This is a genomic window from Pseudoalteromonas sp. PSi26 (assembly GCF_054960575.1).
The window spans coordinates 1-57,671 of sequence record NZ_JBHNYT010000014.1; the positions used below are offsets into that span (position 1 = coordinate 1).

A 57,671-nucleotide genomic window follows, 5' to 3' on the forward strand; every position below is an offset into this window, starting at 1 on the left:
TTTTTTTATATTTTCAATGAGCAAGGTTATTTTTTCTGGTTTATGTCGTGTGTAGGGGTAAATGGCAAATACACCTAGAGAACGTGCTTTATATTGATGTAACATTTGTACTAGTGAGCCACTTTGAAGCTCTTCGTATACGCTGCACTTCGGAACATAAATCAAACCTATATCATTCAAAGCTGCTTTTTTCAGTGAAAGGGCATTATTAGATGACATACTCCCTTTGACTAGAATTGACTTTTGTTGTCCGTTCTTAGTGAAGCGCCATTCATTACTGCCGTTTGCTTGTAGATCATAACAAAGGCAATTATGCGCTTTCAGATCTTCGATTTCTTCAAGCTTATGGCCACTCTCTAGATACTTTGGTGAGCAGCAAACTACCCAACTTGATTGTAATAGAGGCACTGCAATGAGAGATGAATCTGCGAGATCTGCTGTTCTTATAGCTAAATCTACTCCTTCTTCGACTAAATCAATAAGCTTGTTCTCAAGCCTTAACTCAATCGTAACCTTAGGGTACTTTTTACAAAAATTAGCGACTAAATCAGCTAATAGTAGCTCCCCTGAAATTGTAGGAACTGACATAACAATATGGCCAGATATTTCTTGAGAAAGCTCATTTATAGCAGTAAAGGCATCATTAGCTTGTTGGTTAATACCTTTTGCATGTTTATATAGAAGTTTTCCAGCATCTGTAAGGCTTAGCTTTCGTGTTGTTCTATAGAGTAGTTGGATGTTTAATTCTTGCTCTAATGCCGACACTTTTTTACTGATAACAGTCTTTGATAAACCAATTTTTAATGCTGCCTGACTGAATGAGTTTTCCTCAACAACAGCGGCAAAAATAGCGAGTTCAGATGCACCTATCATTAGCAGCCTGATTATGTCTAATATCGAAATAGTTTGTTTATTTATTGTCAATATACACATAAATAACATAGGAGTATATTATTTTTATGATAATTCGCTAGTAAGTGTTTTCGTCCATCTGCTGGAAAAGCTGGCGAGTAGTGACGTTTAAAGATCATGATAAAAACGTAGGAAAGTAAATTGCAAAGATTAATACCGGTACTAAAAAAAGATAATGTTGAGCTAGAATTAATTATGTTGATCAGAACAATTCTTGCAGCTTCTAAAGAGATTTCATTCAGAGTCAGCCAGGGAGCTTTGGCAGGTGTACTCGGTTCTACGTTGGATGAAAACATTCAGGGTGAAGTACAAAAAAAACTTGACGTTATCGCCAACCAGTTACTCAAAGATATGTTGTTGAATGATGACTCTGTTCGCGCAATTGCTTCAGAAGAAGAAGATTTTGTTGTAGCTGGGACGCCAAATGCGCCATATATCGTCGCTTTTGATCCCTTAGACGGTTCTTCGAATGTAGATATAAATGGTCAAATTGGCACTATTTTTACTATTTATAAAGCAAGAGATGACGTTGCTGATGACAGTGATGAACAATTTTCTCAATGTGGCAATCAGCAACTGTGTGCTGGTTATGTATTATACGGCGCATCGACTTTACTAGTTATGACAACGGGTGGACCTACACGTTGCTTTACGCTGGATTTAACACATGGTGGCTATTTACTTACTGATAGTAGCTGTAAAATTCCACTTAAAACAAAAGAGTTTGCTGTTAATTTAGCAAACTATAGGTATTGGTTCGAGCGTGAGCAGTTTTATTTTGATGAAATTTTATTTCAAAATGAAGAACATGCAGGTTCATCTATGCGATGGAATGCAGCTATGGTTGGCGACATGCATAGAATTATATGTAGAGGTGGTATATTTTTATATCCTGCAGATAGTAGAAAAACGAGCCGTAATGGCAAAATTAGGCTGCTTTATGAGGCAAATCCATTAGCGATGCTTGTTGAAAATAGCGGCGGAAGAGCAACAAGCTTAGGTCAAAAAATATTAGATATTCAGCCTGAGTCTTTACACCAAAGAGTACCAGTAGCCCTTGGCTCTAAAGAGCAAGTTGATGAGTATAATAAAGTAACGTTAAAGTTATAGTATTCGCGTAAAAGTTATTTCTTTTATTATATAAACTACCTGCACTTTACCTTTAATATTTTTAAAGTGTTAGTGGCATTAACGTTTAATTCCATACTTTAAACCAATACCTCTTAGGTATTGGTTTCATTAACTGTAATTGATAGGCAGAAATATAAAAATTAAAAAATTTTTATATTTAAAAGTTTCATAAACTTATTATTTATGTCCTCAGTTCACCATTGCTTAATAATTTTAAGTGCTTATAGGATTTCAAAGTTGCTTAGTCATATATTTGATATTGATGGCACCCTAACTAGAACAGGGTACGACTTATGGTTTTTAACAATGAAAGAGTTGTGTGAACCAATTGCTTTTAACCGTTTAGTTTTAAACTGGAATGTTAATGATAGAACACACGAAAATGCTCACAAACGGCTCGTTGATGGGCTTAATTTACTTAAAGCGGTCAGCAATCCAGAAGAAAAGTTATTTAAAACGGCAAAGCGATTAACACTCAGTTTGATCCATCAAAATATAATACCCAATAAGGCAATATTGACACTACGTCAAAGCATTCAATTATGCGATTTAGTGGTATTAAACACAGCTAACTTTGCAGAGGCTGCTAAAGGATTTACTGCAGCCCTATTAGAGAGCGGATTAATCACTCAGGTTGAACATGATAAGATCGTTGTTTTGGCTACAAATATTAATTGGGATTCATTTTCTGCGCAGTGTTTTAATGTGGGTGATGTAAAAATACACACATATTACAGATACTTACAAAGCCAGAATTACGTAGTTAAGGTCCCGGATAAAGTGTTTGTTGATGATCCATTTTTTAGTGATGCCTCACTTGTAACTGAGGCACTACAGGTCGTATTAATAGATAATCCTCAAAATAGAGATTACTCAAGAAACGTTGGGTTTGAAAGGGTCTTTTGGGCGTAGTAGCTTAACACAAGCGGCGAGACTGATTGCTAATGATTGAGTTAATCAATCAATAGCCTCCACTACAATAACTTCAATATCTTGCTCTTCAAACGTTTTAATAAGTTTTGGATTCGCATTTGAATCTGTAATTAATATGTCGACCTCTGTTAAAGGACAAAAAATAAAGTTACTTTGCTGACCAAGCTTTGTGCTATCAGCTAAAATAACTAATTTCTCTGTTTGTTTTTTTAATTTTTTTTCAGAACGAATTAATAGAGGATCGGATTCCATAACACCAAATTCACCTACGCCAGGTGTCCCCATAAACATCATAGTTCCTCTGTAGTTCTCAGTGGTATCACTTTCATAGGAGCTCAATATGATCCCTTGATCCCTGTATATCTCACCACCCGGAAGGGATACTTGGTTTGTACTATTTTCCGAAATGTAATTGGCTAAAACAAATGAATTAGTCAATACATTAAGCTGTAATTTATCAAGGTACTCGCCCATCATGAAAGTCGAGCTGCCTCCGTTGATAATGATAGAATCTCCGTTGGCACATAATTCTACAGCACGTTTTGCAATTAACTTTTTTGTTTTAGCATTCTTTGTTTTATCTAAAATAAATGATGAGCTGGAGATATTTTTTTTCTTTTTCTTTTTTGATATGGACTCTGCTCCACCTCTTATTTTAGTAATTTCACCACGGTTAGACATTTTTGTTATATCGCGTCTAATAGTTGCTTCTGAAGCATTTAATAGTTGAGTTAAGCTTCGCACACTTGCGAATTGGCGTTGCTCAAGAATATTAATTATTAATTGTTGCCTGTGCTTTTCCAGCATAGGGAGCGTTTTTTCACTATTTGGAATACTATCAGAAGATTTATTCATGTTCACTGGAGGTTATATCATTTATTACACTATTGTATCACAAATGACTAAAAAAGAAATTCTTTGAGTTTTTTTGACTGTTCTGTTGTGGTTGGTCAGTTTATTAGTTTATTTTAACCGTTTTGTAGCTTTTTAATTCTCATTTAAACATAAATAATCACCTAATATTTGATAATTAGTTACATTTAATCAATATCGCTCAATATAATCATTTACAATCATTTAACGTGCAGTTAGAATCGACCAGCTAAACGCTTTTTTAATAAGAATACTAAATAGCCGTTGTGTATCTAAAAGTGGCTTATCTAGATTTGATCTGAGGATGTAATTGTGAAAGTAGCTGTATTAGGTGAATGCATGATTGAATTAAGTCAGCAAGTTGGTGACCAATTTAAAATTGGTTTTGGTGGAGACACTTTAAATACCGCTATTTATTTATGCCGTTGTAACGGTGAAGCTGACTATTTTACCGCATTAGGAAATGATCCATACAGCCAAAGCATGCTTAATGCTTGGCAAGACGAAGGGGTTGGCATTGAACATGTAAAAATTAAAAATAACGCATTGCCAGGGCTCTATATCATCAATAATGATGAAGATGGAGAGCGTCATTTCCAATATTGGAGACAAAATTCTCCTGCTCGGACACTGCTTTCTGACTACCCCTCTGTATTAGATGAAATTAAATCATATGACATGATCTTTCTAAGCGGGATTACTTTATCCCTTTATCCTCAAGATGACTTGATTGCACTTTTTAACTGTTTATCCCAATACCGAAAGCAAGGTGGAATCGTTGTTTTTGACAATAATTATCGAGCGCGTAATTGGATGGATTTAAACACAGCTGTTGACGTTTTTTCTAAAATGATGACGTTAACAGATGTTGCACTTATTAGTTTTGATGACGAAAAATCTTTGTATGGTGAACACTCAGTAGAACAATGTATAAATCGATGGGTAGAGGACGGTGTTGAAGAAGTGGTAGTAAAAAATGGACATCATGGCTGCCATCTATATAAAAATAAACAAGTCAGTTTTCATCCTTTAAAGTCTGTTTTAAAGCCAGTTGATACAACAGCCGCAGGAGACTCATTCAATGGTGCATACTTAGCTGCTAAATTGCAAAGTAAAGATATAAAAGATTGCATCAGTGCAGGGCAGCAATGTGCAAGTACAGTAATTATGCACAAAGGCGCAATTATTAATCGAGATATTGCTTTAACAGATGGAGGCTCATAATGTCTGTAAATACGTCCATTAAAATAGTCGTTGCTCTAGCATTGTGCATGTGTATATCTGCTTGTAGTAATGATGATAGGCATACATCTATTCGCCTTGCTCACCATTTGGATACTCAACATCCTGTTCATAAATCGTTGGTACATATGAATGAAGTATTGCAAAAACTATCTGGTGGAACAATGGAGCTGGTAATTTATCCCTCCGCACAAGTAGGTACAGAGCGTGAAGTGTTGGAGCTATTGCAAATTGGTAGTATGGGAATGACTAAAGTTTCTGCCAGCTCCTTAGAAGCATTCGTACCGCAAATGAAAGTATTTAGCCTTCCTTATCTGTTCGATAACCACGCGCATTATTGGAAAACATTGGAAAGTGATATTGGTCAAGACTTACTAGACGCAGGTACTCCATTTTTAATTAAAGGTCTGGGGTATTTTGATGCAGGAAGTCGTAGCTTTTATACCACAAAGAAAAAAGTAGAAACGCCCAGTGATCTTGCTGGCTTAAAAATCCGAGTTATGAGCAGTCAAACGGCCGTTGATATGGTTAACACTATGGGGGGGGCAGCTACTCCTGTGAGCTGGGGAGAGCTCTATACCTCATTACAGCAAGGGATTGTTGGTGGCGCTGAAAATAACCCTCCAAGCTTCTATTATTCAAAACATTATGAAGTCAGTAAGTACTATTTGTTGGATGAACATACCTCTATTCCCGATGTGATCGTTATAGGAACTAAAGTATGGGATAAGTTAACCACGCAAGAGCAAGGCTGGCTAAGTGAAGCAATGCATCAAGCAACAGAGTATCAGAAAGTACTTTGGGCAGAGTCAACTGCCATGTCTTTAAAAAAAGTAAAAGAAGCTGGCGTGAAGGTAATGGAAGCTGACAAAGCACTGTTTCAAGATAGTGTTAAACCAATCTATGAGTCACTTGAGGGGACTATTCTAGAGCCTGTGGTTGAAAGCATTAAAGCTTTAGGGGAAGAATAATGAAGCTTTACGAAAATATTTTACAGCATATAGACAAATTCTTACGAATCATGCTGGCCATTATGCTGACATTATTAGTTATTGACGTAACTTGGCAAGTTGTAACTCGATTTTTATTACCACAACCCAGCTCATTTACCGAAGAGGTTGCGCGTTTTTTACTAATTTGGATAAGCCTATTGGGTGGAGCATATGCTTATAGAGAACATAGCCACTTGGGCTTCGATTTAATTGTAAGAAACTTGAGCGCTTTTAAAGCAAAGATTGTATTTAAGTTTTGTTGTTTTTTGGTTGCCATTTTTGCAATCAGTGTTTTGATAGTCGGCGGCTTCAATTTAGTGCATCTGACTTGGAAATTAGGGCAACACTCGGCAGTGCTCAATGTACCAATGGCTGGCGTGTACCTTGTTTTACCACTGAGTGGATTATTATTTTTAGCGTATAGCGTTTATTTCTTTTTTAATACTCAAAGTTATTGTTTAGAGCAGGAGGACATCACATGATTACGATGATTCTATTTGGTGTCTTCGCTATTTTATTGCTAATCAACCTACCTATTGCACTGGCTATAATATTTGCTACGTTAGTAACTATGTTGTTTACCATAGACACACTTCCAGCCTTGACTACTATCGCTCAGCGGTTAACTGCGGGTATAGATAGTTTTGCATTACTTGCTATCCCTTTCTTCATTTTATCTGGCTATATAATGGGGCAGGGAGGAATTGCTCTTAGATTAATTGAGTTCGCGAAAGTATTAGTAGGGCGCTTGCCGGGTGGCCTTGCATTTGTAAATGTGATTTCGTGTGCACTTTTTGGTTCTATTTCTGGCTCAGCGGTTGCTGCTACTTCAGCAATTGGTGGCTTTATGATACCAGCTATGAATAAAGAGGGTTATAACAAGCCATTTAGTACAGCAGTTACCGTTACTGCCGCAACCACTGGCATGCTTATTCCACCTAGTAACATATTAATTATTTATTCACTTGCAAGCGGTGGTGTGTCTATTGCTGCATTGTTTATTGCGGGATACTTACCAGGGTTACTTGTTACATTTCTGCTAATTGCAGCTGCGGCTATCTATGTTAAGCGAAAAAATATTCAACCATTATCTGAAAGCTCAATAGGTCCTTTTTGGCCGTCATTATTTGGTGCAGTGCCAAGCTTATTTTTAATATTTTTAATTATTGGCGGGATTATTGGTGGCTTCTTCACCCCCACAGAAGCAGGGGCTATTGCTGTATTATATTCACTTGCGGTCTCGCTGTGTTTTTACAAAGAGCTGTCGTTCAAAGATTTATACCCTATTTTATTAAAATCAGTAAATACGACTGCAATAGTTATGTTATTGATTGGGGCCTCTTCAGCAATGTCTTGGTTAATGTCTTACGAGCTAATACCACAAACAATTAGCCAAACCCTGCTTGCATTGTCGGATAACCCATTAATGATTCTATTAATTATTAATATTACGCTGTTACTGATTGGAACATTTATGGATATGACCCCTGCGGTCCTTATTTTTACGCCTATTTTTCTACCCGTTGCTGAGTCTTTAGGTATTTCACCTTTACACTTTGGCATCATGATGATTTTAAATTTATCAATCGGATTATGTACGCCACCAGTGGGAAGCGTTCTATTTGTTGGCTGTAGTATTGGTAAAGTGTCTATAAGTGACATAGTAAAACCAATACTGCCGCTTTACATAGCAATGGTGGTTGCGCTTATTTTAGTGACAATCTTTCCGCAGATTAGTGAATTTTTACCCCAACTTTTAGGCTTAATTTAAGCTATTTATATAGGAATTTAACAATGAACACATATTTACAGCAACAGTTTGGCTTAGAAAACAAGGTAGCAGTTATTACTGGCGCGAGCCGTGGGTTAGGTCAGGCTATGGCAATTGCATTGGGTGAAGCTGGTGCAACGGTTGTAGCCATTGGTTCAAAGGTTGAGAATGTTGCAAGTACAATCTCTCTATTAAAAGAGAAGGGGATTACTTGTTTAGCTCTTGGTTGTGACCAAGGCGATGGTGAGCAAATAAACCAAGCAATAGCCGATACAATTAGTGAATTTGGCCGAATAGATATTCTTGTTAATAATGCTGGCACGATTAAACGCTCACCTGCTCATGAGTTTTCAGATGACGACTGGAATGAAGTTATTAATACTAATTTAAATGGTGTGTTTAAATTTTGTCGCGAAGCGGGAAAACATATGCTTAAACAAGGTTCTGGAAAAATCATTAATATCGCCTCGTTGTTAAGCTTTTCTGGTGGTATCACTGTGCCAGCTTATGCTGCTAGCAAAGGTGGCGTTGCTCAGTTAACGAAAGCATTGGCAAACGAATGGGCTGCCAATAATATTCAAGTCAATGCAATTGCGCCTGGTTATTTCGAAACCGACAATACATATAACCTTCGCCAAGACAAAGAGCGTCATCAAAGTATAACCTCTCGTATTCCAAGTGGTGTATGGGGTAAGCCAGAAGATTTAGCCGGTGCTACTGTTTTCTTATCAAGTAATGCTGCGAATTATGTAAACGGTCATGTCATGTTAGTTGATGGCGGGTGGATGGCGCGCTAAGCCATCAACAAATTTAATTTTTAAATGTATAAATTTCTTATACGAAGGGGTCTTTATGAACTTTATGTTCTCAGCTGATATCAGAAGTTATAAAACAATGCGTAATGATGAGTTACGTGACGCTTTTGTAACTGCACCATTATTCGAAGCTGGTAAAATCAATTTAACTTATACCGATGTTGATCGCGCAGTTATTGGTGGTATTACACCTGCCGCCGACTCAATTATTCTTCCTACTCATAAAGAGCTAGCAGCTGATTACTTTTGTCAGCGCCGTGAAGTTGGTGTAATCAATATTGGTGGTGAAGGTGTAATTGTTGTTGATGGCACATCATATCCAATGAATAACCGCGACAGCTTATATATTGCTAAAGAAAGTAAAGTTGTAGAATTTTCATCTAAAGATGAAAATGTGCCAGCTAAGTTTTATTTAGCGTCTTATCCTGCGCATCGCGTAACAAAAACAGTGCACGTTCCTAAGAGTAAGGCAAAGTTCATTGAGTTGGGCTCGCAGGAAACTTCGAACGAGCGAACTATATTCCAATCTATTCGTCCAGGTATTGTTGACAGCTGTCAATTAGTAATGGGGATTACAGAACTTAAAAAAGGTAGTGTTTGGAATACCAAGCCACCTCATACTCACTTTAGACGAACAGAAGTTTACATGTATTTTGACTTACCAAAAGATGAAAAAGTATTTCATTTAATGGGAGAACCTTCTGAAGTGCGGACATTACCTATAGAAAGTGAGGTGGCTATAGCATCACCAAACTGGTCTATTCACAGTGGTGTTGGAACATCAAACTACACATTCATTTGGGCAATGGGTGGAGAGAACCAAGAGTTTGATGACATGGATCATATTGAGGTAAGTGCATTACGTTAACTAGTTATGCATTTTAACTGAGCGATCGCCCACTTCTGTGTTGGCGTTCGCCAACCAAATAAGACCCAAACAGTTCTTATAAAGTAACCACTTTCACTTTATATGTTTGGGTTTATTCAAATTTATCCACTTTATGGATATTAAAGTCGTGTCCACCAATATCTGTTGGAGGATTTATTGCACCTTAAATTTAGGAATGAGGAAAATTTATGGCCAACATAGTTTGTCTAAAGGAAAAGGGTACCCGCGAGCGGCGGTGTGGCTTATTACCAGCAAATGTTAAGTCTTATGTTTTGTTAGGCACTGATGTAATTGTTGAATCAGGTCTAGGAGAAAATGTTTTTATCACCGATGAAGAATACGCTAATGCTGGAGCTACTGTTCTGAGTAATCGAGCTGAAATTATAGCTCAAGCTGACGTTATTTTATCTGTAGATAAACTCCCCATAGAAGACGTAATACTTGCGAAAGGGAAGACGGTTATTAGCTTTTTAGACCCTTTCAATAGCCATGATTATGTAGACTTGCTGTGTCAGCATCAGGTAACGAGCTTAAGTGTGGAAATGATACCTCGTAGTACGCGTTGTCAAAAAATGGATGCATTAAGTTCGCAAGCTAGCCTAGCAGGCTATGTGATGGTAACCAAAGCAATTACAGAGCTTCCAAGTATTTTACCAATGATGATGACTGCTGCCGGAACAATTAAACCAGCAAAAGTATTTGTTATTGGTGCTGGTGTCGCAGGATTACAAGCTATTGCGACGGCTAAACGATTAGGTGCTGCAGTAACTGCATTTGATACTCGAGCTGTTGTAGCAGAGCAAGTACGCTCGTTAGGTGCTAAGTTTTTGGATATTGACCTAGGGGAAACAGGCCAAACAACCCAAGGATATGCGCAAGCGCTTAATGATAGCCAAATGGCTAAACAGCAAGATGCCCAAGCCCAATGTATTGCCCAATCAGATATTGTTATCACAACTGCACAATTATTTGGTCGTAAGCCACCAGTATTAATAAATCACGATACAATAAAGTTAATGAAAGCTGGGTCGGTTATTGTCGATATGGCAGCTGAAAATGGTGGTAATGTTGCAGGTTCGATTGCGGGTCAAACTACCGTCATTGAAGGGGTAAAAGTAATAGGCACCGGTAATTGGTCAAGTGAAGTAGCACTGAATGCTTCACAAATGTATGCCAATAATTTGTTTAACCTCGTTAGTGAGTTTTGGCAAAAAGATACTAAGCAATTTTTAATTAATCTCAAAGACGATATACAGGCAAGTGCTGTCATTACTCATCAAGGCAACATTACGAATCAAACTATTAGTGATTTACGATCACAACCAATGGAGCAAGCATCATGACTGGTATTTATCTTTTATTTATCCTGATGCTGGCTATATTTGTTGGCTTTGAGTTAATTCGTAAAGTTCCTGCAACTTTACATACACCACTTATGTCGGGCGCTAATGCAATCTCAGGTATCACAGTTATAGGTGCCTTGAGTTTAGCCGGTGGTGAGTCTGATCACTTAGCAACATGGCTTGGTGTAGTCGCTGTAATGTTAGCCACCATAAATGTAGTTGGTGGTTATTTAGTAACCGACCGCATGCTTGCAATGTTTAAAAAGCGCTAGGAGATAAAAATGACAGATTACTTAATACTGATAAACGCGGTGTATGTATTGTGTGCATTGCTCTTTATTTTTGGCCTAAAACTATTGAGCCATCCTTCTACTGCACGTAAAGGAAACCTTCTATCAAGCCTTGCGATGCTCATTGCTGTTGTTGTTACACTGCTGGACAAACAAATTATTTCGTTCGAATTTATTGTTGGGGCAATAGTCATTGGGTCTGCGGTAGGTGTGTTCGCTGCAAAGAAGATTGAAATGACCTCTATGCCTGAACTTGTATCGCTATTTAATGGTGTAGGTGGCTTAGCAAGCTTAGCTGTTGCATATGCTGCTATAGTTAGCGGCGCATCTGCTACCGTATTCGTTTTAGTGGTTAGCTTTTTAGCATTATTAATTGGTGCAGTCACATTTTCAGGTAGTATTGTTGCTTGGGCTAAATTAAGCGAGCGCATTGTAGGTCGTCCTATTGTATTTAAAGGTCAGGCTATTGCGAATGTATTGCTAATTTTTGCAATAGCTACATCAGGGTATTTACTCGTTTCACAGCCAGAGGTTACTACATGGCATTATATTGCAATTGGTTTGGCCTTGTTAATGGGGGTGATGTTAGTATTACCTATCGGTGGTGCAGATATGCCGGTAGTAATTTCATTACTGAATAGCTACTCTGGCTTAGCGGCATGTGCAGCCGGTTTCGCACTAGAAAATAATTTGCTTATCGTTGCAGGCGCATTGGTTGGAGCAAGTGGCATAATTCTAACAAATATTATGTGTAAAGCGATGAACCGCTCACTAGTCAATGTACTCACATCAGGCTTTCAAAAAGTTCACATGAATGAAATGAAAATAGAAGGTGAGATTAAACCTCTAAGCCCAGACGATGCATTTTATGTATTAGAAGCAGCTCAGTCTGTACTTGTGATCCCTGGGTATGGTATGGCAGTAGCGCAAGCACAGCATACAATGAAGGAGCTGCAAGCTCTATTAGAAAACAACGGTGCAGAAGTTGCCTATGCAATTCACCCAGTGGCAGGGCGCATGCCTGGTCATATGAACGTATTACTTGCTGAAGCGGATGTCTCTTACGAGCAATTATTTGAAATGGATGAAATTAATCCACGAATTGAAGGCTTTGATGTCGCTATAGTGATAGGTGCAAATGATGTAGTTAATCCTGCGGCGCGTGAAATGGTGGGTAGTCCTATTTATGGTATGCCAGTGATTAACGCCGACTTAGCTAAAAATGTATTTGTTTTAAAACGAGGTATGGCTACGGGTTTCGCTGGTGTAGATAATCCTCTGTTTTTCAAGCCAAACTGTAGAATGATTTTTGGAGATGCTAAAGAAACACTAAATAGTTTAGTGCGTCAATTTGCCGATTAATACAGACGTAAACCTGAGTAATAGCGTACCAAATAACATTTGAGATACGCTATTTCTCTAATTTAAAAATATAAACCTATTAGTTTAGTTGTCTAATGATTCAACGATAATGACTTCAATATCTTTGCTTTCAAAATATCTGATCATTTCTTTATCGGCATCAGAATCAGTTATAAGCACGTCTACGTCTTCAAGAGGGCAGAAAACAAAATTACTGCGTTTACCTAATTTAGTGCTGTCTGCAAGGATAATTAATTTATCAGTTTGTTTTTTTAGTTTTTGTTCTGAAAGTATCAATAACGGATCTGACTCCATCACACCAAACGCACCTATGCCAGGGGTGCCCATAAACATTTTTGAACTACGATAATGCTCTGTATTATCTTTTTCATAAGAGCTTAAGATGATGCCCTGTTCACGATAAATCTCCCCTCCAGGTAGTGACACTAAATTATCACTATTTTCTGAAAGAAGATTAGCCAGTACGAATGAGTTGGTTAAAATATTTAGATTTTTTTCTGCAAGATATTCACCCATCATATAAGTAGAGCTACCACCATTTATAATAATAGAGTCATTATCGTCACATAATTCGACCGCTTTTTGTGCAATAAGCTTCTTTGTATCGGTACGTTTTGTTTTATCAACCTCAAACGCTGAACTTTGAATATTTTTACGTTTGTTGGAAAGAGACTCAGCACCTCCTCTAATTTTTATAATTTCCCCACGATTAGACATTTTTGTTAAGTCTCGGCGAATGGTTGCTTCAGAGGAAGATAAGGTTTCAGTTAAAACTTTGACACTAACAAAACTTTGGCGATCCACGATTTCTTTAATCAGCTGCTGTCTATGCTTTTCTAACATTTATAACTATTCCATTAACCAAAAAGGGATATATGCATTTCGTGATACATATACAATGTTAAAAGTTTATCACTATATAAGTTAAAAAGGAAAAAATAGGTTTTACGGATATTTACATGTTGAAATTTTTTATGTACTGAATGAATTACGTTATTTACTGCAACGGTAATTTTTAAAATAAACGCTTTCACCCCTCCCATTCGCTCAAACTCGGTCCAAACTAATCATTTGCAATCACCTTCTTTCTGTGTAAACTAAGATGTATATATTTCTATGTAAATTAATAATAAGCAATAAAAAATGATTGAAATGATGCGGTATTCTTTGGTTATAGATATAGGTAAAACACATGTAAAACTGCATGTGTTAGATGATAAATATAATTCTGTATTTTCCAAACAAATGAAAAATACAGTAGTGAAGGAAGGCCATTTCCCTAGTATTAATACAAGCGAGATTTGGGGGTGGCTAATAGCAGGTATTAAAGAGATCACACCAAAATACAGAATCAATGCAATTAATATAACAACGCATGGGGCTACGGCTGCGTTGATTGATCGTAATGCGATAGGTACCGATGGTCTTGTGCTTCCTATTCTGGATTATGAATACGCAGATGTTTATGAGCAAAGCCCTGAATATGAAAGTATCCGGCCTTCGTTCAATGATACTTTTTCACCGTCATTACCAGCTGGATTGAATTTAGGTCGTCAATTATATTGGCTTAAAAGAAAATTCCCTAATGAGTTTGCAAAGGTTACGGATATACTTATGTATCCTCAATATTGGGTGTGGCGCTTTACTGGACAAAGAGTAAATGAAATAACATCCTTGGGTTGCCACACAGATTTATGGTCAATTCAGAGCAATACGTATTCCTCTTTGGTAGATCATTTAGAGTGTGAGAAATTACTTCCTGATATCAAGCCCGCTTGGTTTAATTGTGGCAAAGTATCATCTTCACTTATAGCTGAGCTTGGACTTGACCCTCAATGCCACTTTTTTAACGGTATTCATGATAGTAATGCGAGTTTTTTAAGATACAAACTGACCCAAAATAAAGCACCTTTCACCGTAATATCGACTGGAACGTGGACTATTTTGATGTCATCTCAGGTCCCACTCAGTAACCTCGATGCTGATAAAGATATGCTCGCTAATATTGATGCTATGCAGCAGCCGATTGCTTGTGCTCGCTTCATGGGCGGCAGAGAATTTGAAGCTATTTGTGAGCGAGCAGGCTCTTGGCTTGGCGAGCAATTTAATGTTGACGACATTCAAAATGTAATTGATCAACAAGTGTTTGCATTGCCTGACTTCAGTAATGGAAGTGGCCCATTTGGAGGTGCTATGTGTGGTTTTACTACCAATACAGATAAAGTAAGTGGTATTGCATTAGCAACGATATACAGTGCTTTAATGATAGATTATCAGCTGGATATGTTGGGCGCCAAAGGCGACATTTTTATTGAAGGCGCATTTTTGAAGAACCCTTTATTATGCGCTGTTTTAAATCAGTTAAGAGAAAATAATAAAGTGATTCTGTCAAAGGACTCTACAGGGACAGTACAAGGTGCTGGTTATTTATCTGATTGGGGCAATGTTCAGTGTGAAATTGAATGTGAACCCTCGTCAACTACTGAGCTTTATAACCTTTTAGGGTATAAGAAACAGTGGCGAGAATATGCTGAATCTAGATCTACTGTATTATAGGGATCAGCTTTTAATCTACTGAGGCCCATTTTTATTATCTTTAGGTGTAATCTATGCGGATAAATACACTTAATGGTTTTAAATGTGCCTCAACCTCAAAATGTAAGCAACTATTGAGATAGGTTAGTAAAAATCTGCTTTGTAATCTAGATGCTTGTACTCTATTTTTATAAGTTGAGTTTAATGTGCTTTATTGTTTTTAAAATGTTATTTGACGCGGATAGTAAGGTTGCTGCCAGTGGTTTAAAAAGTTAGTAAATATTGGAATAAAACAATATTAAGTTTAACCATAATTAATAAGGTTTTTGAGCACACTAACTGCTTTCATGTAATCCCCCCCTGCAACTCCAATTAAGTTAGTTAAAATTTGCAATGGCAAAGTTGGTTTTTCCTTTTATATTTTATTTATTCTCCGTACCCTACTTTACTTTTTTAATGGCGTTTATTTAATTAAAATATACTAGGGTAATGTGTAAGAAAAAGCATTTAATAATTAATTTAACATAATAAAGCAATTGGTGTAAATGGACGTTTACACAAGTAATTTTTAAGTGTATAAATATGTAGATTAATATGTTGAAGGAAATTGGGTGCATTATGAAAAGTAGGTTAAAAAAAATTATGGACCATGATGTAAAGCAATTACCAGCAACAAAACAGAATTTAATTCATACTGTACGTGTTGATAATAAATGTCCGATATTTAACTATATACATTCATTGAATGCTGATACCTCAAAACAAACAGCGATACGTTGCTTACAAGCAATAGCAAAACACAATAACTATTCATCTTTCTACGATATCAATTGGCGTGAAATAACATCTGTAGATATAAATAGTTTAATTCATACACTAAAAGATAAAGGTCTTTCACCAAAATCCATTTCACTTTACGTCTCTATAGCCAAAAGCGTATGCGAACACGCATATTTACTTGGCCAAATATCTCGCCTACAGCTAGATGGAGTTTTAAAAGTTAAAGGTTCTACCGGTTCACGTATAAAAAAGCATAAAGTAATTGACCGAAATGAATTTCAAGCTTTACTTCTACGCATTGAAACTAGCAACCCATTTAATAAAGTAAAACTGATAAGAGATAAAGCCATCTTTCACTTATTGATAGGTACTGGGCTCAGAAGAAATGAACTGGCAAATATTCAGCTCTCTTCCTTAGATATAGAAATAAGCAAGCGACGTACTATTTTTATTAGCTCTCAATACATTAAGATAGTTGGTAAAGGTAACAAAGAAAGGTATGTAGCGCTTCATCCTGTGACTAAAGCTGCTTTAGAGGACTGGATAAATATAAGAGGCATACTTAGCGGCCCGATTTTCATAAAAGTATCCAAGAACGGGAGTTTTTCTATAAGAAAAAATAACTTTTTAACAGGAAATGCAATTTATGAGCTATGCAGAAAGTACAACACAGTTGCCCCTCATTCGTTAAGGCGATCTTACGCGACCTGGCTTGATGATAAAGGAGTCAAAATTAGTCGTATCAGTAAGCTTTTAGGCCATGCGAAAGAAGTTACAACGGCTTTGTATATTGTTAATGATGAAGAGAAAGCTTACGAGGATGTTTTAAATAGCTTGTTTTAGTATTGATATATACTTATTATTGCTACCGTAATAAAATTTACTGTAATATTAATTACAGTGCATTTAAGGGGCTAGTGTATGCAAAAGTTTTATAATAGAGAAGTTCAGCTTAATAAGTTACGAACGATCTCTGATGATATAGGACAATCTAAAGGTCGGTTAAGTGTCGTTGTTGGTCGTAGGCGTGTTGGAAAAACACGCTTACTTAATGAGGCTTTTCAAGGTATTGCGCAGAAACACCTTTATTTATTTGTAAGTCGAAAATCTGAGAGTGCGTTAGTCAGCGAATTTTCAGCTATATTGCAAAATGAATTGAATACAAAGTTCTTTAAGCCCGAGTCTTTGAAAGATATATATGAATACTTACTCGATTACTCCACACATACACCTATTACTGTCGTTATTGATGAATTTCAGGATATTGAACGAGTAAACAATAGCCTATTTTCAGATTTACAAAACCTATGGGACGAATACAAAAATAAATCGATGATGCATTTGGTTTGTTGCGGGTCTATGTACAATTTAATGACAAGAATCTTTAAGGATGAAAAGCAGCCATTACTGAACCGTGATGATTACTTTTTTAAAGTTAATCCTTTGGCGCCGAATTATATAAAAGCAATTATGAAGGATAATGATAAATATACGCCAAACGATATGCTTATTTGGTGGTGTTTATCTGGCGGCATACCTAAATACCTTGAGTGGCTAACTAATGCAGGTAGTTCACCTTTTGACACGCTAATTTCAAATGGTTCGCCCTTAATAAAAGAGGGGATGCATCGACTTGTGGAAGATTTTGGCTCTGAGCACCGTGCATATTTTGATATTTTAGGTGCTATAGCCAGTGGCTACAATAGCCGGCCCCGAATAGAGAGTTATTTAGATACGAGTGTCGGCGTACACTTAGATAAGTTAGAAAAAGATTTTGATATCATTATTAAGCTCAGACCGATTACTGCAAAAGAAAACTCTAGAGACATTCGCTATAAGATTGCAGATGAATTTTTAAGTTTTTGGTTTCGTTTTATATATAGTAACCGAAGTGCGGTTGAAATAGAGAACTACGACTTCATAAGACGCATAGTATATAGGGACTTTGATACGTATTCGGGTACCCAGCTAGAGGAATTATTTAAAGCTATTATTATAGAATCAAAGCAATTTAACAATATTGGTAGTTATTGGAATAGTAAAGGTGAAGATGAAATCGATATTGTTGCTATTAACGATTTAGATAAAGAAATTTTAATCGCTGAAGTTAAGCGCCAATACAAAAAGTATAGTGAGCCTAAACTAATACTAAAATCTAAGAGTTTACTGCAAAACTTAAACAAAAAGGGTTATAGAGTTTCATATAGAGGGTTTTCACTAGACAATTTAGATGATATTCAGAATGAGTTTAAAAAGGGAGCATGATCTTACCCCTAACAATTAAATACCTGACTAATTTTAGCAAAGGTAACTAAAACAATTACTATACCATCATACTAAAATCTACTTTTAGACTTCTTTCTTTAAGCGGTTACTATTTAAATTATCGGCTATACACCGGGGCAAAAGTCTGACATATTGTTAATATTTAGTATGATGGTATAGTTTTATGTCTTTATATATGGAAATAGCTTGTGCGTATAATCAGCTAGTACAATTTACAGATTTACTAAACCAATCTTTATTGGAAACAGAGGTAATTCATGCGCAGTGTTATAAGTTACCCGCTGTAGCAGGTGATGTGTCAGATTCAAGTGGGTGGGAATTCATCGAGCCTGAGTCTTTTACCGGTTTCACAGCTCTTAGTATGGCTACGGGGGCATTCTCTAGATTCACGCCAGATTACCAACACTCTGCGAAATACCCATTTCGTTTACCAGGAATTATTCAATTAAGCCCAGTGCACCGAGAGCGTATTTCAAATCTAGTCTATCAATGTAATCACCTAAAATTAAAAATTAAAAGTTTAATTAACTCAAGCACACTAAATCATACAAAAAAACGTGAATTAATACAGAGCGTATGCCCAAACGCAATTACTTTACAAATTTATCGCTTAATTAAAACTACTAGCTCACCTGTAAAACGGGTTGGATTCACATGGTGTAATAAAAACAGCATGCGTAAAATAAGAAAAAGTGAGTTTTTAGACTATCTACAAAGAAGTAAAAATAATCCACCGACAGGGCAAACTAAGGCACAATGGGCTCCCTGGGTGGATAAAGAAATTGCTTTGATCAACAAAAAGGCTGGAGAGTATGTGCGGATAAAACGTCCATTACCCATTGTGCCTAAGTTAAATATTTCTTTTACTGACGACACAAAAACAATTATGTTTTACGGGCACTTACCCGTTATCACTTTCACAGAGCAGCCAATAAAAATCAGCCCGCTAAAATGCTACATAAATGAAAAAAATAAAAAACAACTTTACGATTACCTAATTAAACGGCTATATATTGTAAACTCAGCCTCCTAGGAGGGGGTATTTTTAACCCAATTTAGTAGCACCAAACTACCATCAACACAATGACTGGTACTTGCATTAGTTACTGTAAATGCCAGTCATTGTGTAACTGACTTTGTGTTAATTGCCAATTTCTGACTTTAAGCGGGCAATAGGCCCACTGTCGCCAATTAAATATACCTTTCTATTGGCTTTTCCTTTTTGTTTTTCTGCGACAATCATTCTAGCATCAGGGTGTCCATTCTTAATAATTGAGGTAATTGCCCAATTTGAATTACTCCGTCTGATAAGTTCATCACCTTTACTAAAAGTTTTGCCTGCATCACTGCTATTCCAATATGAAATAACAGCTTCTTTTCCCTCTTTAGATTCTAAAATAAAACTTAAATCTTTAGGGCTTTTAACTATAAAATCGCCACGTGTATCGTAATTTTTAGAAACAGACTTTAAATCAACGGCATCATTTGCAAGCCAATTATGACCATCCCAACGAATATGTGTTGTTTGCTTTGGCCCACCCGTTTTCATGCCTATATCTTTGCCGATATTAGTTGCTAAATGCGGATAGCCGCTAGAGTCAAGGTGAACTGTCCCATTAAAAGTCCATTTCTCACCCGTATTCAAAGCAAGCGTTTTTTCATCTGCAATTTCACGAGTAATTGGAAGTGGAAGCTGTTCATCTTTTACGTTGCGCCATTCGTCATTTTTAGTATCAAATGTCATGTAGTAGGCATTATGTCGTTCAGTTGTATGACCTCGCCCATTAATACCTGCTTTCCCATCCCAGCAAACATGGTAATCGTAGCCAATTATAATTTCATCATTTCTTCCTTTTTCAACCCATGCATACCAGCTATCAACTGCTTTAATGTCATCGCGTCTTTTATGCTTTAAAAATGAAACTGGTTCTTCAAATGTACGGCCGTGGTCGGTTGATTTTTGATATACCCAATCACTTCGGTGCGCTCCATGCCTATAAAATAAATAAATATCACCATTATCCATTTTTACTGCTTGGTTATAAGTACCGAAAACAGGAATGGTATCTAGCTCTTCCCAGCTGCTGATATCATAAGGCTTTTTTGTAACTGCATGAATATTTCTACCATAGTGAATATTACCCAATGGGTTTTTACCATGTTTAGGCATGCCTCCATGACCACCAAAAAATACGTGAATATAACCTAAATCGTCCATAAGAATAGTTGGTTTACCGTGATTATCTATTTTACTTCTTGATGGATCTTTACCCATGTCACTTATGCCAGCTTTATATGGCCCTTTCCACTCTTTGGTCTCATGATTATAAGAAGCGACATAGGGATCTTCTAAAGGACCTTGGTACGAAACATACGTTACCCCGTCATGGTAAATACCTGCAGGGTGTTGAACAATGGCTAAGGGGTTACCAATTGCATTATCAGCAAAGTAATCAACATAGTTATCATTCTTTGGTTGATTATAACTACAACCAGTTAAAAGTATTGCAGCGCATGTTGTCATTACACTGAGTGGTTTAATTATTTTTTTCATTATTGTTACCTGTGAATTAACCGCTTAAGTGCTAAGTTATTTAATCATTTGTGTGCATGAGTGATAATGATTTAATCTGTATGAAAATGCAAGATAGTGGTTGATTAAGATGAAAAACCCCCACTAAAATTTGTGGGGGCACAAAAGCCTAAAATTTAATTTACCTAATCTGGTTTTCATCAATTCCAGTTAATGTAAGTACACTCGGTTGGGAAATATACGGGTGAGCACTGTCTCTATTTCCTGGTTGATTTAACCAAGATAAATAAAACTTTTTACCAAAGGCTGAAGAGTCTCCTTTCCCCTCAAAAACATGGTTTTCTAATTTAATCAGCCCATTACCTTGTGACAGGTGGGGATTAGCAACCTCAGTCGCTGTATTAATAATAGGCGGGTAAATATCAGCTTCCTCAACTTTAATCGTTTTTAGGCTATGACTATCTAGTATAAAACGCATAACATCATCATTTCGTCGAGCTAATACTGTTAGTTTATTATTTTCTAGTAGCTCGGGTGAGTATGGTTTGACCTTAAACCGACCTAGCGACCCGTGCCCATCAAAGTCCCAACGGAACCCTTTCCAATCACTAATTTGTACTACTTCCCAATCCTTGCCTTCTTTTCGTGCAACGTATATTTGAGTATCGCCATTTGCATCATATTTATGATATGAGATGATAGGCTGCTTATTGTGGTCAAACCCGATCTTTACATTCCCATTAATCATTCCACCAAAGGGTGGAACAGGGTCAACGACTTCAGCACTTTTCGCAGTAATAGGTAACGAAATATCTTCACCGTTTGAATTTTGCCAATTAATTAGGTCTTCGCTTTTTGCATACGACAAACTGTGATTAGTCGCCGCATTGGGTGTATTGCGCCATACCCAAATTAAATGGAACATTCCATCAGGGCCTAGTGTAGGTCCTTCGAAATAACCACTCATTTTACCTTCGCCATCTAAGAAAGTATTGGCGTGTAACCTGCTCCATGACTTCGATTGAGTATTATAAATGTTGTAAATCTCGCTACCATTACCACTTCCACCATCTCGATACTTTACAATAAGTTGATCTTGTTTGTTGCGAAGAAAAACAGGGTAAGTCATTCTTTTTTCAAGTGACTTTTCAGCCATAACAGAAACACGCTTCAATGAACGTACATTCAAAGGCTCTGACATACGAAAATACTCAAGTGGATCTGCATGCATGTTACCCATGACATGTAAGTAACCTTCAGAATCTAGCTCCATAGTGACATAGTTATGGCTATCCCATCCTAACCAGCTGTCTACTTTGTAGTATCTCCACTTACCACCTAGCTGCCTATGTGCCACCGTCATTTGGCGATTTGCATCATAATAAGCTACAAATTGTTGCTCGCCTCGAGTTAGTAAGTAAGGTTTAATTCTGTGCCCAGACCATACACGATCAACCGCTATTGAAGTAACTGCTCGATCTTGTTGACGTGATTGCGATGCAAAACTGATTAGAGCAGTTAAAAAAACTAAGCAGCAAACAAACATATGTCTAGCTTTAAGATTACGCCTTGAGTGCATAATGAATCTCTCTAAAATTGAAATAGATTTACTAAATTTGATATCTATTTATTTAAGCTAAAATATGGGGGACAAACCCAGATATCACCTCAATATAAGCTTCTGCGATTCTGAGTTTACTATCCTATTATGTGAATTGACTTTCAGCCCGTTTACCATTCTTTAATTTGCGGTAGCTTCTCCGCAATTAACTGCTGGTTAATGACCGCATCATATTCATGGTTAAGTTTTGTCGGAATATCAGCACCTATTCGCTTTTGCCATGTTTGCAGCTTTATTTTCAATTCCGCTACTTTGCTTGGCTTTTCGCTGGCAAGGTTATTCTTTTCAGCTAAGTCATTGGTTAAGTCATATAACTCAAAATCATTATTCTCAAAGTATTGGATCAGTTTCCAGTTACCACTTCTAATCGCACTCCCCGGACGCGTTCTAAACAGTGGATCTTGCCCTTGGTCGGTTAGCCCATTATGAGCCTGTAAGTAAATAGGGAAATGCCAGAACAAATCACGCTCGGCAATTCTTTTTTTACCTAATAAGTGTTTCGTTAAATCAACACCATCTAATACTTGGTTAGGCTGTTTTGATTTAGTGATATTAACTAAAGTCGGATAAAAATCTGCATTAATTACTGGAGTATGATCAAGGCCAGGTTTAACTTTTTCTGGCCAACGAATAATTAATGGTACGCGTAAACCGCCGTCATAATAAGAGCCTTTACCGCCGCGAAGTGGCGTAGGAAAAGACGTCATGCGGTAACCACCATTATCGGAGGTAAAAATAACAACGGTATTATCGGCTAAACCTTCAGACGATAACATTTCAAGAATTCGACCAACATTATCATCCATGTGTTCAACCATAGCTGCATAGGTTGCTTCTCGCTTACTTCTTATGCCCTTTTTATGATACTTATCTACTTTATCAATAACAGCTTGATAAGGAGTATGCACTGTGTAATAAGGCACATAAGCAAAAAACGGTTGGTCTTTGCTTGATTTAACCCAGTCAATCACCTCGTTGGTTAAGCGATCGGTTAAATACTCACCTTCAGGGCCATCTTCAATGTTGGGTAATTCGTATGGGCTGAAGTAATGAAATGTCATACCTTGGTGACTACCGGCAACATTTATATCAAAACCTTGTTTATCAGGATCTGCGCCTAAATGCCATTTCCCAAAAGTACCAGTGCTATATCCTGCAGTTTTCAATGATTCCGCTATGGTAATCACATCTGTACTAAGCCCACGCTTATTCTTAATCGGGATTAACTTTCGCGCCTTCTCATTCCCTCTGGCCGAAGGGGACACCGTATAAACGCCATGACGGGGACCATATTGACCAGACATTAAAACAGCGCGACTTGGTGCACAATTAGCAGCCCCCGCATAAGCCTGATCAAAACGTAAACCTTGTTTTGAAAGCTCATCAATATTAGGTGTCTCAAACAAGTCGGTTGTTTGGTTGTAACCTACGTCAGACCAACCTAAATCATCAACTACAATCATTAAAATGTTTGGTTTTTTCGGCGTAGATGCCTGTGATAAATCAACAGCAGAAGCATTAGCTTTTCCACCACAGACACTCAATAGCAATACGCATAAAGACATGGATATAGTATATAATTTCATGTTTTTCCTAGATTATAATTAGCCAACTATAAATTCTGTTTCAGGTAAAGAGTGGGAATTTTACTTCATTCGCCCCACACTGTTGCACCAAATACAAATTTAGCCCTGCATATCCTCTAACTCTTTACCTTTTGTTTCATGTAAGAACATAAATACAAATACCACCGAAATGAGTGCACAAATCGCATAAAAACCATACGCTCCAGCGAGGCCAACACCAGTTAGCATAATAGGGAATGACCATGTTATTAAAAAATTAGCAATCCACTGTGCAAAACCTGCAACAGCAAGACCTGAACCTCGGATTTGGTTAGGAAACATCTCGCCAAGCATTACCCACATAACAGGCCCCCAAGACAAGTTAAAGAAAAAGACATAAGCATTTGCAGCGACTAAAGCCACAATTCCTTGTTCACCTAACTCTAAGTTACCCAACACCCCTGTTTCTGCGTTTAAAAAAGCATAAACCATAGCTGCAAGGGTCACAGTCATACCTATAGATCCAATCAGTAAAAATGGCTTTCTACCCACTTTATCAATAAAGTACATAGTGACGAATACCGCTAAAATACTTACCACTCCGCTTATTATATTAATAAGTAATGCATCAGACTCGGTAAAACCTGCCGCCTGCCAAAGTACAGCTCCGTAATAGAAAACAACATTAATACCCACTAATTGCTGAAAAGTGGCCAAGCCAATACCTATCCATACAATTGGACGCAATTTATTTTTAGACTTGTCAATTAAGTCAGAAAGTTTTGGCTTATGTTTATCAGCGGCAAGTGATGCGACAATTTCATCATGCTTTGATTGAGTAGAGTCAGCTCCATACAAACGAGTCAATACGATCATAGCTGCTTCTGTTTTTCCAGCCATAATTAAATAACGTGGACTTTCTGGAATAAAAAATAACGCAATAAAAAATAAGCTAGCAGGTACTAGTTCAACCCAAAACATCCAACGCCATGTCTCTAGATCCAGCCAAAATAATGCTGTTGACCCACCGGCACTATTTGCTAAAAAATAATTACTAACAAAGGCACTAAACAACCCGAAAATAATGGCAACTTGTTGCAACGTAGACAGCGTACCTCTATATCGTGCTGGTGCAATTTCACTAATATAAGCAGGCGTCATTACAGATGCAGCACCTACCGCCAAACCGCCCAAAATTCTATAAATTACAAACTCAAATGATGTATCAGCAACGCCTGATCCCCATGCACTCACAATAAACAAAATTGCAGCAACAATTAATATGAGACGACGGCCAAACTGATCGGCCAATTTACCTGCAGTAAAGGCACCAATAGCACAGCCAATTAACATACTCGATACGTTAAAACCCGTGCCTGCGCTGCTTGAACTAAAAGCCGTTTGTAAGCCATCTACAGTACCGTTAATAACACCGCTATCAAATCCAAACAAAAAGCCACCAATGGTTGCTACAAAGCAAACCAAAACGATTAATAGTACATTTTCTTTATTATTCATAAATATCCATAGTGTGTGTTGTTGTTATTAATACAGATTTTGAATAGTACGTAAGCTGTAAATATTAGCCTTGATAGCTATTCGACTTTATTAAACTTGACTCTCTTTTCATTAATTCAAAATCTAAAATGTGTCTAGCGCTTTTTTGGTCAACTCAGAAAAGTATGGGTTGCCGTTATAATTTGAAACAACGGACCACTTTGCATTTTCTTTGGGTAGAAAGCCAATTAAGCGTTCTTTAACTAGTTTGTATTCATTTAGATTAGCCACGTTGTTCCACTCATTTTTGTCATTTTCATGGTCATATAGTTCTTCACTTCCATCCTCATAACGAATATAACGATAACGCTCTGTTTTGACCGCATGGTTATTTGGCCCATAAGTCGTTACTGCCGCGTGTTCCCACTGCGCATCTGGTTTCCTTAGCAAGGGTGATAAGTCTTGCCCTTCATTTAAAGGGTTATCAGGCAAACCACATATTTTGATCAATGTAGGATACAAATCCAATAAACTAACAGGGCGATTACTCACTTGTTTGGTCGAAGACTTTGGCGGTTTAATTATCAACGGGGTTCTAGTGGCCCTTTCCCACAGAGCCATCTTAGCAAATTTACTTTTTTCACCTAATTGATAACCATGATCCCCCCACAATACCACTACGGTATTTTCTGCGTACTGACTATTTTCAAGCGCATCCAGAACTGTCCCGATACAAGAGTCGACAAACGAAATACTGGCTAAATAAGCTTGTACCATGTTTTTCCATTCATCATTTTCTATCGCCCACTTTGTAGTAGGCATCATAGGTAATTCGGTTACAGCTTTTGCAATTTCAGGGACATCGTTTAAGTCATCTTTAAAATAAGGTGGTAACTCAATTCCTTCGATAGGGTGCATATCAAACCACTTTTGTGGGACATGCCAAGGAACATGAGGACGAAGAAACCCTCCTACCATGAAAAAAGGTTTATTGTGTTCTGTGCTTAACTGCTTGGCTAGCCACTGTGCCGATTCGAAATCAGGCATTTGCTGATCAGATTCTGGAAACGCTCCCCAATCGGTATTAGTTCTGGGATCATGCCATTTCATTCTCTCTGAAGGGTAAGGACCAAACCCTTTTGCTCGGCCACCATAATTATCAAAGCTACCATCAGCTACTTTCTTATGAAAAACCTTGCCTACCGCGGCAGTATAATAACCGTGCTGATTAAAGTATTCGCTTAAAAATATTGATTGACTCGCTTTATCATTAGCAGACTTAATGTCATTGTCTTCAACATGCCCATAAATACCTGTTGTAGACGGAGCTAGACCAGTCATAATGCTGGCGCGTGATGGTCCACACAGCGGTGCAGGTGCGTGGGCGTTAGTAAACACAGTACCCATATTGGCTAAACGGTCAATATTGGGAGTTTTAGTATTAGCATGCCCCCCTAAAGGGCCAATCCAATCATTTAAATCATCAACAATGAGCATTAACACATTTGAATATTCTTTTTTTAATTGTGCTAGCCAATTAAATTCACATCCAGCAAGAGTTGCAGTCGCTAATCCTGCACTACTAAGAAGAAACTTACGCCTATTCATATTGAATGATCCTCAAATTTTTAAATCCAGCTAAGTTTGATTTAGGGAGTTGGCGACACATTTAATTGCAATAACACTCATTATAATGCAATATCAATCACCATTAGGCAATGTATTAGTTTTTGATGGGGGTAACTTAAATGGTTTTTAATTTGAAAAAGGATAAACAATCAAATTTTCGATTAAATAAAAAAACACGTTATGCGATTGTTATATTAATAGCTATTACAGCAGTTAATATTATCTATTCAATTCCAGATAAAAATCCATTGCCCCCTACCTCAAGCACCAATAATTCGTAATATAACCAGTTATTTAAAAAATATTTTAACGTGTAATGTAATAACTTTAATGGTTCGTAAAACACACAATTTATAGGAATCACCATGAATAAAAAAATTAAAGCTAGGAAGTCACCTCTTCTTTTATTAGCCTCAGGCTGTTTGATTTTATCAGGATGCGCTAAAGAAATATCATCAACTAGCCAAAGTGATAATTCATATAAAAATGAAGTAAAAGCCTATGCTGTGTTTGTTCCAAAAAGACAAGACGATTTTGCTTGGGAAAATGACAAAGTTGCATTTCGCGTATACGGTCCCGCAGCGCCTATAAAAGGGCACTCTAGTGGTGTTGATGCTTGGCTTAAAAAAGTAGATTATTCAATTATAGACAAGTGGTATGAAGAAACGTTTAATAAAACAGGGTCATACCATACTGATACCGGTGAAGGTTACGACCCATACCATGTAGGTATTAGTCGCGGTGTTGGCGGTTCAGCTATTTGGGTGGATGGAAAAGACTACACAGCACATAATTATAACAGCTATAAAATAATTACTAATGGTCCTGATAAAGTCGTCTTTACACTCGAATATGAATTTAAAACACCGTTAGGGCTAGTTAATGAGTCAAAAACAATATCGTTGCCACTAGGTTCAAATCTATACAAAGTAAATTCTGAGTTTAAACTTGATGGTAAACCCGCTTCTTTGCCCATTGCGATAGGTATTACAACACATGATGGAAAGGCCAAGGTATCACACAATAAAGAGACCGGCAGAATCTCAGCATGGGAGACGTTTGATTCAATGGCATTGGGGACGGGCGTTGTTATTACTCCAAGTAAAATAACAGATATTAAACATATTGCTAAAGAAGCAAAAGATGAAAGCCATATTTGGCTTTTCACCAATTCTGACAAAAATGGTGCGATTGAATATTACGCTGGATTTGCATGGGAAGCTGCAGGTGAAATAACCACGCAAGCCCAGTGGCATAACTACCTCGATAACTTTAAGAAATAGAGGCATTATCATGGAAAAAATTGCTTTTACAATGACCTTATTATCCGGGAATGAAGCTGAGTATAAAAAACGTCATGACGAAATATGGCCTGAGCTTGTGACAGAGTTAAAAAATGCAGGGGTTTCTGATTACTCAATATTTCATGATCCAACATCAAATAAACTTTTTGCTGTATTAAAAAGAGAAGACAACCACACAATGGACGCACTGCCTTTAGCGCCAATTGTAAAGAAGTGGTGGGCATTTATGTCCGATATTATGGAAACTAACAGTGATAATTCTCCTGTTGTAAACCCTATTAACGAGGTATTTCACTTAGATTAAAGCAAACAAGTACAAACCGTATGAAACACGAATGGGGTTTGTACTTTCACCCGCCAAATAAATACTGCTTTAACCATTAATATGGAACATGTGATGAAAACAAAACTGAAGTGGCTATTACTTGCTGCATTAATAAATTTCAGCAGTGTAAAAGCGGCTGATATCCTTAAAGCAGACCGTTATTTTACAGAGCAGCAGTATGATTTAGCAAAAAAAGAATACGATAAAGCAGCCCAACTTGGTAACCCACATGCATATTATCAATTAGCAAGAATCTACTCAAAGGGCTTAGGCGTCAAACAGGATATTGTTAATGCACTTATTAATTATTCGTTAGCAGCCGAATACGATTATTTTGACGCCCAAAAGGTAATAAATGACACTTTAACTAAACTTCCCGCTGAGGCACAAGAAAGCTTTGTCAAAATAATGAACGACTACAAAGCCACTCAAGGGAAGCAAGCAATTGACGCAAAATACTTTCCAATAATTAATCAAAATACGCTATCTAAAAGAATTACGTTTAATGGCGAACTAAGCCTGAAACATATTTTTCATAGCGATGATTTTATTACAGATTCTGTGGCTAGTTTGAATAACTTAGCAATTGAGGAAGGAGGTAATGAAGACGCCGCGTATATGTCTTCTCCAAAACAACCATATTTAATTTTAGATATTGATATTGCTCCCGATGGCTCAGTTCGTCACTATTCTATAGTGCAAAGCCTTGGAGGAAATACATCTAACCTCATAAAACAGTTTGTACTATTTCCACAAGAAAAACCTTTTCTAAATAATCAATATATAAATTTCGTGCAACGCGTATTTTTAGGGGCGGCAGGTTATTCTAAATCAATATTAGTTGATAAAAACGAGGTTTTGTATTCTCAAATATTACGTACTTATAAGCGCCTAAAGCAGGGTAAAACCCTAAACGAACAATACCAATATGCTATGGCGTTATTTAATTTCCCTTGGTTATCCAAAGAGCCTAAAGAAGCTGAAATGAAATTACTAACGATTGCTCAAAAAGGGCACCCTGGTGCTATGTACGAATATGGAATGTTACTTTACAGAGAGCAACGCGATATTCAAGATGCCATTTACTGGATTTCGCAATCTGCAAAATATGGTCTTATTCGCGCAGAATACCGTTTAGGCATGATTTTAAATTCTAGTCCTTGGGTCCAACACGATGAAAAAAAAGCCTTGTTTTGGTTTGAGTCTGCAATGGAAAAAGGCGACATTAATGCGGCAATAAGAGCGATTAATATTACACTCACAGCAAAGGACAGGTCTTTAATCAATGTTGAATCTGCCGTCAGAAATTTAAATAATATTGAGAAACATCATGCTGACAATCCTGAGTATTACTACTTATTAGCGTTATCTTATCGTGACAGGTCAGTAAGAGATTTCAGTAAGTTTGTTAGTAATATGCGAACAGCCATTAGCCGCGGAAACTCTGTAAATTGGGATACCAGTGAATGGCAAACACTATTAGATAAATCAACGATTGGCACTGTGTACATAACTGATGGAAAGTAACCTATATGCAGTCCTCTTAAGTAAAACGTTTTAGTTTTAACTCAAGGCGATTCAATTAATGGTTTGTTATCCACCGTAGAACGCTAATATATATATTTTGCGGTGGTTTGTTGAAACCAGCCTTACTTTATACATAGTTAAAGCAGGTAACGATATTAAAAGGAGAATATGTGTTTGATAGTTACTTTGCGCAAAGTTTAGGGTTTGTAAGTTTTATATTAGCCGTTTTGTGCTTTATTCAAAAAGATGACCGCCGCCTAAAATCAATGATGATTTTAATGAATTTAAACCATGCATTACACTTTTACTTATTAAATGCCGTCACCTCCTCTTTGTGCTGCTTATTCTCAGCCGGGAGAACAGCTATTTCAATTAAAACCAAAGAAAAATGGATAGCCGGCTTATTCATTATACTTACAGGGTTAATTGGTTACTTAACAGTAGCTCAATGGACAGATTATATTGCTGTATTAGGCTCATGTTTAGGCACATTCGCTTTATTTTGTCTTACCGGAATTAAAATGCGCTGGGTAATCTTAGTAGGCTCTTGTTTGTGGCTAATAAATAACATTATTATTGGATCACTTGGGGGCATACTACTAGAAACAACTGTCATCATTATTAACTTAACAACGATTTATAAACTACACAAACATACTAGCAGTGCCTCAATTTAAAAAGGATTTTGTCCAGATAGTCGTCATGATTTGAAACTCTATACAAACCTGCTTTATCCACTTAAAATCAGATACTAAAATGTTAAATAAATTCATAAAACAAAGCTTAAATATATCATAGTGTCATTTGGCGACGTTATTAATTATTAAACGAAGTTGACATACAAACAGCCTTTGTAGAGCACTTAAATTCGCGCCGAAAACAAGTAAAATGTCTCGTAATGCTTTATCAAGAAAAGTATGACTCCGAGCCCTTTTTTTGATATCACTTTTAGCCCACACCCTTTTGGCGAGCACGCAACATAATTCGCAGGTTATAATTTAAAGGCTATTCAACAATTAGCATCTGCCGCGGGGTATGCAAGTTGGGGGCAAGTACAAGGAATAATATCTGACATTGCTGACGCTATTTTTAACTTTAAAAACATTCCACAATCGCTCGATATCAATAAACAAACCATTCGCTTAATAGAACACCAGTTCAATAATACTCATGCCATAAATAAACATTTAATTACAGGCTAATGTGCGTCAGTATTTAACTTATATTCTCAATAGCTTGCTCTGCATTATTTGAAAGTAAAAAAGCCTAACAAAAAATTGTTAGGCTTTGACAAGTAACTACATTTTTACTTAAAAGTTATAACTAAAGCTTACTTCATAAATTCGACCAGTGTAATCAACACGAGAAACTGCTTTCTCATTGTTACCCCAGTATTCATAACGTTGTTCGTCGGTTAAGTTATAACCACGTAAATACGCTCTGAAGTTTTTATTAAATTTATATGAAGTGACTAAATCTAAACGGCCTGTTGCTTTTTGTGTACGAGGCTGTACACCTAAGAAAGAATTTTGACCTTTCAATGTTGAATCGTCTTTCCAATTGTATGCAACCCTTACGCTAAAGCCGTCATTTTCATAGTAACCAATAGCGTTAAACGACTCAGGAGCAACAGAGTATAATGTGCTTTCTTCTGTACCATCTTGGTCAATGTACGTGTAGTTAAATACGCCACCAAAACCATTCCAAGGGTACGGTAAAAAGTCTAGTTTTTGCTGAATAGCTAACTCAATACCCGTTAATTCGATAGTTTCGTTATCATTAAACTTCTCGTTAATTCTAACAGAGCGGAAATTTTCTGTGCCATCGTCACCTATGAATGGTTCAACTTGCGTACAAACAAAACCACCTGTAGCTGCGTTATCTTCACGAGAAACGTCGCTACCTAATGCTTCAATAATAAGTGCATCACCCTCTGGACAGCTCTCTCTGTCTTCAAAAAAGCCTGTAAGTTCTTTGTAAAATACGCCCACAGAGATAGCACTACCATCACGGTTGTACCATTCTAACGACATATCGTAGTTGTCTGCGTCGTACGGTTTAACAAAGCTCGCAGGCTTGTCAATTGTAACACTTGTATTGCTGCCTCTGACCTCTGTAGTTGGCGTCATCACACGAAGGTTAGGACGGACAAACCCTTTATTATATGCTGTACGTAAAACAAGATCTTCACGTAAGTCAAACGCAAAGTTAACCGATGGTAACCAGTGGTCGTAGTCATCACTTATTTTTGTATCTACTAAAACATCGCCGGCACTACGATCTCGTCTAATACCATTGAAATCGTTATTAGTACTAACATAGCGCATACCCACATTACCGGTCCACATTACATCGCCAAGTTCGCCATTTAAATCGGCCATAGCATAAGCTGCAGCTATTGTTTGCTCAACGTCAAAGTTAGTTGCGTATCGCTGTGGATGAGGGCCATTAAAACGCTCATAAAGCCCAGTGTCACCCGCTTTAATACCACCTTCAAGATCTGCTATTCCATTAGTCAAATTTGCAATGTGAGATAAATTATCAAACGTTCTCCAACCGCTATTGGCACCAAAGGTACCAGGGAATTTGCCGTTAAAAAATTCACTTTGCCCATCTGACAGAAGTGTATCGCTAATCGCAGAGCTACCCACAGCATTAGCATTTACACCAGCAGCACCGATTTGTTGGTCAAAGTTTTCAAGTACTTCACGGCTATACCTTGCACCAAATTTGATAGCACCAACTTTTAGAGTATCCCCTAAGCCAAAATCTACATAACGTTTAGCGTCAAATTCGCCGCTGGTCATTTTACGAACCGGGTTGTCTATTCTTCCCGTAATGTAATGGCCTAGTCGTCTGTTGCCATTTAATGGATCAGCTGTTGTTAAAGATAATGCATTCAAAGCTGAAGGACTTTGCCAATTTACGTCATAGTTGTAATCGTCCCAGCCTGTTGCATTAATAAATGCACGATTTAAGTTACCTTCGCCCGAATCTAATTGGATGTCGATTCCTGTTGGAACGGTAGTAACGTTTACACCATTAACTTTAGTTTTTGCTTTATGGTGGCCTGTATGTCTAAAGTCTAAGCCAATGTTTTGAAAGTTATTCTCTGACTCAGAATGAGTCAACATAGCATTAAAAGTCCAATCATCTACGATGTAATCACCATATAAAAATAAACCTTTTGCTTCTTCAAAGAACGTAGTTTCACGGTTTGTGAAAAGGTACTCACCGTCAGTAATTGCTGTTTTACTTACTGCGTATACAGGTGAACCATCTTCAAGTGTGTCATAAATGAATGGAGCCGTATTAATATCAGGCTCAATCATGTAAAAACGGTCACTGTTTTGTGGTTTATTTTGATTGTAGCCAGCACTAAATTGCGCATCTTGTTTTGTACCGCTATCTAAATCGCGCTTAGTGTAAAGTAAATGTGCGCCTACAGTCATGTCACTAGTTGGGCGCCATTCAATATTACCCGTAAACGAAAAACGATCGCCTTCACTGTATTCAGATACGTTTCTTAATGAAGAAGGACTACGAAGTGCGGCGTTCTCAGGGATACCATATTTTGCACGATATGCGTCAACAGTTTGTGAGTTTACTCGTAAATTTTTATCAAGCCCAGCGTCGGCAGCACCTATAAGTGGTGCATAATTTGTGAAGTTTGCAGTATCACGACGGAAAGTTTGACCAGAACCAGCAGCTTTGAATGCAATGGCAAGTTCATTTTCAATAAGATGTTTGCTCATTGAAAATTTAATAGATTCGTCCCACTTTTGGGTTAACTCTTCGTAACGCCCACCGACACTAACGTTATATTTACCATCAGGTTTTGCAAGCGCTCGTTGAAGTTGCTTATCTACAACACCGGCTATACCACCTGCTTGCATATCTGCAGTGGCGGCTTTAATAACAGTTACACCATCAAATACACTGGCTTCAAAAGCTGAAAATGGATTGCTTGAACCGACATCACTAAAACTCCGGCTAGGGGTCGCAAAGCTTTGACCTGCAGCAGTGGTTTTAACAAAACCACCACCTAAGCCACGTAAACTAATTTCAGACTGACGGCCTTCGCCTGAGCGTTCAATTTGAACACCTGGTACAGCCTGAAGCGCTTCGCCTAAATCTAACGCAGGTAAAGCATTTATGTCAGATGCAGAAATAGCATCAACAATAGAGGACGCATCTCGCTTGGTATTTAGTGCATTTTCCAATGCCCCACGGATACCTTGAACTTCAATCACTTCAAAGTCAGCTTTAGCTTTTTCAACTTTAGCGTCTTGGTTTTCGTTTATAGCTTGCTTAACTTCTTGAGCCAAAATTGAAGGAGCAAATAAAGTTAAAGCTATACCTAACGAACCACCAATTAATTTCGTCGAGGCGAGTTTTTTATTTTCTTTATTAAACATTGTTATCCCCATTTACATTGTGTGTCTGCTATTTTTACAAATAAGCTTGTTGCGTGTATGTCAAATTAACAGCCTAGGCTTGCTAATTAACAATACGGTAACACAATAAACAACACTTTCAAATCAAAAATAATCAAATTCAATCTCATTGAGCTTAATTCCATTTAAATCAAAGCATTAACAAACACAACCCTAATTAACAACTTATACATAAAGCCACATAATTAATATTTATGGCGAATATAAAAGCAAATTATTTAAATGAGACAATACAAATGAGCGGTATTGACTAGTTCTGACCAATAAAGGTTAAAGACATTAAAAAGAGAGAAGCACAACTTAATAGTGAAAAGTGTAAAGCCGTTTATTAAATAGCTTTACAAGTTAAGAAACTCTTTTTTTAAGGTTATACAACTCCATTTGATTCTTAGTAATATTTCCTTTATAGGTGCCAGGAACCAACATAAAATTAGGATTTGCTTCTTTTGAAGTGTAAAAAATATGAAATATCATTTCTTTAAGTTTTCGGTAACTCTTTGATAGTTCAGTCGAGCGTTCCGTAAACGCTTGTTTATCTAACTCAATAATCAAAGACTCCCTATCAGCCTTATTCGCGTTTTGATATTTCACTTTAAAGCTTGATTGAGAAATTAAATCTATCTGTTTAACAATGAACTGATACCGTTGCTTAGTTTCATTTCCAGCCCAACTGAGCATCAGTGCATCTAAAACACCAATAACATTTGCATCTGTCGCTCCTGGTAATTCTGTTCTAGGTATCATTATTTCAGCCACATCAGTCAAAATAGTTAATTCACAGGCAGTAAAGAAACGCCCACTTTGTGAATAAACAGATAACGAATTTGTAGTATTAAAAATTGATGCCCAAACGGGGCTAGTAACAAAATATACTGATGCTCCAATGAATAAACGACGACTTATATTAACTTTAGACATAACCCCTTCCCTTACAACTGGCCTTTAAAAAATAGTTTAGCTGCATAATCAACAGCTCGAGCGGTAATAGCCATATACGTCAATGAAGGATTTTGAGTTGCACAAGATGACATGCAGGCACCATCGGTCACAAACAAGTTCTTAACATCGTGGCTCTGAGCCCATTTGTTTAAAACGGAACTTCTAGGATCCTCGCCCATACAAGCCCCTCCCATCTCATGAACTCGATCGCCAACAGCAATAGGCTTTGTTTCAGGAAATTCGTTTACTTTGATATCCACACAGCCACCTGCGGTCAGTATTTCTTTAATATCTATCGCGGCTCGCTTAATCATCTTGCGCTCGTTTTCTCTTATTCGTGCATCAATATGTAATATAGGAATACCCCATTGGTCTTTTTCCGTAGGATGTAACCGCGCATAATTTTCAAACCTTGGTAACATTTCACCATACATTATTGCTCTAAAGCGCCAAGGGCCAGGTTGATTACTGTCATTTTTTACTTGAGCACCAATACCGACCTTTTTTGCAGTTGTGCCAGTATTGCTTCGATGCTGAGCTGTGCCTTGGAAACCAAATCCTCTTATAAAATCAGCGTCGTCTTTCTGCTCGTGTCGATAATTTGGTATGTATGTAGCAATCGGCCTACGCCCTATTGAGTATTTATCATCAAAACCTGGTACTTTCGCATCCGCTATAACGCCAGAAAAATGATCCATAATGTAATGCCCAACAGCACCACTGGAATTAGCAATACCATTTGGAAACGTTTTAGACTTAGAGTTCAGGAGTACTTGCACAGAACCTAATGCAGAGGCGCATAAGAATACAATCTTCGAGCGATATTGACGCTTTTTCTTAGTATGAGCATCAATTACAGTGACACCCGATGCTTTACCTGATCTATCATCGTAATCAACTGTTTCAACTATTGAGTCTGTTACAACAGTTAAGTTACCTGTTTTTTTAGCAGCAGGTAATGTTGCTGAGAGTGAACTAAAATAACCACCAAATGTACACCCTCGATTACAATATGAACGAGCCTGACATTGGCCACGACCAAGCTCAGTTTGCTCTTTAGTCGGTTGTGTGAGATTGGCCGAACGCCCTATAATTAAATGCCTGTCTGAATAAGCCTTTTTTAAGTTCTCAGCTATAAACTTCTCAGCACAACTCATCTCCCACGGCTTTTGAAATATACCATCGGGTAACGTATCTAACCCATCTTTATTCGCAGATACACCAATAAAAGACTCTACGTAATCATACCAAGGCGCCAAATCGTCGTAGCCTATAGGCCAAGGGACACCATTACCATCTTTGGCATTGGCTTGGAAATCTTTCACCCCCCACCGAAGGGATTGTCTACCCCAAGTTAATGAACGGCCACCTAATTGGTAGCCTCTAATCCATTTAAACGGACTCTCTTTTGGATATGAGATAGGATGCTCTTTGTCATCAATAAAAAACTGTTTAGTGGCATTTTTGAAATAGCCTTTGCGCTCAATCATAGAGTACCGTCCCTCCTCACTGAGGATTTCAGGGACTTTGTTTCGGTTCTCAATTTGCCAAGGCATTTGCATATCAGTATATTCTGGGCCTTGATGTTGAATATTACGCCCACGCTCTATTACAAGGGTTTTTAAGCCTTTTTCACAGAACTCTTTTGCCGCCCAACCACCTGTAATACCTGAGCCTACTACGATCACGTCATACATACAGTATGCTCCATTTTATTTATTATTTTAGCTCTCGAATGAATATATTTTTGAACCTAACCACATTGCCCTTAAGGCCCGACTCTTTATAAGACTTGCTTCCGTGATGCTGTAGGCCTATTACACCTTCATCATCTTTAATATCTTCTACATGGGTAGTGAGTATTCCATTGAGATAAATTTTGATTGAAGCGCCGTCGCAGACGACTCGTAATGAATTCCATTCATCTGGCTTATAAGCTCCGGCTTGCTGCTCTGACCAAGGGGGCAAAAGACTTTTTATAAAGTCATTATCTTTGTGTGATCTTTGAGGGTGTTCGGGGTACAGCCATTTTCGTCGGCCTTGATCAAATAACCCTCCGCTCCAACGACGTGGGCTCGGATCTATTTCAGCTTGATAGCCAACAACGCGTTTACCGTCTTTATCTTGCTCAATTTGGCCTCTAAAAATAATACCCGAATTACTATACTCATCAACATTCGGCATTTTTATATCGGCAGTCAAAATGAAGTTTCTGTAACTCTGCTTTGTAGTTAAAAACCAATTGTTAGATGAAATTAAATGCAACTCACCATCTATGAAGCGTGCTTGCCCAAACGAGTAAACATTATCAAAACGGCTAAGCTGAGGGTCTAGCAAATTAACTCTTTGCGTTGTTGTACATGCGGTAACCGAAAAAACAAAAAATATAGCTAAATATGATTTAATACCAGTCAACGTATTCTCCTTACTAACACTTTGTCGCGATATACTTAAAAGCAGATATAAATAACCTGCATTAAAAGTACTTTTTGGAAAATCGCTTTGCACTAAAGTCCAATCGTTTAGTGAAAAGCGATGCTTAACCTGATGTTAGTTTTCAAACAATACATTAAACTCTGATATATCAGGCCAGTTACCAATCGCTTTTAATTTAACAAAACGTCCTTCTCTATAAAAAGTAGTTGTACTTGGCTGATTGTTAACGTCTCTGCCCTTATGCTTTGCTACTTTTTTATATCGACCATCAATCGTTTCTGATACATAAATTTGATACTTAATTGCTTTATCGTTCGCAGTCCAAAGCTCAGTCCCTGTAATAGATTTTAACTCTCCTAAATCAATAACTATTGATTGAGTTCCATTTTTGTCCGCACGCCAACTTGAGTTATCAGAAAGGTCACCGTCTAACACATTAGACGCCGGGTATTGCTTCTCCTCAGATGATACATAGACAAGGCTAGGGTTTACTATTAAGCGTTTTTCTGCGCTTGAAGATTTCCCTTTACTATCAGTTGTTACCGCTTTTAGAGCGTACTCACCTGCGGCTAAACCAAGGAGCTCAGTTGAATACTCTTCGTTACCCCAGGTAAAAGGAGGCTGCCAAATATCACGCACTAAGGTGTCGTTCAAATAAAGCTCTACCCGCTCTATATCAATGCTACTTAATGCAGACTCACTATGAACCGATACACTTAGAGACTCATACCCTACTGGCACTTCTATCTCGGGTTCTAAAAAATAAACATTTGGAGCCGGTGTTTCTTCTACGATAAGTGTAATACTCGCTTCCCCTTCTAAACCTTGGGTATCTCGCGCAATTGCAGTGATAGTATGGCTTCCTACCCCCAAAGGCGACGGATTTGGCTCGTGCCTGTCTAACCAACCCATTGCACCTAGTTCATAAGGTGCATATGAATGGCCAAAATTCCAGACAGGCTTGGTATCGGTACGCACAAACTCACCATTAACATATAAAGTTACAGATTGAATATCACGATTGTCGGGAGATACTGCATCTATTGTCACACCTAACTTTTCGTATCCTTCAAAAACAGTAATGATTTCATTAGGGAAAGAAACCACTGGCGGTTTAGGCTCACCTTCAACGTTAAGAGTCATTGTCGCTATGCTTTGAGCGCCTTCACTATCTATAGCAACTGCTTTAAAAGTATAAATTCCTGCACCGAGTGGTAAGGGATTGGGAGAATGTGTTTCTAACCACCCCATAGCACCTGTTTCGTGCGGTTTAAACTTATGGCCAAAGTTAAAAGGAGCTTTGTCGTCTGTGCGTATTAAATTATCGTTAATGTATAAAGTAACAGATTCAATTGTTCTATCAGCAACAGGACTTGATGCTTGCAACGTAAATGTCAGCTGCTCAAAGCCCTCTTTTACAGTTAGTTCGTTATCAGGAAAACTAATGATTGGCGAATCGGATTGAACAAGCAACTGCATTGTGGAAGAGCCAGTGACACCTTCACTATCAGTTGCAACTGCTTCAAAGGTATGATTTCCAGCCGCTAAGCCTAGTAGCTCTAATGGCTTGTTTTTATGACCCCATACAAAAGGGTCTGCATTGTCTGAACGAATTAGCGTGCCATCAACAAATAAATCTACTTTGCTAATACTGCGATCAGCCACTGGACTTACAGCCGTTACTTTAAACGACAATTCGCTGTAACCTTCCTCTACAGTAATGCTTGTCTTAGGAAAAGAGACGCTAGGTGAGTTAGTTTCACTTTCTATATCTAAATCTATTACTTGCAAATGAAGTGGTAACGCGCTCCCTGCCCCACGTTCCATTAGGTAGTAGTAAACTTTGCCATCTTTGATGTAAATAGTGCCATGATCAAATACTGGCCCATCAGTTGCTTCGTATACGCGCGTAAAGTTATTTGTGCCACCTTGCGCTTTTTCAACGTAAGGCCGTCCATTGTTTAAACCAATAATATATACGTTATCACCAGCCGTATAAATTTCACTTGCGCCAACAAAATCTGTTGACGTAATAAACTCTGTTGCGCCAGCTGGCTTATAGGAGTGTAAATAAACTTCTTGATAATCAGGACGGTTTCTATCGGTTGAGCGTACTTTACTTATAAAATGCACATCTCCCTTTTTAGTCACTGTCCAGTCAAAGCTACCTACAATATAAACAGAGTTAGCTTCTTGATGATCTATGAAGTCACCCGGTTCCAGTACTTTTATCTCATCCGAATTTACAAGCGGCCATGTCATTGGCTCACCTTGATGGTTTTTCCATTCACCTATACCATCTGGGTGGTCTGAATAGGCGTAAAAAACACCATTTTGATATTTATATCTATCGTTATTATCGTTGCTTCGCTGCTGGTAGCCTACTCGAAGTTTGCCATTAACATACTTCATATTGCCATAGAGACCCCAGTTATAAGCATTACCATAACTTTTTTGGTTATTGTGATTAAATTTAGTGAAGCTTGACCACTTTTTTGTTTGAGCGTCATAGCGATTAAATACATAGGCACCGTTATTGTTACCACCCAAGCGCATATAAAGCAGCAATGTACCATCTGTATTTGTAAAAAACTTGGGATAAGTTAAACGCGCAAAATTTGCTTTATCGGCTAAATTACCTGTCATTGTTAAATGCTTATAGTCATCAGCCCCTTGGCTAACACTACTGGTATCTTTAACAAACTTACTAAGAGTAAACTGCTCATCGGGTAAGTCAGCAACCCCTGTTTCGCTAAAAGAATAACGGAAGAAGTCATCTTTGAATTTACCGCCATGATTATTATCGTCGTAGGCGTGCATATCGTACACCATATGAATAGTGCCATCGATAGGACTCACTGCTAAGCCAATTGTATTATGCGACTCCCCAACTAAAGGGTCTCCCCTAAAACCGGTATGGCGATGTGGAAATTCTATAGTTGCCAATGTTCCCGTTAATGTATTGTAGCGGCTCAACATAACGTTACGCTCTTCCTTGCCGCCTTTATACCAAGTCATAAATACATAATGTTTATATGCTTTAACGGCATCGCCATGCGCAGAGATATTTCGACCAAAAAAGAAGTCGTATTCGGCACCTGTGCTTGGGCTAGCCACATTACTAAAATCTAGGTCTTGTCCATCAAAGTGTAAACCTGTATCTGAAATTTTAACTTGTTGCTCTAATTCAACCACTGCGTGCCCTGAGGCAGCATAAAATGCAGAAGTTAACAAAAGCAGAGATGAAAGCGTGTGTTTCGCTTTTATTGTGTGTTTTTTCATATTGATCTCTGTGTATTAATGTTGTCGTTATAAATCATTTTAATTCAATTATTTATACTGATTTCAATTTTGGGTTTTGCGCATAAAGCAACCTTCATTGTTTTATTTTTGTTAATAAAAACTACATTAAAAACCAAATACAATCAATAAAAATCAATAGCAGTCAAAAAAGCACAAAGAAAAGATCCAATCTAATATAAAGTGGATTAGTAAATGGAAGTGATTGAGAGGGAATATAAGTGACTATGGGTACAATTCTATATCATTAAAATAATTTATAGCCCCAACATCTTATGATTAAATAAGTGTAGATAAAGCCTTGCTCATACTAAATAGCGCTTGTTTTGCAAGCGCTATTTAGTGAAGTTAACAACGAAATGAGTTACCTTAATTTACCTTCAAAACTATTTGCAAGCTCCATAAGTTGGCGGGCGTTACTATATTTTTTTAGATTTTGTTTTAACTCATCAAGCGCTTTGGCAGTTAAACCGGCATTATCTAAGGCTAGGTAATATAAATATGCGTATTGCACATTTTTAGGTTCAAGCTCCATCGATTTTTTAAAATACTCTATTGCTTCAACTTTTTTATTACTTCTTATTTTTGCCATTCCATTTGCATAATTTAATGCAGCAGAATTAGGTATTGCAGCCAACCCTTGATCAAGCACAGCCTGCATTTTTTCTTGACTCCCTTGCCGGAAATAAATATCAGACAAGTTTACATAGTTAGGATCAAAATATGGGTCTACATCAATACCTTTTTTTAAATACCTAATTGCCGATGTAACATCTCGCTTATTTAATGCGAGCATACTTTGATTAATATGACCTTCTCCACGCCAAGAGTTAACTTTATTGGACTGTGCAAGCTCAACAATAGCCTCACTGAGCTCGCCCGACGGATTATTTTGATAACTCAGATTTTGTGCGGCGGCAACCCTAACCGCCTTAAATTTATCTGTTAACAACTTGCTGTAACTTTTAAAACGCTCACTTTCAGGCAGCATATAGCCTATTTTAGCAATCGCTAATCGTATAAGTGGCAATGGCGAGTTTACCCACCTAGATATAATTGCATCATCTATTACTGAACCAGTGCTTGCCAAATAAGTAATTGCACTTGCTCTATCAATTTCACTCAATGAAGTATCATTAATCAATCCAAGGTGAATATTTAACGGCACACTATTGGCCGATCGAAGTGCTAACATTGCATGCTCTTTGTTAGACAACGGAGCGGCCTTGCCATGCCAGCTTTCTAGCGCAGTGTTAGCCCATTCATTTGTTTTATCATCGTGACACTGAGTACACGCATTGGGCGTATCATAAATGATAGAAATATCAGGGCGCGGGATTTTAAAACTATGATCCCTTCTATCATCTACCCCCATATACCTATTAGTAGGCATATGACAATTAACACATTGGCTACCTTGAGACGCTTGCTTATGCCGGTGGTGCTTGGGCACATCATATTCACTACTTTTATGACATTGAAGGCAAAGGCCATTCGTTTGTGATTTAATTTTCATCGTGTGTTTGTCATGACAATCCAGGCAATTTACACCGGCTTCATACATTTTACTTTGCTTAAAAGAGCCAAATACATAAACCTCTTCCTTTATTTGGCCATCAGCATAATACAAATTTGGCTCTAAGAAAGAGGGGCTGAATTGATCTAAAAAATGCTTATCACTACTAAACCCGTCTGTTAGTGGACTGCGCAATGAATGACAGGCATAACAGGCTTCCATAAAGCTGTTATCACGTTTAGCACCTTGCCAAGTAGCAATGTTGCTTTTATCCGTTATTTTCCAACCAGACATATTGGTCGGTTTCACCTTATTTGTTTTTGGTAACGGGTTAGTTTTGTGATCTTCTGATAGGTCAGCATGGCAAGAAGCACATCCCACATTTATATTTGAAAAGTGCGTATCAAACACGTCTTTTTCTACATCATAATTACGCTTTAAATTATCAGAATGACAATCTGCACACATCCCATTCCAATTTTGTAAAGGTTGTAACCAATGCAAACGATCATTTGGTTTTACATCTTCAGTTTCATAATTTGCATACCAGCGCTGCCCACCATCTTTAGCATCGCGACTATCCCAAGCAAAAGGGAAAACTTGGTATTTCCCCTGCTCTACTTCAATAAGGTATTGCTGAAGTGGGGTAAAACCGAATATATAGCTTACTTTATAAGTCTGCTTAGTATTGTTCTCAGTTAAATCGATTAAAAACTCATTATCTTTAGTGTAAAACAATGCTTTTTGAGAGAAATGTTCAACAATTACACCACTAAAGTCACCTAATACTTTATCTGATGCTGCTTGGGCCATTGCACCTGCATGGTGAGACTGCTGCCAATCAGACACCTCCTTGCTATGACATGAAGAACACTCCTCATTAGCAATAGAAAAAAAGCTGCTCATCAAAAGCGTTACAACTACTATAATCTTGAATATTTTTATCATTATTTTTCTGCTTTAAAACGCTAGTATTGAGAGTAAATAATTTTATCAGGGTCGTAAATAACGCTATCGCTTTCACTAAAACCAATTCTATGAGCAACGGCTTTCACCGATGTTGCTTGATCTAATTTAAAAGGTCCTTTGTATAATTGCCATAAATTAGGAGGGGTGATGTTACCTAATTGATAAGAAATCACCGCACCAGGCGTTGGGCTACTTATGTGTATTATGCCATTACTGATTTTAAATTGTGGCTTTGCAGTTACTGGCTGTGATTCACTTCCCGCCCACAGTTGTTTAATAAGTTGGCATTCCGCAAGCCTTGGTTCATCGTTAATTTCTCTTAACCAACGGTCCATTTCTGCACTAAGCTCAGCGACCACTTTTTTATAACTGGGGTCGGTAATAATATTATTTAACTCATGAGGATCATTGGCTAAATCAAATAATTCTTCAGGGTCTTTTTTATCTCTAAACCATAAAGCTTGTGCCGGTGTAAGTTGCTCTGCATCTCGTAAACGTAATAGCTCCTGCATGGTAGGTATTTTTTCTCGATAGACTACTGGCAAATAATAACCTTGTTCTGGACGGTAATTTCTAATGTATTTAAAGCGCTTATTTTTAACAGCCCTTATTACATCTGTAAAACCATCAAACCTATCTGCTGCCGCATGGATGTATTCACGTTTTGCAGTTTGTTGTTTACCTAAAAAGTTTCTCCCTTGCATATGTGCGGGCTTATCTATTCCCGCTAAACTCAATAGTGTTGGAGCAAAATCAACAAAACTAACCAGCTCGTCATTTTTTTTGCCTGCATGCTTTGCATTAGGGTAACGAACTATAAAAGGGACCTTGAGGCCGCTATCGTAAATTAACCGCTTTTGCCTTGGTAAAGGTCCGCCGTGGTCTGAGTAAAACATAATAATAGTATTATCGTATAAGCCATCATCTTTCAATTGCTTTAATACAGCAGCAATTTGTTTATCGGTTTCTGCGAGATTATTGTACATTTTCCATAGGTCGCGCCTAACAATAGAAGTATCAGGCAAATATGGCGGAATAGGGAAATCAAGATCTTTAGACACATGCTCAGGTGTATTCGCCTCAGATGATTTTTCAGCATGATGTTGTGGTAGTTTTGCAATTTTCTTTCTATTGTCAGAAAAGTAGTGCCGAGATTCTATTTTTCTAAACCCATAAGGTTCAAATAATCCAGATTCGTGTGTGGTGGTAAAGTTAACAACGGCATAAAAGGGCTGCCCGGGCTTTCTATTACGCCAATGAGCGAAAGGCCCACTTTCATCCCATGCTGCTTTTGGCGCTTTGAATTGATAATCAGTTTTTAAGTTATTTGTTGTGTAGTAGCCTTCCTCGCGAAGGTATTGACTTAGCATTTTTGCATTTTCAGGGGGTACAGCCTCATATTTTGGCAAACCTGTTTGCTCAGTATTAGAGGTTGTTCGCATATTATTTGCACCAACCGAAGAAGGGTACATTCCCAGCGCTATAGCTGCTCTGCTTGGCGAACACACACCTGAAGTTGAATATACATTCGTATAAGTCACCCCTTCATTTGCAAGTTGAGTAATAGAGGGGGTTTTTATAGTATTATCACCATAGGGCTCAATAATAGGGCTCATATCCTCAACTACTAGCCATAAAATATTGGGTTTGTTAGACACGTCATGTTTTACAATCCCGCCTGCCACTGCCTGTGAGCCACAAACGTAACATAACAATATCCACATCCAAACTTGCTTGTAACCAAAATTCATACAACTCATTTGCCACCTCTTTGCATTTTATAAGGTCAGAATAGCGATTGATTAATCATTTCTGCTAAACACCAGCGCTCGCCATCGTCCTCTGGCAAATGCGGTACCTCCGTTCTCAGGAATTTTGCCATTTGTGACTGCTTTAGAGGAAACTCGTATAATATCGTCTTTAGCGAGTTCAACGCCCTTCATGCTAAAGTATATTTCCTGATAATCATCACTCGTTTCTGGATTAGTAAACTCGCCAATTTTTTTATTATTTATTGAAACAATATAAGTCGATTCACCGTCTGTTTCTGCTAGTGTGACCAAGTTAAGAGTATGGCTGCCAACGTCTTTGGCCTGCACAATATATTCTGCGTGTGCAAACTTATTACGGTAAGTAGTGTTCACCGCATTTATTGCTAAGGCATTCTCTGCTTTATGCTGGTAATAGGGAATTTCACCCGTATTTTCAATAGTGAAATCGTCCACTGCGTATAAAATCCGGGTGTAGTCCGTTACCTTTAATAACTGAGTTTTTTCTTGTAAATGTTTAGGTTTATTCAGTGTTTCTGACTTATCCTTACCTGTAGGTACATAGTCTTTATCCTTCGTTAAGAGTAATTTATCAAGCTCAAAGCCATCCTCACGCATTGATACCATAATGGTATGAACACCTTTGTGTGGTATCTCGATATAAATGGTGTTGGGAGTACCACAATGATTGGTGCTTACTCGTTGAGCAGAAGACCATGTCCAAGCATGTTTACCCTCACATAGTTGCAAGCGCTGTGCAGATTCTGGCCATTGCCCATTTATACCTAAATGCAGGCCATTATCTTCACTTCCGGTGCTGTATGCTCTTGCCCAAACGTAATATTTCCCAGGCGTTTCAAAGTAAATCGGATAGCTAAGCACAGCCATTGTGCCGGCTTTATTTGTGAAGTTCTCATGTCTAACTAACGCTTCGTGATGGTTACTGCGGGTATCAGGGAGTATCTCAATATAAGACTCGTTGCTAGCGTCATGATAATGAGTATTATCTGAATCAGCGAGATTATGAGCTGGCGTTTTTTTTGAAAACACCAGCCAGCGCCTTTTAGCATCTAAGTGCTGAGTTGAAAATTTTTCTGCTTCTATAACCACGAAGCCTGAATCTTCATAATAACTCTGCATCGCATTAATATTGGTTGTTGAAGCTGCAAAGCTGGCTACAATAATCGGTAGATAAAGGGCTAATTTCGTGTTTAATAGTCTCAAATTTTTAGCCCCCATTAACCGCATTGAGCAGTAAAACTTCTTTTATCTCTTTTGGTGTTGAGTGCTTATTACCGCCATTATCAGCGCCCGTTATCCACCAATAAATCATTCCTGCATCAGAGCAATCAAATTTATTAGTTTGAAATGGAACAACACCGTCTTTCTCAGCATAGGCCATCATTTCCCAAATAAATGCAATACCGCTAGCTGAATGGTTTTTAGCCCAGTCCCAATCAGCTATTGGCCCCTGAAGCCCCACATTCTGATCTCCTATTTGATGCTCTTTTACACCAAAATCTAGAATTTGCTGCCAAGTAAAAAAGTCACCGCTATTGTCATTTGCAGGATGATGTGACACCACGTGAACATATTGCACCTTGCTTTTTTCTGCGGCTTCCAGTGCATAACCAATTAGGTCTGGTTCCCCTGCTTCAATTATCCAAAGCGGATTATCAATAGATGATGCGTTAACGGCATCCACTAAATCTTGTGTCGCTCCTGCTTGGTCAACTCTACAATTGTAAAAGTCACGTAAATTGTTAAATGGTCCAAATAAATCAATCCCTCTAGCACTTAACTCGTCGAGTTTATTTTGTCGACGCATTTCATTTTCAGCATTAATTTGATAACGCGCTTTATTTCTAAAAGGGTCTAAATCACAAGAGTGGGATAAATGAACGAGTCGGCTAGATAACCCAGTGTTTTGTAAAAGGGCCAACATAACAGGTGTAGCGCCAATATCATCAGGATCAGGAGAGTTACCATCTATGACTATGGCCAAACGACCTTTAGGCGGGTTAAAAGCTTCAAATTTGCCTTGTATTGATTGATTTGAGGCACTCTCTTTCGTTTTACCTTCAATACGTGTTGTGCTTTGACTACAAGCTACACTTAAAAAAGTGCTTAAAATAATCAAAGGTAGTAATAGTTTTCTCATAGTTTATTTCTCTATGTTGATGAAAGTCAGTAATTTGTAACCACTATTTTCTATTGAGGGATTCTTTTGAATTTTTATTGATTTTTATAAATCATCAAAATAAGAAAAAGTAGCGCAACACGACTAAAATTGAGTAAAAATGATTGTAAATGAAATTCAATAAACTAACAAACTATCAACATTATCTTTGAAAATAGATTTAACTCTATTTCAATTAGAAGTACGTGACTGTTAAACAAACGGTAAAAAGAGAGAAAATAAACAAGGTAGTTTCAATTAACGCAAAGGTATTCTGAGGGATAGCACCAGCTAAAATCGGCAGCAAGTGGTTGTGATGTTCAAACTTTATAAGTAATAACCCTTAAGTTAATAGTAACTCAAGGGATATTACTTACTGAAAATTATACAGATGCGAGTCAGTTACTAAGCCAACAAAGACTTCACATAATCAATAAGATCTTGATCTTGGCCATTTTCAAATAAACATGCCTGAAAACGCTCACCCGAAACTGCGGTTTTAACTAATTCTTGATCAAGATTTTTTAATGAATCAACATAGCTGCGACTAACTAAGGCTGACTTTACTTGCGTTAAAATTGATGCGTTTCTCACCTGAGGCTCCCTGCGCTCAACAGGATAACCTGCACCGCGCTCACCGGTAAGTGCTTTTTCAAAAATATAACGCGCGTTTAACTCAGCGCCCCAGCCAAACCCTTTAGCAAACGGCAGTGCTAATGCGTTACCGTTATTCACTTGGTTAAACAAAAATGCATCTGAAGGGTCAATACAATAGCCACAGAAAACACCATCATGAGCATTTAACGACATCATCGCACCTTGGCCAGTGCCACATCCTGCAAATACAAAATCAACGGCTTTAGCGTTAAGTAAAATCCCCGCCATAATGCCTAAATGAACATAGGTTAGGTGATGATCGTTTTCGCTATTCATACCCACGTTAAACACACAGTGTTCTAACGGTAAGGCAACACTTTCAAGTTCGTTTAAAATAATTGGATTTTTAGCCGCTTGGCTATTTTCAAACATTAATGCTATTTTCATGACTGGTTTTACACCTTAGTGAGTGAATATGACTCAAGTGTATCATTGGTTTAGTCAGAAAATAACCCATAGAGCGCTTAAAAATTCGCTAAACATACTTCCTATGGATTGTATGGGTGCATTAGCGTTTGCGTTCATCTTAAATAAAACGTCATTTATTCGAGTCAACTATTTACCAGAGTGGGTCGGATAAGCGAAGTGCCATGAGCATTCATTCATGATTAACTCGTTTCTGCCCCAAAACGAGTTTAGGCGACGGTCGCAAATGAGCGATAAGCGATCATTGAGATTGGATAAATTTTACAAATAACCAATATAGCTTATAAATACAGCAATCCAGACGAATGAACATATCAATAGCGCAATTAATACTGCTGCGGAGCCTAAATCTTTAGCGAGACCTGACAATGGATGAATCTCTAAGCCAACTCTGTCTATTGTTGCTTCTATTGCTGTATTAACAACCTCTGCGAATATCACAAATAAAACAGAGATTAGTAGCATGACCTTTTCGTAAATACCTATCTGCCAAATCGAAATAATAGTTACCGATAAAGCGAGTAAAAAAAGCTCTTGTTTAAAAGCAGCTTCATTTTTAGCAAGCCATTTAAATGCACGCTGTGAATTTTTTAAAGCTAAAACTACTCGATTAATACCTGATGGCTTATTTGCACTATCAAATTGCATTGGAAACTCTCTTTATAGACTTAGGGCCTTGCAGCTGTTAAAAATATCGTATTCAGGTTGGTATTGACTGCTGCTTACTTGAGTTAAGCCAAGTAAAGTGTCAAAAATATTGTCGTGTGAAAATACTTTTGAGCGTTGTAACTCAATACAATGATTAAATTTAGAGTCAGCGAGTTTATTACTCCAAAAAATCATTGGAATATGGGTTTGCTCGCTTGGTGCTAATGCATATGGAAACCCGTGAAGGTATAAACCTTTCTCACCAAGTGACTCACCATGATCTGACACATATAGGAGTGACTTCTTCGTTTCGTTACTTGTTTGTAATACTTTTATCAACTGGCTCAACACCTTGTCTGTGTATGCGATAGTATTATCATATGTGTTTGTTAGTTCAGTTGTACTACAGTTCTGAATATCGCTTCGAGAGCAATCAGGTTTAAACAAACTTTCGTGTTCAGGGTAACGACGATAATAAGTTGGTCCATGTGAGCCTATCATATGCAGAACAACCAATTTATGTTTAGCGTTACTAGTAGCTATCTTGTCTGCTAGTTTCGTAACTAATATTTCATCAAAACAGTAATGACCATCACATAACGGATGTTCTTTATTTGGCTCAATGTTGTCTGATTTAATGCGAGCACACACTCCTTTACAGCTGCTGTTATTATCAATCCATGTTACTTCAACACCACTACGCTGAATAATGTCTAGAGCATTTTCTTGACTACTAGCAAGCCGAGAATCATATTCTTTGCGGTTCAGTCGTGAAAACATACAGGGGACTGAAATAGCCGTCGCCGTTCCACATGATGAAACATCACTAAAATACTTTACGCCTAACTTGGGAGTATACGCATTCGTTGTTCGACTATAGCCTTGTAGTGAAAAGTTAGCCGCCCGAGCTGTTTCCCCGACAACCATTACAGTTAGCGAGGTGCTCGTTTTATTTTTTAAAGTGGGCAAATTATCGAGTACCTTGAAAGGTAATGGTGGATAAAAGTAATTATCCCTCAGGTATTTATAACTTGCTGAATAGAATGCAAACGGGGTGATATAACTTGTTAGCTGTCGGTTGTTGCGGCCAACAGAAGCGTACTCTTTATAAAAGGGTACAGCGATTAAGGCACAACAGAGCAAAGCTGATAGATTTAGCTTCATAAAACTTTTTAAACGTACTCTAAAACTCCCAATAATTGTGAACTTGGAAAATAAGTAAGTAGGTACAACCCCCAATAAAAAAGTAAATAACACAAGCTGAAAGTTTAAGTATGAAAATGCTTCACCTGAATTTGTTTCAACAATATTTTGTAACATGCTCTTGTCAAAAATAACGCCATAATTAAGTGTTGAATAAAACAACAATGAGCAAACTAAAACACTAAATAGAAGTATAGGTTTAACAAAAGTAATTAAGGACAACCAACTTAAAACTAAAACAGTCAATGAGAAAAGCAATAAAGGGACAGACGCGATAAAAAGCCAATTTATATGCCCTGACTGTGTTGCAGCCATAAAAGTATTGTATAAAAACAAGCCATTAAATGCGATAACGATATACATTGAAACTAAGCAAACAAATTGGCTGTAACTTACTTGCCAAGACGAAATACAAAGTCTTTTAAAAGCAATTTTCATAGTTACTCCTTATCATTACTTTTATCAGCTAAACGATAAAGCTGCTCGGTGTAAGCTAAGTTGCTAAATAACACATGAGCGAGTGCTTTTTCAGCCAACGTTTGATCAACGTTTTGCTGTTCATTTTTTTCTTGTATTTTGGTTCGTTTGTTATAGCGCCAATAGCTGATTTGTTGATTTGGCATTAGGATGACAGCGCGATCATTTTCTAGGTATGCAAAATTGTCGTAGTACTGCATCATTGCGCGTTCAACTGGATAACTTTTAGTTAGATCAAAGCCCAGCATAGGGGTTGCTTGGTCAATTCCTAAAAGTGACATTAAAGTAACAGGTAGATCAATTTGACTAACGAGTCTTGGATCGCGTTTACTTTTCATACCGCTGTTTAAAATAACAGCGGGTATATGAAAAGACTTCAAAGGGACAGGTTCAGAGCCAAAAACACGCACATCATGGTCTGCCACAACCAAAAATACGGTGTTTTCCCAGTACGACCGTGTTTTTGCTTTATTTATAAATTTCCCTAGTGCGTAATCGGCATACTTAATTGCAATATCACGCTTATAGTTTTCAGGGTTATGTCCTTTGGGTAGCGATACTTTGCCTTGTGGTATATCAAACGGATCGTGATTACTAGAAGTAAATACAAGACTAAAAAATGGCTCTGTCGAATTACTTAATTTAGTCAGTTCTTTATCTGCTTGATTGAATAAGTCCTCATCACTTACCCCCCAAGAGGAGATAAACTGGCGATTTTCAATATGGTTGATGTCAACAATATCGTTAAATCCGTTTCCTAGAAAAAAGCTTTTCATATTGTCAAAATGGCTTTCACCGCCGTAGATAAACTGTGTTTTGTAACCTTCTTGACTCAATACATCCGCTAGTGAAAAAAAGTTATGCTGCGATTTAGATAGTTTAACTACTGAGCGAGATGGTGATGGTGTAAAACCTGTGGTAATTGCTTCAATACCTCTTACGGATCGCGTGCCCGTAGCATAAAGGTTGTCAAACCCCCACCCTTGTTGATATAGCTTATCAAGTTCAGGCGTAATATCTAACCCACCAAGTTCTCCAACAAATCGGGCACCTAAACTTTCCTCAAGTATTATAACTAAGTTTTTTTTAACACCAGGCACAAAAGGGGTGTTGTGCGCCAAGGTTGGAATATTTCCAGCGACAAACTGTTTTCGATAAGATGCCTTTTTGACCGTATCTATAATTTTTTGACGAGGCATTGTGCCATACAAATTACTGGCACTTTTTTCGTTACCCATGTTTTTCAGCGCAAACGCAACACTGTAAGTGGAGTTAAGAACAAGTGAGTTTACTAGTGAATCTTGAGAAAAATAGACTAATGCAGGGTTAAGCGGTCGGTGATTTAATGTACCTCTAGCAGCAAATAAGCAGATTATTAAAGCAGCCATTAGAATGGGTAAATTGGATGCTTTTTTCAGTGATTGTGGTTGTGTGAATGCTCTGCATAAAAGGCGATAGCTATAAACGCATGTTAACGAGGCCAAAAGCAATGTACTTAGCATTGCAAAAAGATGACCATGCACTAACATTGAGAAGACTTCTTGTGGGTAATCAAGGTATTCAATATATAGTCGGTTAGGCCTTACATCATATTGAGTGATGAATGCAGGTGTTGATGCTTCAACAATAACAACTACAGTTACAACGACGCTACCGTAAAGTGTAAAAATACGCTGGAACAGCTCTGTTTTAGGGCGTGCAACTACATGCAGTATCAATATAAAAACTCCAATAGTCGCTAAGTATCCAATGCTACTTAAGTCTATTCTGATTGCTCCTGATATGATCGGCCAAATATCACCATTATTTAATCTTGAATGTTGCCAAAACAATAAAGCAATGCGGGAAGTAATAAAGATTGATATCAATATAATAGTAAAACGCAACAAGGGTTTTAAAACGGAAGTATTTGCTGTCATAGTTGTGCTCGATCTTAATAATTGCAGCAATACTAAATACCGAAACTTAAGAAATCCTGAGCCTAAACTTAATATTGGCTAAACTATGAAAACTTAAGCAAGTCTTAAGTAGAACTTAAGCTATATGGCGTAACCTAATGATGAAGATGCATTTCAGGTGAATGAGTAACACATGAAGTTATTAATAATTGAAGATTCAGCGTCACTAAGGCGTAGTTTACGAATTGGCTTAGCAAATCTAGGCTTTGCGGTTGATGACACCGGTGATGGTGCACAAGGGCTGAGTATGGCGATGACGGGTGAGTATGAGCTTATAATACTTGATATTATGTTACCGAGTATCGATGGTATTACTTTATTGCAAACCATAAGAACCAAACAGCTTGATTCTAAAGTCTTAATTTTGTCAGCTAAGCAAGAACCTGAAGACCGTGTTTTAGGGCTTTTAACAGGAGCGGATGATTATCTGACTAAACCCTTTTCATTTGATGAGCTCCACGCTCGACTGCTAAATTTAATGCGCCGTGGAGGATTGAAGATGATGAGTGATATCATAACTATTGATAATTTAGCACTGAATTTACAGTTAAAACTGCTAAAAGTTGCTGACAATGTTATCGACTTAACACCCAACGAGTACAAAATTGTCGAATGTTTATTTAGCAATCAAAATAAAGTGTTTAGTGCAGAAAAGCTAAGTACCTACCTTGCAGGGCAATATGATTTGATATCAAAGAACTCGATTGAAGCCCATTTATCATCTGCTCGCAAAAAAGTAAGAGTTGCAGGGGGGGAGCTGCCAATTCAGAACAAACGTGGTTTTGGTTATATTGTACAAGGACAATAATGAAATCTATTCGCAGTAAATTAGTTGTTACACTCTCGGTAACTATAACTAGCTTTGTTTTATGCATTTTGTTGGCAACCGACATTGCTGTTGATAGTTGGATAGATAATGAGTTTGATCGCAGCCTGCAATCCAAAGCAGGTATGTTAATGACCTTAGTACATAAAACTAATGAAGGTTTTTCGTTTAACTTTTCTAGTGAGTTTTTGCCCGAGTTCGAAGGGGAAATAGAGCCTGAGTACTTTCAAATATGGAGCAAAGAAGGGACTTTCACTCGCTCCAAAAGTTTAGATTTATTTGAAGTTAAAAACCTACCATATGAAAGCTTAGAAATTGGCGAGTCAAAAATACTCCCTATACAATTATCTGATGGCCGAGATGGTCGGGTGTTTTATAGTCGTTTTATACCACAAGAAGAAGACAATACATCAGTAGACACATATAAAAAAACAAATGATGAGCCACTGACTTTAGCTTATGCAGCGTCTTCTGAGGAAGTTGATTTTGTACTTTGGTTGATTGACGTTATTTTTATAGTCACCATAATTACAGTTATTGTATTTATTCGATTATTTGTCAGGAAGGCGATAGATACATCACTTGCGCCATTAATTAAACTCAACCAAGATATCAGTCAGTTAAGTATTACCAGTGAAGGCTCACAGATATTTATACAAGAGCCAGTTAAAGAGCTCTTGCCTATTGTTGAAAGCTTAAATGCTTTTATTAAAGAGAATAGACAACTTTATCTAAGGGAAAAGCGACTTACATCCGATATTGCCCATGAAATAAAAACGCCCATTGCAGAACTTATAAATATGGCCGAAGTTGCTATCAGGTTTCCAAATGAGATTGAGCTCAATGAGGATTTTAAGCCTGAAGCGTTGAAAATAAGTTTACGGCTTAAAAATATCGTGTCGAACTTATTGCTATTACATAAATACAGTAATGGTAAGCTAATCAAACAAGATGCTTGTGATATAAATCAAGTCATTACCAGAGTCTTAGAAAACACTGATTTATCGCGTGTAAATTTGGAGTTGAATGAGAATGCACCAGCAATTATAAGCAACTTGTTTGCCCTCGAATCAATTATTAGCAATTTAGTTAACAACGCTAAACAATACAGTCCACTTGATTCAAAAATTTTAGTTTCGACAATGATTTCAAAAGAAAAACTTTTATTTTTGTCAGTTACTAACTCCCTTATTGAACCTTTGAGTGATAATGATATAGACCAATTATTTGACCCTTTATGGCAAAAAGACACTTCAAGAACATCGAATGATAACTTTGGATTGGGGTTATCAATCGCTAAAACGCTTAGTAAAGCAATTGATGCGCAATTAAGTGCAGAAGTTAGTGACAGAAAAATCACATTCTCTTTAGCCTTAAACACTGATTAGTTTATTTAGCCCTACATAGAAATAAAGGCTGGGGAATGCAATTATGTGATGAGGCTCCTAAATACTTAATTGTATTGGTAGCTATCAAACAATCAACTCCGTTTCTGCGGCTTAGCAGGTTGTTGCTATCACTATACATTTTACAGATCCGTCCTTCGGCTCTAACTCGTTTTTGTCCAAAAACAAGCTTGAACGACCGCCCTATTCTCGCTCATTTGCCCCTCTCAACCTTATCTTAAATAAAAAACGCTACCAAAATGGCAGCGCTTTTATATTAAATTTAATACTATAAGTTGATTTTCACACTGGATTATCAAGCTGGACGGAACTGACCTTCACTCCATAGGTATAAGCGTTGTGCTGAGCCTTTTTTAACATTGAGTAAAACGGCGACGGCATTGCCTTGCTCATTATTGACTACTTCCATTTGCAACCGTGTTTTAGTTGATCTCAAAAATATTTTATCTACACGCCAATTTTGTTTATCGTCACTTTTTGCTGTGGCGAAAATAGACTGGCCTTTGGTATCTTTATAAGTCACAGCCGCTGTATATTGGCCCTGCTCTTTACCTAAAAATTCAAGCTTTAAAATATTGGTGATCGTGATGTTTTTATTATCGGTCAAGGTTCTGTTAGCTGCACCAGGCATAGGTTGGCTGTGTTTCCATTGGCCGTTTTCAAACGACGTGACACGCCACTCTCTGTAACTTTTAGTGCGCGCTTGATACGCAACCGCAGGGGCATTATTTTCTAACACCACAGGAACGGTACTAAAAGGTGTTTCTTCTCGTTGTGTGGAGTCAAAAGCCAGTGTTTTTTCGTTTGCTTTCGCTAACGTTATAGGTAACGCTAACTTTTCATTTTGTGCGTTATAAAACGTATCTGTAGTGGTATCTAGCTTCATGTAATATGAGTTAATACGCCCGTAATTAGTTTTGTTGTGCTCCTCAAGAAAGTTGCATTCATGCCACAATGAACTAATAGCGATTTCAGTATCAGACACTTTCTTTGGGGTAATATAAAACGTATCGACGTTTATTGGATTGTGCTCTTGCGGTGTGGGTGCTGTAATGATGACCGGTTTATCAAACGTTTGTGCACCACTTGGCATTTTGTAATATACCCAAGGTGATTTATGCGTTCCTGTGCGGGTAAATAGGTAAATGTCGCCGTTGGCCATTTTTTCACTGGCTGTGTACGATGCAAACGGAGTTATGTCGTTTACATAAACAAACTTGCTCATGTCATTTGGTTTCTCTGACATAACATGAAGCATTCTTCCACCGGCATGAGGGGTGTCGATTGAAAGCGGATTTAAGCCGTCTTCACGTTCTCCGCCGTGGCCGCCATAAATAATATGAAAGTGACCTTTACTGTCTTGTTCTAGTATTGGCCGCCCGTGGCTATCTATTTTTCTATCACCTTTTGAAAGCGTGCTTTCTGCGGCTTTATAAGGCCCTTCCCATTGATGATTTTTAAGATCGTAACTGGCTATGTAAGGGTCGGTTAAATGCCCTTGATACGTAATAAATACTTTATCACCAATGACATCGTGCCAGCCGGTGTGTGGGTTTCCTTGAAGGTTATCGGTAAAATAACCTTCAGGTAGTTTTGGTAACGATGCTGGTAGAGCCTTTTTAGGGCCTAGGTTTTCATGTGGTAGGTTGTAAATTTGGTGAAACGATTTTCCTTTTGTGTATTTATCATAAATAGCTTGATAATCAGGGTAAGCACCATATAAGTATTGATCTATTCTCCAACGCCAATATTCACTGCTTTGCGGATCATTTGGGTCGACTTGATTTTGCAGAGTTGAAAATACGTTATCTGTTGCTGAATATTTTTTTATTAATGCAGCGCGCTCATCCAAAAACGCGGTGTTTTGTTTGACTGGCGTATTTGTAGAGCAAGCACTATTTAACAATCCGGTGGCAATAACTAAATTTAAAACGACTGCTTTTTTAATGCGATTTGCGACTGAGGCTTTAAGGGGTATGAATAATGGCATAGTGTGTCTCGGTGTGATGTGTAAGTAAATATCGAGTGTAAGTGAGCATGGTTTATATTGTTGGTTTATAAACCACCCTCAATTTAAATTGAGGGTGAACCCCTCCATTATTACATTTTCATGTAGGCTGAATTTTTATAAAAGGTTGTAAGCGTCTGTTTTTTAAATTGTAGATTAGTACCCTTGCCTATATACATATCTACCAATTTGTTTTGCTCATCGACAGTTATAACGGCAAATTGACCTTCAAAGTAAATACCTAACTCTTTGTCTTCGTATTTATCATTACTATTTTCTTGCACAATGATGTATTGCGTTAGTGACTTTCCATCGACCGTG

The 57,671-nt window shown here is 37.6% G+C and carries 44 protein-coding genes (1 of these 44 running past the window's edge); 21 read left to right on the forward strand and 23 right to left on the reverse strand.

Annotation, left to right across the window (positions count from 1 at the left end; all coding sequences use genetic code 11):
* Positions 1–873: LysR family transcriptional regulator (locus ACFI34_RS14550; protein WP_462674000.1), on the reverse strand; the 873-nt coding region annotated here is incomplete at its 3' end.
* Between the two features lie 180 nt (positions 874–1,053).
* Here ACFI34_RS14550 and ACFI34_RS14555 point away from each other — a divergent pair.
* Entirely contained in the window at positions 1,054–2,022 is a 969-nt protein-coding gene (locus ACFI34_RS14555) for a class 1 fructose-bisphosphatase (protein WP_462674001.1), read from the forward strand.
* A gap of 258 nt (positions 2,023–2,280) precedes the next feature.
* Positions 2,281–2,955: a hypothetical protein gene (locus tag ACFI34_RS14560; protein ID WP_462674002.1), complete on the forward strand. Its 675-nt coding sequence runs from the start codon at positions 2,281–2,283 to the stop codon at positions 2,953–2,955.
* Between the two features lie 45 nt (positions 2,956–3,000).
* Here the strand turns inward: ACFI34_RS14560 and ACFI34_RS14565 are convergent, their stop codons facing one another.
* Positions 3,001–3,831 carry a DeoR/GlpR family DNA-binding transcription regulator gene (locus ACFI34_RS14565; protein ID WP_462674003.1) on the reverse strand — a complete coding sequence of 277 codons (831 nt, stop codon included), beginning with the start codon at positions 3,829–3,831 and terminating at the stop codon, positions 3,001–3,003.
* A gap of 330 nt (positions 3,832–4,161) precedes the next feature.
* On the opposite strand from ACFI34_RS14565, the gene ACFI34_RS14570 reads away from it, so the two are divergent.
* From ACFI34_RS14570 to ACFI34_RS14610, 9 genes are all read left to right on the forward strand, one after another.
* A complete protein-coding gene (locus tag ACFI34_RS14570) occupies positions 4,162–5,073 on the forward strand; it encodes a sugar kinase (RefSeq protein WP_462674004.1) in 912 nt (303 codons plus the stop codon).
* A complete protein-coding gene (locus ACFI34_RS14575) occupies positions 5,073–6,062 on the forward strand; it encodes a TRAP transporter substrate-binding protein (RefSeq protein ID WP_462674005.1) in 990 nt (329 codons plus the stop codon). The genes ACFI34_RS14570 and ACFI34_RS14575 overlap by 1 nt, the downstream gene beginning before the upstream one ends.
* Positions 6,062–6,565, forward strand: coding sequence for a TRAP transporter small permease (locus ACFI34_RS14580; protein WP_462674006.1), 504 nt, complete (start codon positions 6,062–6,064; stop codon positions 6,563–6,565). Before ACFI34_RS14575 ends, ACFI34_RS14580 begins: the two co-directional genes overlap by 1 nt.
* A complete protein-coding gene (locus ACFI34_RS14585; protein WP_462674007.1) occupies positions 6,562–7,854 on the forward strand; it encodes a TRAP transporter large permease in 1,293 nt (430 codons plus the stop codon). Before ACFI34_RS14580 ends, ACFI34_RS14585 begins: the two co-directional genes overlap by 4 nt.
* A gap of 23 nt (positions 7,855–7,877) precedes the next feature.
* On the forward strand, positions 7,878–8,651 hold the full coding sequence (locus ACFI34_RS14590; RefSeq protein WP_462674008.1) for a glucose 1-dehydrogenase: 774 nt from the start codon (positions 7,878–7,880) through the stop codon (positions 8,649–8,651).
* Positions 8,652–8,706: 55 nt separating this feature from the next.
* Positions 8,707–9,537: a 5-dehydro-4-deoxy-D-glucuronate isomerase gene (gene kduI / locus ACFI34_RS14595; RefSeq protein WP_462674009.1), complete on the forward strand. Its 831-nt coding sequence runs from the start codon at positions 8,707–8,709 to the stop codon at positions 9,535–9,537.
* Between the two features lie 209 nt (positions 9,538–9,746).
* The gene (locus ACFI34_RS14600; protein WP_462674010.1) at positions 9,747–10,901 is read left to right on the forward strand and encodes an NAD(P) transhydrogenase subunit alpha; all 1,155 of its coding nucleotides are present in this window, start codon (positions 9,747–9,749) and stop codon (positions 10,899–10,901) included.
* Positions 10,898–11,173: an NAD(P) transhydrogenase subunit alpha part 2 gene (locus ACFI34_RS14605; protein WP_462674011.1), complete on the forward strand. Its 276-nt coding sequence runs from the start codon at positions 10,898–10,900 to the stop codon at positions 11,171–11,173. The genes ACFI34_RS14600 and ACFI34_RS14605 overlap by 4 nt, the downstream gene beginning before the upstream one ends.
* Before the next feature lie 9 nt (positions 11,174–11,182).
* A complete protein-coding gene (locus tag ACFI34_RS14610; protein WP_462674012.1) occupies positions 11,183–12,553 on the forward strand; it encodes an NAD(P)(+) transhydrogenase (Re/Si-specific) subunit beta in 1,371 nt (456 codons plus the stop codon).
* An 84-nt stretch (positions 12,554–12,637) separates the two neighbouring features.
* Here the strand turns inward: ACFI34_RS14610 and ACFI34_RS14615 are convergent, their stop codons facing one another.
* Positions 12,638–13,417, reverse strand: coding sequence for a DeoR/GlpR family DNA-binding transcription regulator (locus ACFI34_RS14615; protein WP_462674013.1), 780 nt, complete (start codon positions 13,415–13,417; stop codon positions 12,638–12,640).
* A 300-nt stretch (positions 13,418–13,717) separates the two neighbouring features.
* Between ACFI34_RS14615 and ACFI34_RS14620 the strand changes: the two genes are divergently transcribed.
* The 4 genes from ACFI34_RS14620 to ACFI34_RS14635 all read left to right on the forward strand — a co-directional run bounded on the left by ACFI34_RS14620 (position 13,718) and on the right by ACFI34_RS14635 (position 19,208).
* A complete protein-coding gene (locus ACFI34_RS14620) occupies positions 13,718–15,130 on the forward strand; it encodes an FGGY-family carbohydrate kinase (RefSeq protein ID WP_462674014.1) in 1,413 nt (470 codons plus the stop codon).
* 597 nt (positions 15,131–15,727) lie between these two features.
* Positions 15,728–16,732, forward strand: coding sequence for a tyrosine-type recombinase/integrase (locus ACFI34_RS14625; RefSeq protein ID WP_462674015.1), 1,005 nt, complete (start codon positions 15,728–15,730; stop codon positions 16,730–16,732).
* A 78-nt stretch (positions 16,733–16,810) separates the two neighbouring features.
* The gene (locus ACFI34_RS14630) at positions 16,811–18,154 is read left to right on the forward strand and encodes an ATP-binding protein (RefSeq protein WP_462674016.1); all 1,344 of its coding nucleotides are present in this window, start codon (positions 16,811–16,813) and stop codon (positions 18,152–18,154) included.
* A gap of 184 nt (positions 18,155–18,338) precedes the next feature.
* Positions 18,339–19,208, forward strand: coding sequence for a DNA replication terminus site-binding protein (locus ACFI34_RS14635; RefSeq protein ID WP_462674017.1), 870 nt, complete (start codon positions 18,339–18,341; stop codon positions 19,206–19,208).
* A gap of 108 nt (positions 19,209–19,316) precedes the next feature.
* On the opposite strand, the gene ACFI34_RS14640 is transcribed toward ACFI34_RS14635, so the two are convergent.
* The 5 genes from ACFI34_RS14640 to ACFI34_RS14660 all read right to left on the reverse strand — a co-directional run bounded on the left by ACFI34_RS14640 (position 19,317) and on the right by ACFI34_RS14660 (position 26,999).
* Positions 19,317–20,729, reverse strand: coding sequence for a BNR-4 repeat-containing protein (locus tag ACFI34_RS14640; protein WP_462674018.1), 1,413 nt, complete (start codon positions 20,727–20,729; stop codon positions 19,317–19,319).
* Between the two features lie 160 nt (positions 20,730–20,889).
* Positions 20,890–22,254 carry a BNR repeat-containing protein gene (locus tag ACFI34_RS14645; RefSeq protein ID WP_462674019.1) on the reverse strand — a complete coding sequence of 455 codons (1,365 nt, stop codon included), beginning with the start codon at positions 22,252–22,254 and terminating at the stop codon, positions 20,890–20,892.
* 185 nt (positions 22,255–22,439) lie between these two features.
* Positions 22,440–23,915 (reverse strand): sulfatase, encoded by a 1,476-nt coding sequence (locus ACFI34_RS14650; RefSeq protein ID WP_462674020.1) that lies wholly within the window; start codon positions 23,913–23,915, stop codon positions 22,440–22,442.
* Positions 23,916–24,014: 99 nt separating this feature from the next.
* Positions 24,015–25,418 (reverse strand): sugar porter family MFS transporter, encoded by a 1,404-nt coding sequence (locus ACFI34_RS14655; RefSeq protein WP_462674073.1) that lies wholly within the window; start codon positions 25,416–25,418, stop codon positions 24,015–24,017.
* Between the two features lie 117 nt (positions 25,419–25,535).
* Entirely contained in the window at positions 25,536–26,999 is a 1,464-nt protein-coding gene (locus ACFI34_RS14660) for a sulfatase (RefSeq protein ID WP_462674021.1), read from the reverse strand.
* 386 nt (positions 27,000–27,385) lie between these two features.
* On the opposite strand from ACFI34_RS14660, the gene ACFI34_RS14665 reads away from it, so the two are divergent.
* The 4 genes from ACFI34_RS14665 to ACFI34_RS14680 all read left to right on the forward strand — a co-directional run bounded on the left by ACFI34_RS14665 (position 27,386) and on the right by ACFI34_RS14680 (position 30,853).
* Positions 27,386–28,303, forward strand: a complete 918-nt coding sequence (locus ACFI34_RS14665; protein WP_462674022.1) for a DUF4861 family protein — start codon at positions 27,386–27,388, stop codon at positions 28,301–28,303.
* A 10-nt stretch (positions 28,304–28,313) separates the two neighbouring features.
* The gene (gene rhaM / locus ACFI34_RS14670; protein WP_462674023.1) at positions 28,314–28,628 is read left to right on the forward strand and encodes an L-rhamnose mutarotase; all 315 of its coding nucleotides are present in this window, start codon (positions 28,314–28,316) and stop codon (positions 28,626–28,628) included.
* 93 nt (positions 28,629–28,721) lie between these two features.
* On the forward strand, positions 28,722–30,176 hold the full coding sequence (locus ACFI34_RS14675; RefSeq protein WP_462674024.1) for a tetratricopeptide repeat protein: 1,455 nt from the start codon (positions 28,722–28,724) through the stop codon (positions 30,174–30,176).
* Positions 30,177–30,346: 170 nt separating this feature from the next.
* A complete protein-coding gene (locus ACFI34_RS14680) occupies positions 30,347–30,853 on the forward strand; it encodes a YgjV family protein (protein ID WP_462674025.1) in 507 nt (168 codons plus the stop codon).
* A 633-nt stretch (positions 30,854–31,486) separates the two neighbouring features.
* On the opposite strand, the gene ACFI34_RS14685 is transcribed toward ACFI34_RS14680, so the two are convergent.
* The 13 genes from ACFI34_RS14685 to ACFI34_RS14745 all read right to left on the reverse strand — a co-directional run bounded on the left by ACFI34_RS14685 (position 31,487) and on the right by ACFI34_RS14745 (position 53,071).
* The gene (locus tag ACFI34_RS14685) at positions 31,487–34,594 is read right to left on the reverse strand and encodes a TonB-dependent receptor (RefSeq protein WP_462674026.1); all 3,108 of its coding nucleotides are present in this window, start codon (positions 34,592–34,594) and stop codon (positions 31,487–31,489) included.
* A 384-nt stretch (positions 34,595–34,978) separates the two neighbouring features.
* Positions 34,979–35,551, reverse strand: coding sequence for a gluconate 2-dehydrogenase subunit 3 family protein (locus ACFI34_RS14690; protein WP_462674027.1), 573 nt, complete (start codon positions 35,549–35,551; stop codon positions 34,979–34,981).
* 11 nt (positions 35,552–35,562) lie between these two features.
* A complete protein-coding gene (locus ACFI34_RS14695) occupies positions 35,563–37,269 on the reverse strand; it encodes a GMC oxidoreductase (RefSeq protein ID WP_462674028.1) in 1,707 nt (568 codons plus the stop codon).
* Positions 37,270–37,291: 22 nt separating this feature from the next.
* Positions 37,292–37,987: a 3-keto-disaccharide hydrolase gene (locus ACFI34_RS14700; protein ID WP_462674029.1), complete on the reverse strand. Its 696-nt coding sequence runs from the start codon at positions 37,985–37,987 to the stop codon at positions 37,292–37,294.
* A 135-nt stretch (positions 37,988–38,122) separates the two neighbouring features.
* Positions 38,123–41,290 carry a BNR-4 repeat-containing protein gene (locus ACFI34_RS14705; RefSeq protein ID WP_462674030.1) on the reverse strand — a complete coding sequence of 1,056 codons (3,168 nt, stop codon included), beginning with the start codon at positions 41,288–41,290 and terminating at the stop codon, positions 38,123–38,125.
* A 382-nt stretch (positions 41,291–41,672) separates the two neighbouring features.
* Positions 41,673–43,772 carry a multiheme c-type cytochrome gene (locus tag ACFI34_RS14710; protein ID WP_462674031.1) on the reverse strand — a complete coding sequence of 700 codons (2,100 nt, stop codon included), beginning with the start codon at positions 43,770–43,772 and terminating at the stop codon, positions 41,673–41,675.
* 20 nt (positions 43,773–43,792) lie between these two features.
* Positions 43,793–45,553: a sulfatase-like hydrolase/transferase gene (locus ACFI34_RS14715; protein ID WP_462674032.1), complete on the reverse strand. Its 1,761-nt coding sequence runs from the start codon at positions 45,551–45,553 to the stop codon at positions 43,793–43,795.
* A gap of 42 nt (positions 45,554–45,595) precedes the next feature.
* Positions 45,596–46,786 carry a hypothetical protein gene (locus tag ACFI34_RS14720; protein ID WP_462674033.1) on the reverse strand — a complete coding sequence of 397 codons (1,191 nt, stop codon included), beginning with the start codon at positions 46,784–46,786 and terminating at the stop codon, positions 45,596–45,598.
* Between the two features lie 4 nt (positions 46,787–46,790).
* Positions 46,791–47,723: a hypothetical protein gene (locus tag ACFI34_RS14725; protein WP_462674034.1), complete on the reverse strand. Its 933-nt coding sequence runs from the start codon at positions 47,721–47,723 to the stop codon at positions 46,791–46,793.
* 423 nt (positions 47,724–48,146) lie between these two features.
* Positions 48,147–48,785, reverse strand: a complete 639-nt coding sequence (locus ACFI34_RS14730; protein ID WP_462674035.1) for an RpiB/LacA/LacB family sugar-phosphate isomerase — start codon at positions 48,783–48,785, stop codon at positions 48,147–48,149.
* Between the two features lie 300 nt (positions 48,786–49,085).
* Positions 49,086–49,472, reverse strand: coding sequence for a diacylglycerol kinase (locus ACFI34_RS14735; protein ID WP_421961391.1), 387 nt, complete (start codon positions 49,470–49,472; stop codon positions 49,086–49,088).
* 12 nt (positions 49,473–49,484) lie between these two features.
* Entirely contained in the window at positions 49,485–51,113 is a 1,629-nt protein-coding gene (locus ACFI34_RS14740) for a phosphoethanolamine transferase (RefSeq protein ID WP_462674036.1), read from the reverse strand.
* Positions 51,114–51,115: 2 nt separating this feature from the next.
* Positions 51,116–53,071: an LTA synthase family protein gene (locus ACFI34_RS14745; protein ID WP_462674037.1), complete on the reverse strand. Its 1,956-nt coding sequence runs from the start codon at positions 53,069–53,071 to the stop codon at positions 51,116–51,118.
* 172 nt (positions 53,072–53,243) lie between these two features.
* Between ACFI34_RS14745 and ACFI34_RS14750 the strand changes: the two genes are divergently transcribed.
* Positions 53,244–53,918: a response regulator transcription factor gene (locus ACFI34_RS14750; protein ID WP_462674038.1), complete on the forward strand. Its 675-nt coding sequence runs from the start codon at positions 53,244–53,246 to the stop codon at positions 53,916–53,918.
* A complete protein-coding gene (locus ACFI34_RS14755) occupies positions 53,918–55,324 on the forward strand; it encodes a sensor histidine kinase (RefSeq protein ID WP_462674039.1) in 1,407 nt (468 codons plus the stop codon). Before ACFI34_RS14750 ends, ACFI34_RS14755 begins: the two co-directional genes overlap by 1 nt.
* A gap of 313 nt (positions 55,325–55,637) precedes the next feature.
* On the opposite strand, the gene ACFI34_RS14760 is transcribed toward ACFI34_RS14755, so the two are convergent.
* Positions 55,638–57,332, reverse strand: a complete 1,695-nt coding sequence (locus ACFI34_RS14760; protein WP_462674040.1) for a hypothetical protein — start codon at positions 57,330–57,332, stop codon at positions 55,638–55,640.
* A 110-nt stretch (positions 57,333–57,442) separates the two neighbouring features.
* Positions 57,443–57,671: the end of a heparinase II/III domain-containing protein gene (locus tag ACFI34_RS14765; RefSeq protein WP_462674041.1), read on the reverse strand. The gene runs 2,336 nt beyond the window's last position; the window shows 229 of its 2,565 coding nt (coding positions 2,337–2,565); its start codon lies beyond the right edge, outside the window; it ends in the stop codon at positions 57,443–57,445.

Excerpts from the sequence above, each read along its gene's own strand:
- ACFI34_RS14605 (WP_462674011.1), top strand. The coding sequence starts at position 10,898 with ATGACTGGTATTTATCTTTTATTTATCCTGATGCTGGCTATATTTGTT.
- ACFI34_RS14630 (WP_462674016.1), top strand. The coding sequence starts at position 16,811 with ATGCAAAAGTTTTATAATAGAGAAGTTCAGCTTAATAAGTTACGAACG.
- ACFI34_RS14675 (WP_462674024.1), top strand. The coding sequence starts at position 28,722 with ATGAAAACAAAACTGAAGTGGCTATTACTTGCTGCATTAATAAATTTC.
- ACFI34_RS14625 (WP_462674015.1), top strand. The coding sequence starts at position 15,728 with ATGAAAAGTAGGTTAAAAAAAATTATGGACCATGATGTAAAGCAATTA.
- ACFI34_RS14685 (WP_462674026.1), bottom strand. The coding sequence starts at position 34,594 with ATGTTTAATAAAGAAAATAAAAAACTCGCCTCGACGAAATTAATTGGT.
- ACFI34_RS14760 (WP_462674040.1), bottom strand. The coding sequence starts at position 57,332 with ATGCCATTATTCATACCCCTTAAAGCCTCAGTCGCAAATCGCATTAAA.
- ACFI34_RS14635 (WP_462674017.1), top strand. The coding sequence starts at position 18,339 with ATGTCTTTATATATGGAAATAGCTTGTGCGTATAATCAGCTAGTACAA.
- ACFI34_RS14580 (WP_462674006.1), top strand. The coding sequence starts at position 6,062 with ATGAAGCTTTACGAAAATATTTTACAGCATATAGACAAATTCTTACGA.
- ACFI34_RS14740 (WP_462674036.1), bottom strand. The coding sequence starts at position 51,113 with ATGAAAATTGCTTTTAAAAGACTTTGTATTTCGTCTTGGCAAGTAAGT.
- kduI (WP_462674009.1), top strand. The coding sequence starts at position 8,707 with ATGAACTTTATGTTCTCAGCTGATATCAGAAGTTATAAAACAATGCGT.
- ACFI34_RS14750 (WP_462674038.1), top strand. The coding sequence starts at position 53,244 with ATGAAGTTATTAATAATTGAAGATTCAGCGTCACTAAGGCGTAGTTTA.
- ACFI34_RS14730 (WP_462674035.1), bottom strand. The coding sequence starts at position 48,785 with ATGAAAATAGCATTAATGTTTGAAAATAGCCAAGCGGCTAAAAATCCA.
- rhaM (WP_462674023.1), top strand. The coding sequence starts at position 28,314 with ATGGAAAAAATTGCTTTTACAATGACCTTATTATCCGGGAATGAAGCT.
- ACFI34_RS14695 (WP_462674028.1), bottom strand. The coding sequence starts at position 37,269 with ATGTATGACGTGATCGTAGTAGGCTCAGGTATTACAGGTGGTTGGGCG.
- ACFI34_RS14745 (WP_462674037.1), bottom strand. The coding sequence starts at position 53,071 with ATGACAGCAAATACTTCCGTTTTAAAACCCTTGTTGCGTTTTACTATT.
- ACFI34_RS14610 (WP_462674012.1), top strand. The coding sequence starts at position 11,183 with ATGACAGATTACTTAATACTGATAAACGCGGTGTATGTATTGTGTGCA.
- ACFI34_RS14755 (WP_462674039.1), top strand. The coding sequence starts at position 53,918 with ATGAAATCTATTCGCAGTAAATTAGTTGTTACACTCTCGGTAACTATA.
- ACFI34_RS14600 (WP_462674010.1), top strand. The coding sequence starts at position 9,747 with ATGGCCAACATAGTTTGTCTAAAGGAAAAGGGTACCCGCGAGCGGCGG.
- ACFI34_RS14710 (WP_462674031.1), bottom strand. The coding sequence starts at position 43,772 with ATGATAAAAATATTCAAGATTATAGTAGTTGTAACGCTTTTGATGAGC.
- ACFI34_RS14585 (WP_462674007.1), top strand. The coding sequence starts at position 6,562 with ATGATTACGATGATTCTATTTGGTGTCTTCGCTATTTTATTGCTAATC.
- ACFI34_RS14590 (WP_462674008.1), top strand. The coding sequence starts at position 7,878 with ATGAACACATATTTACAGCAACAGTTTGGCTTAGAAAACAAGGTAGCA.
- ACFI34_RS14660 (WP_462674021.1), bottom strand. The coding sequence starts at position 26,999 with ATGAATAGGCGTAAGTTTCTTCTTAGTAGTGCAGGATTAGCGACTGCA.
- ACFI34_RS14575 (WP_462674005.1), top strand. The coding sequence starts at position 5,073 with ATGTCTGTAAATACGTCCATTAAAATAGTCGTTGCTCTAGCATTGTGC.
- ACFI34_RS14640 (WP_462674018.1), bottom strand. The coding sequence starts at position 20,729 with ATGAAAAAAATAATTAAACCACTCAGTGTAATGACAACATGCGCTGCA.
- ACFI34_RS14735 (WP_421961391.1), bottom strand. The coding sequence starts at position 49,472 with ATGCAATTTGATAGTGCAAATAAGCCATCAGGTATTAATCGAGTAGTT.
- ACFI34_RS14725 (WP_462674034.1), bottom strand. The coding sequence starts at position 47,723 with ATGAGAAAACTATTACTACCTTTGATTATTTTAAGCACTTTTTTAAGT.
- ACFI34_RS14565 (WP_462674003.1), bottom strand. The coding sequence starts at position 3,831 with ATGAATAAATCTTCTGATAGTATTCCAAATAGTGAAAAAACGCTCCCT.
- ACFI34_RS14705 (WP_462674030.1), bottom strand. The coding sequence starts at position 41,290 with ATGAAAAAACACACAATAAAAGCGAAACACACGCTTTCATCTCTGCTT.
- ACFI34_RS14620 (WP_462674014.1), top strand. The coding sequence starts at position 13,718 with ATGATTGAAATGATGCGGTATTCTTTGGTTATAGATATAGGTAAAACA.
- ACFI34_RS14645 (WP_462674019.1), bottom strand. The coding sequence starts at position 22,254 with ATGTTTGTTTGCTGCTTAGTTTTTTTAACTGCTCTAATCAGTTTTGCA.
- ACFI34_RS14690 (WP_462674027.1), bottom strand. The coding sequence starts at position 35,551 with ATGTCTAAAGTTAATATAAGTCGTCGTTTATTCATTGGAGCATCAGTA.
- ACFI34_RS14665 (WP_462674022.1), top strand. The coding sequence starts at position 27,386 with ATGAATAAAAAAATTAAAGCTAGGAAGTCACCTCTTCTTTTATTAGCC.
- ACFI34_RS14715 (WP_462674032.1), bottom strand. The coding sequence starts at position 45,553 with ATGAGTTGTATGAATTTTGGTTACAAGCAAGTTTGGATGTGGATATTG.
- ACFI34_RS14650 (WP_462674020.1), bottom strand. The coding sequence starts at position 23,915 with ATGAAATTATATACTATATCCATGTCTTTATGCGTATTGCTATTGAGT.
- ACFI34_RS14615 (WP_462674013.1), bottom strand. The coding sequence starts at position 13,417 with ATGTTAGAAAAGCATAGACAGCAGCTGATTAAAGAAATCGTGGATCGC.